Annotated in this window: 46 protein-coding genes (1 of these 46 cut by a window edge); 26 read left to right on the top strand and 20 right to left on the bottom strand. The window is 66.1% G+C overall.

Annotated features, from left to right (window positions below; translation table 11 throughout):
* The 5 genes from A9513_RS29560 to A9513_RS29540 form a co-directional block, all read right to left on the bottom strand.
* On the bottom strand, positions 1-303 hold a 303-nt coding region (locus A9513_RS29560; RefSeq protein ID WP_176707298.1), incomplete at its 3' end, for an inner membrane CreD family protein.
* A gap of 188 nt (positions 304-491) precedes the next feature.
* Entirely contained in the window at positions 492-1,907 is a 1,416-nt protein-coding gene (creC, locus tag A9513_RS29555; RefSeq protein WP_065086274.1) for a two-component system sensor histidine kinase CreC, read from the bottom strand.
* Positions 1,907-2,596 (bottom strand): two-component system response regulator CreB, encoded by a 690-nt coding sequence (creB, locus tag A9513_RS29550; protein ID WP_024766524.1) that lies wholly within the window; start codon positions 2,594-2,596, stop codon positions 1,907-1,909. The genes creC and creB overlap by 1 nt, the downstream gene beginning before the upstream one ends.
* Positions 2,597-2,661: 65 nt before the next feature.
* Positions 2,662-3,183 carry an ATP-dependent zinc protease gene (locus A9513_RS29545; RefSeq protein ID WP_065086273.1) on the bottom strand — a complete coding sequence of 174 codons (522 nt, stop codon included), beginning with the start codon at positions 3,181-3,183 and terminating at the stop codon, positions 2,662-2,664.
* A gap of 74 nt (positions 3,184-3,257) precedes the next feature.
* Positions 3,258-4,511, bottom strand: a complete 1,254-nt coding sequence (locus A9513_RS29540; RefSeq protein ID WP_065086272.1) for an HD-GYP domain-containing protein — start codon at positions 4,509-4,511, stop codon at positions 3,258-3,260.
* Between the two features lie 124 nt (positions 4,512-4,635).
* Between A9513_RS29540 and A9513_RS29535 the strand changes: the two genes are divergently transcribed.
* Complete coding sequence (locus A9513_RS29535) at positions 4,636-5,520, top strand: acyltransferase (RefSeq protein WP_065086271.1); 885 nt, start codon at positions 4,636-4,638, stop codon at positions 5,518-5,520.
* Between the two features lie 6 nt (positions 5,521-5,526).
* On the opposite strand, the gene A9513_RS29530 is transcribed toward A9513_RS29535, so the two are convergent.
* Entirely contained in the window at positions 5,527-6,081 is a 555-nt protein-coding gene (locus A9513_RS29530; protein ID WP_065086270.1) for a DUF2780 domain-containing protein, read from the bottom strand.
* 97 nt (positions 6,082-6,178) lie between these two features.
* Entirely contained in the window at positions 6,179-6,721 is a 543-nt protein-coding gene (locus A9513_RS29525) for a DUF2780 domain-containing protein (RefSeq protein ID WP_024766519.1), read from the bottom strand.
* Positions 6,722-7,015: 294 nt separating this feature from the next.
* Here A9513_RS29525 and mdtD point away from each other — a divergent pair, with 294 nt between their 5' ends.
* On the top strand, positions 7,016-8,452 hold the full coding sequence (mdtD, locus tag A9513_RS29520) for a multidrug transporter subunit MdtD (protein WP_024766518.1): 1,437 nt from the start codon (positions 7,016-7,018) through the stop codon (positions 8,450-8,452).
* Here mdtD and A9513_RS29515 read toward each other — a convergent pair whose 3' ends face one another.
* Together A9513_RS29515 and A9513_RS29510 are read right to left on the bottom strand one after the other, a co-directional pair.
* On the bottom strand, positions 8,453-8,962 hold the full coding sequence (locus A9513_RS29515; protein WP_065086269.1) for a RimK/LysX family protein: 510 nt from the start codon (positions 8,960-8,962) through the stop codon (positions 8,453-8,455).
* Positions 8,963-9,074: 112 nt separating this feature from the next.
* A complete protein-coding gene (locus A9513_RS29510) occupies positions 9,075-9,284 on the bottom strand; it encodes a cold-shock protein (RefSeq protein WP_017520182.1) in 210 nt (69 codons plus the stop codon).
* 320 nt (positions 9,285-9,604) lie between these two features.
* On the opposite strand from A9513_RS29510, the gene dbpA reads away from it, so the two are divergent.
* Positions 9,605-10,981 carry an ATP-dependent RNA helicase DbpA gene (gene dbpA, locus A9513_RS29505; RefSeq protein WP_065086268.1) on the top strand — a complete coding sequence of 459 codons (1,377 nt, stop codon included), beginning with the start codon at positions 9,605-9,607 and terminating at the stop codon, positions 10,979-10,981.
* A 203-nt stretch (positions 10,982-11,184) separates the two neighbouring features.
* Positions 11,185-13,380: a YccS family putative transporter gene (gene yccS, locus A9513_RS29500; protein WP_065086267.1), complete on the top strand. Its 2,196-nt coding sequence runs from the start codon at positions 11,185-11,187 to the stop codon at positions 13,378-13,380.
* A gap of 119 nt (positions 13,381-13,499) precedes the next feature.
* Here the strand turns inward: yccS and A9513_RS29495 are convergent, their stop codons facing one another.
* From A9513_RS29495 to rpmE, 6 genes are all read right to left on the bottom strand, one after another.
* Positions 13,500-14,234: an ABC transporter substrate-binding protein gene (locus tag A9513_RS29495; protein ID WP_065086266.1), complete on the bottom strand. Its 735-nt coding sequence runs from the start codon at positions 14,232-14,234 to the stop codon at positions 13,500-13,502.
* A gap of 64 nt (positions 14,235-14,298) precedes the next feature.
* Positions 14,299-15,072 carry a phosphatase PAP2 family protein gene (locus A9513_RS29490; RefSeq protein ID WP_037007577.1) on the bottom strand — a complete coding sequence of 258 codons (774 nt, stop codon included), beginning with the start codon at positions 15,070-15,072 and terminating at the stop codon, positions 14,299-14,301.
* A gap of 180 nt (positions 15,073-15,252) precedes the next feature.
* The gene (locus A9513_RS29485) at positions 15,253-16,521 is read right to left on the bottom strand and encodes a malic enzyme-like NAD(P)-binding protein (protein WP_024766512.1); all 1,269 of its coding nucleotides are present in this window, start codon (positions 16,519-16,521) and stop codon (positions 15,253-15,255) included.
* A 103-nt stretch (positions 16,522-16,624) separates the two neighbouring features.
* The gene (locus tag A9513_RS29480; RefSeq protein ID WP_141678546.1) at positions 16,625-18,070 is read right to left on the bottom strand and encodes a M48 family metalloprotease; all 1,446 of its coding nucleotides are present in this window, start codon (positions 18,068-18,070) and stop codon (positions 16,625-16,627) included.
* 2 nt (positions 18,071-18,072) lie between these two features.
* Entirely contained in the window at positions 18,073-18,876 is an 804-nt protein-coding gene (locus tag A9513_RS29475; protein ID WP_065086264.1) for a thermonuclease family protein, read from the bottom strand.
* 24 nt (positions 18,877-18,900) lie between these two features.
* Positions 18,901-19,116: a 50S ribosomal protein L31 gene (gene rpmE / locus A9513_RS29470; protein ID WP_024766509.1), complete on the bottom strand. Its 216-nt coding sequence runs from the start codon at positions 19,114-19,116 to the stop codon at positions 18,901-18,903.
* Positions 19,117-19,291: 175 nt separating this feature from the next.
* On the opposite strand from rpmE, the gene A9513_RS29465 reads away from it, so the two are divergent.
* From A9513_RS29465 to A9513_RS29420, 10 genes are all read left to right on the top strand, one after another.
* Positions 19,292-21,553: a primosomal protein N' gene (locus tag A9513_RS29465; protein WP_141678544.1), complete on the top strand. Its 2,262-nt coding sequence runs from the start codon at positions 19,292-19,294 to the stop codon at positions 21,551-21,553.
* A gap of 205 nt (positions 21,554-21,758) precedes the next feature.
* Entirely contained in the window at positions 21,759-23,498 is a 1,740-nt protein-coding gene (argS, locus tag A9513_RS29460; protein WP_037013402.1) for an arginine--tRNA ligase, read from the top strand.
* Positions 23,499-23,504: 6 nt separating this feature from the next.
* Positions 23,505-24,317, top strand: coding sequence for an SPOR domain-containing protein (locus tag A9513_RS29455; protein ID WP_024766506.1), 813 nt, complete (start codon positions 23,505-23,507; stop codon positions 24,315-24,317).
* Positions 24,318-24,451: 134 nt separating this feature from the next.
* Positions 24,452-24,988, top strand: a complete 537-nt coding sequence (hslV, locus tag A9513_RS29450) for an ATP-dependent protease subunit HslV (protein ID WP_024766505.1) — start codon at positions 24,452-24,454, stop codon at positions 24,986-24,988.
* Between the two features lie 28 nt (positions 24,989-25,016).
* Complete coding sequence (hslU, locus tag A9513_RS29445) at positions 25,017-26,357, top strand: ATP-dependent protease ATPase subunit HslU (RefSeq protein ID WP_065086262.1); 1,341 nt, start codon at positions 25,017-25,019, stop codon at positions 26,355-26,357.
* 93 nt (positions 26,358-26,450) lie between these two features.
* Entirely contained in the window at positions 26,451-26,822 is a 372-nt protein-coding gene (locus tag A9513_RS29440; protein WP_024766503.1) for a gamma-butyrobetaine hydroxylase-like domain-containing protein, read from the top strand.
* Between the two features lie 514 nt (positions 26,823-27,336).
* Positions 27,337-29,016, top strand: coding sequence for a class II poly(R)-hydroxyalkanoic acid synthase (phaC, locus tag A9513_RS29435; protein ID WP_065086261.1), 1,680 nt, complete (start codon positions 27,337-27,339; stop codon positions 29,014-29,016).
* Positions 29,013-30,017 (top strand): poly(3-hydroxyalkanoate) depolymerase, encoded by a 1,005-nt coding sequence (phaZ, locus tag A9513_RS29430; RefSeq protein ID WP_226045854.1) that lies wholly within the window; start codon positions 29,013-29,015, stop codon positions 30,015-30,017. Before phaC (A9513_RS29435) ends, phaZ begins: the two co-directional genes overlap by 4 nt.
* 331 nt (positions 30,018-30,348) lie before the next feature.
* A complete protein-coding gene (gene phaC, locus A9513_RS29425) occupies positions 30,349-32,031 on the top strand; it encodes a class II poly(R)-hydroxyalkanoic acid synthase (protein ID WP_065086260.1) in 1,683 nt (560 codons plus the stop codon).
* 179 nt (positions 32,032-32,210) lie between these two features.
* Positions 32,211-32,825 carry a TetR/AcrR family transcriptional regulator gene (locus tag A9513_RS29420; protein ID WP_024766499.1) on the top strand — a complete coding sequence of 205 codons (615 nt, stop codon included), beginning with the start codon at positions 32,211-32,213 and terminating at the stop codon, positions 32,823-32,825.
* A gap of 78 nt (positions 32,826-32,903) precedes the next feature.
* Here A9513_RS29420 and A9513_RS29415 read toward each other — a convergent pair whose 3' ends face one another.
* The 3 genes from A9513_RS29415 to A9513_RS29405 all read right to left on the bottom strand — a co-directional run bounded on the left by A9513_RS29415 (position 32,904) and on the right by A9513_RS29405 (position 34,708).
* Entirely contained in the window at positions 32,904-33,842 is a 939-nt protein-coding gene (locus A9513_RS29415) for a phasin family protein (RefSeq protein ID WP_038803501.1), read from the bottom strand.
* Between the two features lie 10 nt (positions 33,843-33,852).
* Complete coding sequence (locus A9513_RS29410; protein WP_024767450.1) at positions 33,853-34,263, bottom strand: phasin family protein; 411 nt, start codon at positions 34,261-34,263, stop codon at positions 33,853-33,855.
* Between the two features lie 169 nt (positions 34,264-34,432).
* Entirely contained in the window at positions 34,433-34,708 is a 276-nt protein-coding gene (locus A9513_RS29405; protein WP_024767449.1) for a polyhydroxyalkanoic acid system family protein, read from the bottom strand.
* Positions 34,709-34,858: 150 nt separating this feature from the next.
* Between A9513_RS29405 and ubiE the strand changes: the two genes are divergently transcribed.
* The 12 genes from ubiE (at position 34,859) to A9513_RS29345 (ending at position 46,017) form a co-directional block, all read left to right on the top strand.
* Positions 34,859-35,641, top strand: coding sequence for a bifunctional demethylmenaquinone methyltransferase/2-methoxy-6-polyprenyl-1,4-benzoquinol methylase UbiE (gene ubiE / locus A9513_RS29400; RefSeq protein ID WP_037008118.1), 783 nt, complete (start codon positions 34,859-34,861; stop codon positions 35,639-35,641).
* Positions 35,638-36,264: an SCP2 domain-containing protein gene (locus A9513_RS29395; RefSeq protein ID WP_226046547.1), complete on the top strand. Its 627-nt coding sequence runs from the start codon at positions 35,638-35,640 to the stop codon at positions 36,262-36,264. Before ubiE ends, A9513_RS29395 begins: the two co-directional genes overlap by 4 nt.
* The gene (gene ubiB, locus A9513_RS29390; protein WP_065086258.1) at positions 36,261-37,871 is read left to right on the top strand and encodes a ubiquinone biosynthesis regulatory protein kinase UbiB; all 1,611 of its coding nucleotides are present in this window, start codon (positions 36,261-36,263) and stop codon (positions 37,869-37,871) included. Before A9513_RS29395 ends, ubiB begins: the two co-directional genes overlap by 4 nt.
* 83 nt (positions 37,872-37,954) lie before the next feature.
* Positions 37,955-38,368, top strand: coding sequence for a phosphoribosyl-AMP cyclohydrolase (hisI, locus tag A9513_RS29385; protein ID WP_065086257.1), 414 nt, complete (start codon positions 37,955-37,957; stop codon positions 38,366-38,368).
* Complete coding sequence (locus tag A9513_RS29380; protein WP_065086256.1) at positions 38,358-38,696, top strand: phosphoribosyl-ATP diphosphatase; 339 nt, start codon at positions 38,358-38,360, stop codon at positions 38,694-38,696. Before hisI ends, A9513_RS29380 begins: the two co-directional genes overlap by 11 nt.
* A 24-nt stretch (positions 38,697-38,720) precedes the next feature.
* On the top strand, positions 38,721-38,969 hold the full coding sequence (locus A9513_RS29375) for a twin-arginine translocase TatA/TatE family subunit (RefSeq protein ID WP_024766217.1): 249 nt from the start codon (positions 38,721-38,723) through the stop codon (positions 38,967-38,969).
* A 3-nt stretch (positions 38,970-38,972) separates the two neighbouring features.
* A complete protein-coding gene (tatB, locus tag A9513_RS29370) occupies positions 38,973-39,485 on the top strand; it encodes a Sec-independent protein translocase protein TatB (protein ID WP_065086255.1) in 513 nt (170 codons plus the stop codon).
* On the top strand, positions 39,482-40,279 hold the full coding sequence (gene tatC, locus A9513_RS29365; protein WP_024766219.1) for a twin-arginine translocase subunit TatC: 798 nt from the start codon (positions 39,482-39,484) through the stop codon (positions 40,277-40,279). The genes tatB and tatC overlap by 4 nt, the downstream gene beginning before the upstream one ends.
* Positions 40,276-40,983 (top strand): 16S rRNA (uracil(1498)-N(3))-methyltransferase, encoded by a 708-nt coding sequence (locus A9513_RS29360; RefSeq protein ID WP_024766220.1) that lies wholly within the window; start codon positions 40,276-40,278, stop codon positions 40,981-40,983. Before tatC ends, A9513_RS29360 begins: the two co-directional genes overlap by 4 nt.
* A 186-nt stretch (positions 40,984-41,169) precedes the next feature.
* Positions 41,170-43,083, top strand: a complete 1,914-nt coding sequence (locus tag A9513_RS29355; RefSeq protein ID WP_065086254.1) for a methyl-accepting chemotaxis protein — start codon at positions 41,170-41,172, stop codon at positions 43,081-43,083.
* A gap of 464 nt (positions 43,084-43,547) precedes the next feature.
* The gene (locus tag A9513_RS29350) at positions 43,548-45,494 is read left to right on the top strand and encodes a methyl-accepting chemotaxis protein (protein ID WP_065086253.1); all 1,947 of its coding nucleotides are present in this window, start codon (positions 43,548-43,550) and stop codon (positions 45,492-45,494) included.
* A gap of 94 nt (positions 45,495-45,588) precedes the next feature.
* Positions 45,589-46,017, top strand: a complete 429-nt coding sequence (locus A9513_RS29345) for a UPF0158 family protein (RefSeq protein ID WP_024766223.1) — start codon at positions 45,589-45,591, stop codon at positions 46,015-46,017.
* 153 nt (positions 46,018-46,170) lie between these two features.
* Here the strand turns inward: A9513_RS29345 and A9513_RS29340 are convergent, their stop codons facing one another.
* Together A9513_RS29340 and A9513_RS29335 are read right to left on the bottom strand one after the other, a co-directional pair.
* Positions 46,171-47,628, bottom strand: a complete 1,458-nt coding sequence (locus A9513_RS29340; RefSeq protein WP_065086252.1) for an AdeC/AdeK/OprM family multidrug efflux complex outer membrane factor — start codon at positions 47,626-47,628, stop codon at positions 46,171-46,173.
* Position 47,629: 1 nt separating this feature from the next.
* On the bottom strand, positions 47,630-49,629 hold the 3' portion of the coding sequence (locus A9513_RS29335) for an efflux RND transporter permease subunit (RefSeq protein ID WP_024766224.1). It continues 1,144 nt past the right edge of the window; only the last 2,000 of its 3,144 coding nucleotides appear in the window; the start codon falls outside the window, past its right edge; its stop codon occupies positions 47,630-47,632.

Genomic DNA, 49,629 nt, shown 5'->3' with positions numbered 1-49,629 from the left:
CGGAGTRAKWCTGAAGACTTCCGGCAGGAAGTACAGCCGCCCGCGCACCTCGCGCTCCTGCAATACGCGCTGCTGGCTGGCCTTGTCCAGGCGCCAGGCGCGAATGGTGCGGGTGTAGGGCACGACCACCAGCGGGCCGGTGAGCTGCTGGCTGTAGCTGGCGCTGCGGGCGATGTCCTGCAGGACCTCGTCGCGGTAGTTCTGACGCTCGTCGACCAGACCGTCGATCATCAGCAGGGGTATCAGCAGGAGGACGATCAACAGCGCGATGGCGCCGAGCTTGATGCCGAGTTGGCGGTTCATCGAAGACTTTCTCCGTGAGTGGACGACGGAGTGAGCGTGGGGTTCGCGCGTGGTGGCGCTCGGGGCGGAATGTGGAGAGTCTGTGGGGATTGTGTGGCTATGGCTTTTCGTAGGAGCGAGCTTGCTCGCGAACCTGCCCCCCACAGCGGAGCATGTTCGCGAGCCAGGACTGGGCGTCCCCCTCAGTCCTACAAGGGCAGGAACAGAGTCGCGCGGACGCCGCCGTCGACGTTCTCCACGCTCAACTCACCGCCATGCAAGGTCGCCACTTCCGCGACGAAGTTGAGCCCCAGCCCGGTGCTCTTGCGGCCACTCGCCGGGCGCGGCAGGGAGTAGAAACGCTCGGTCAGGCGCGGCAGGGCGAACTCCGGAATGGCTTCGCCCTGGTTGAACAGTTCGACGCGCCAGCCCTCGCCATCGGGCTGCGCATCGAAACGAATGACACCACCCGGCGGTGTGAAATCCAGTGCGTTGTCCAGCAGGTTGCCCAGCGCCTGGCGCAGCAGGAAGCGCTCGCCGTGTACCGTCGCCTGCGGCGCGATGGCGTTCTCCAGCTGCACGCCCTGCACCCGCGCCATGCGCTCATCGACCAGCTCGCTGGCCAGTTCATGCAAGGCCACCGGCACGCGCTCCTCCAGTCCCTGGCGCTGCTCCACCTGGGCCAGATTCAGCAAGCGTTCGATCAGCTGCTGCAGGCGCTCGCTTTCCCCCGCGATGTTGCCGACGAAGCGCGCACGCTGCTCGGCGGGCATCTCGCCTTCGAGCAACTCTGCGGCGCCACGGATCGCCGCCAGCGGGCTCTTCAGTTCGTGGGTCAGGGTGTGCACGTAGCGCTCGACGTAATCCTTGCCCTCCAGTTGCACACGCATGCGCTCCACGGCGCCGGCCAGCTGCGCCATCTCGCCCCCGCGATAGCGCGGCAGTTCCGCGCGGCGCCCTTCGCTGACCGCCTGGGCGTAGCGGGTCAGGCGATCCAGCGAGCGGCTCAGCCACCAGGACAGCCCCGCGCCGACCAGCAGGCCGAGCACGATCAGCCCCGCACCGAGCCACGCGAGGCGCCGTTGCGAACGGTCGATATAGGGCTGCAACGTGCGGTTGGGTTTGGAGACCGAAACCACGCCGATGATCTTCTCGCCATCGCGGATCGGCGCGGCGACATACATCACCGAGGATTCCGGGTCGTCCGCCGACTCGCGGCTGGAACGCGCGCCGTACTGGCCGCGCAGGGTCAGGTAGACGTCGTTCCAGCGCGAGTAGTCCTGGCCCACGGCCTGGCCGAGGGAATCCAGCAGGACGATGCCGCGCGCGTCGGTCACGTAGATGCGGTGGTTCACCGCGGTCTTGTTCACGCCCCAGATGTCCGCCTGCGGGCTGCGCGCGCCATAGGCGCGAAGCATCTCGGGCAGGCGGCTCTGGTCGAGGGTGCCGCGCTTCACGTCGGCCTGCAGAATCTCGGCCAGCAGGTTGGCGGTATCCACCAGGGTCTCTTCGCTGGACTGGCGCACGCCGGGGCGGATCTCGTCCATCACCGTGCGCAATACGAACCAGCCGGTCAGCCCGACGAAGAAGAAGTAGACCAGGAAGATCCGCAGCGACAGGCGCATCAGCTCTTGTCCGGCGCGTAGCTGTAGCCCAGGCCGCGGTGGGTCTGGATCGGTTCGGCGGCGGGGGCGACCTGGCGCAGCTTGGCGCGCAGGCTCTTGATGTGGCTGTCCACATTGCGCTCGTAGCCGGCGTCGGCAGCGACGCCCAGGGCATCGAGCAACTGCTCGCGGCTGAACACCCGCTCGGGGCGCGCCAGCAGCGTCTGCAGCAGGCGGAATTCGTGGCGGGTCAGGCTCAGCGGCTGGCCGCGGTAGCGGATCTGGAAACGCTCCTCGTCCACCTCGAACGGGCCATTGCCGATCACCGCGGGGGCAGGCGCTTCACGCGGTGCGGTGCGCTTGAGGATGGCCTTCACCCGCGCGGCGACTTCGCGCGGGCTGAAGGGTTTGACGACGTAGTCGTCGGCACCGATTTCCAGGCCGACCACGCGGTCGATCTCGGCGTTGCGCGCGGTGAGGAAGATCACCGGCACCTCGGAGAAGCGACGCAGTTGCTTGCAGGCTTCGAAGCCGCTGATATCCGGCAGCCCGACGTCGAGGATGACCAGGTCGAAGGCCTCGCGCTGCAGGCGCTCGAGGGCGGGGCCGGCGAGGTTCAGCCAGGTCGTTTCGAAACCTTCGGCCTGCAGGGCATAGAGCAGCGTGTCGGCGATGGCGGCTTCATCTTCGACGATGAGGATGTGGGGCATGGGATTCCGATTCCCGGGAAGGTCCCGGAAGGGTCCACCAAGCCCCGCGCCGCGTCAATCGAGGATCAGGAGCAGTCCGGCTTGCCGGCGACGAAGCGCTCGCCCGCGTCCACCGCGACGTGGAACTTGCGCAGGCCCTTGGCGCCCATCAGGAAGGGGTAGTTGAAGTGGCTGCGGTCGGTGAGGTTGACCTCGATGGTGCGCTGGTCGCCGCCCAGGCACACCGGCAGTTCGATCACCGGGCGCTGGCTGAGGCCGGGGCCGGACTCTTCCTCTTCATCCTCGCCGGCGCCGTCCGAGCGGTTCTTGATCTTGGAGATGCGCGCCAGCTTGTGTTCGTACACCGAGTCGCCGCCATCCTTGGTGGCCAGTTTGAAGCGCACCCAGTCCTCGCCGTCGCGCTGGAAGATCTGGATATCCTTGGCCGACAGCGAGGAGGTGTAGGCGCCGGTGTCCATCTTGGCCTGCAGGGTCTGATCGAGCTCAGGCAGGCTGACCCACTCGTAGCGGCCGTAGAGTTTGGTCTCGGCGGCCAGGGCGAGGCCGGGCAAGGCAAAAAGGGATAGCAGGGCGAGGGCGCGTTTCACGCGGGAACTCCGGGTTGGGCGGGTGTAGCGCATAGGACTATCACGCCCGCCATAGGTTCGCCAGCACACCCGCTTCACGCGTCGAACAACGAGCCGCGCCGGCGGTCCAGCCCACTCCACAGCGCCTCCAGGTTGCGGAAGCCCCATTTGTCCGGCGACTCGCGGCTGACAATGCGCTCGCGGCCCTTGCACCGCGACAGGTCGAGCACCTCGAAGGGAATCGCCGCACGGGTGCGCGTCGAATAGAAGACCTTGACCACCGGCAGCAGCAGTTCCGCGCCCTGTTCCACCACCACTGCCAGGCGCTCGCTTTCCAGGCGCACCAGCGCGCCGATGGGGTAGATGCCCAGGCACCGGACGAAGGCGCGGAATACCTGCTGGTCAAGGTGCCCGCCGCACCATTGCGACATGCGTTGCAGTGATTCGGCCGGGTCCCAGCCGGCCTTGTAGGGGCGGTCGGAGGTGATCGCATCGTAGATGTCGCAGACCGCGCCCATGCGCGCGAACAGGCTGATCTGCTCGCCGGCGAGGCGGTGCGGGTAGCCGGTGCCGTCGAGTTTCTCGTGGTGGTGCAGGCACACATCCAGCACCAGCGCGCTGACATGGCGGCCCTCGCGGAGAATCTCGCCACCGCGCCAGGGGTGCTCGCGCACACTGGCGAACTCGCTCTCGTCGAGGCGACCCGGCTTGTTCAGCACCGCCATCGGCACCGTCATCTTGCCGATGTCGTGGAGCAGCCCGGCAAGGCCGGCTTCACGCACCAGGTTTTCATCCAGGCCGAGCTCCCGCGCCAGGGCGATCATCAAGGCACAAACGGCGACCGAATGCAGGTAGGTGTACTCGTCGGCGGTCTTCAGCCGTGCAAGGCTGATGACTGCGTCGGGATGTCGTTGCATGGAAGCGGCGATGTCACCCACCAACTGGTGCGCGCCCTCGGCATCGACCACGCGCCCCATGCGGGCATCCTGGAACATGGCGAGAACCATTTCCTTGGAGCGGATGCACAGTTGGCGGGCGACTTGCAGCTCGTCCTCCAGGCTGCGCCGGGCAATCGGCGGGGCGAGGGGCGCGGCCGCTTCCCGCGTCTGCTCGGCGGCTGCCGCGCCAGTCTGCGCAGATGTCGGTGACACCGGCAGACAACCGCGGCGGGGGTCGATCAGCACCTCGCGCACCGCACTGTGCTTCAGGCGTCGCAAATCTTCGGGATCTTCCAGCAGGAAGCGCGCGCGCCAGAACGGATGGTTCACCCACGATCCGCACAGCTCGTGCACATACATCCCTAAAGTGACGGCTTCGACGAGAATGCGCAGGTACGGCGAGTCGGACATGGCAGGCCTCGGAGTATGACCCCCAGAGCATAGTCTTCCGGCCACTGCAGCGGGAGGGGCGCTTGGGAACCCTACGTCGGCTGCGTATCATGCTCCAGCCACCGTCGCAAAAGGAAAGGACCCCATGCAGGCACTGACCGGCGTCTTCGCCAGCCTCCTGTTGCTGCTCAACACCCTGATCCTGATCGGCCCGATGCTGCTGATCGCCCTGCTCAAGCTCATCGTTCCCGGACAAGCAGCGAAGGATGCCTGCTCGCGCGGGGTGATGTGGATCGCCGAGACCTGGGCGGAGATCGACAAGGCCATCTTCGCCCTGCTGACCCCGACCGTGTGGGACATCCGTGGCTCCGCCCAGTTGCGCGGCGACACGTCCTACCTGGTGATCAGCAACCACCAGTCCTGGGTCGACATCCCGGCGCTGGTGCAGGCCTTCAACCGCAAGACGCCCTACTTCAAGTTCTTCCTCAAGAAGGAACTGATCTGGGTGCCCTTCCTCGGCCTGGCCTTCTGGGCGCTCGACTATCCCTTCATGAAGCGCTACAGCAAGGCCTTCCTGGAAAAGCACCCGGAGCTCAAGGGCAAGGACCTGGAGATCACCAAGGCCGCCTGCGAGAAGTTCAAGCGCATGCCGGTGACCGTGGTGAACTACCTCGAAGGCACGCGCTTCACCCCGGCCAAGCAGGCCCAGCAACAATCGCCCTACCAGAACCTGCTGAAGCCCAAAGCCGGCGGCGTGGCCTTCGTGCTGGCGGCCCTGGGCGAGCAGCTCGATACCCTGCTGGACGTCACCCTGGTCTACCCGAAGGGCCCGCGACCGGGCTTCTGGGATCTGCTATGCGGCCGCGTGCCGCGTGTCATCGTCGACATCCAGGCACGCGAGATCGACCCCGCGCTATGGCAGGGCGATTACGAGAACGATGCGCAATTCCGCCAGTACGTACAGAACTGGGTGTCGCAGTTGTGGGAACAGAAGGACCAGCGCATCGAGCAGTTGCGCCAGGAGTTCTGAGGCTCCCTACGCACCCCGCCCGGCGACCGGCGCCGCCGGCGTCAGCGGGGTGCCCCAGAGTCCGCCGAGCGTACCGAGCAGTTGGCTGCTGAGGCCCTGTTCGGTGAAGTAGTCGAGGATCACCCCGGCGAAGCGGCCGATCATCGACTGGTCCATGCCCAGCACGCCGAATATCTGGTCGACGTCCTGCAGGTTGTTGATTCCACCCAGCAGCGCCGCGGCGTTGCCCAACCCGCCGAAACCACTCAGCGCCCCACCCAGGTCGCCCAGCGAACTGTTGCCGGCGAGCTGGTCGAGATTCGGCAGGGATTTCTGCAATTGCGCCGTGTCGGTTTCCTTCAGGCTGTTCATCGCCAGCCCCAGCAGGGCACCCGTGCCACCAATGGCCTGCTGCTCGCTGACGCCCAGTTGCCGGGTGAGGTTGCCCAGCAGTGCATTGGCGGCCGGCGGCACGCCCTGGGTTTCAGCGGCGGGCTCGCTGGTGTCGGTGAAGGTAGCGGCGAACACAGGGGACGCGACCAGCCAGGCGGCGGCCAGGAAGACGGCGGAACGGGTGGGCATCGACGGCTCCGGAGAACGGCTGCCCGACCCCAGGTCGGGGCCGGATCGTCGATAGGACCGGTGCCCGGCGCGGCGGTTCCGCGCCGGCCGGCGGATATCAGGCGCCGGTGCCCCAGAGACTGCCCAGGGTGCCGAGCAGGTTGCTGTTGGCGCCCTGCTTGCCGAGGTAATCCAGCAGCACGCTGGAGAATTTGCCAGTCATGTCCTGGTCCATGCCCAGCGCACCGAAGGCCTTGCTCACGTCGCCCATGCTGCTGACGTTGCCCAGCAGGCCGCTGGAAGCGCCGCCGCCAAGATTGCCGAGCTGCCCGCCCAGGCCACCCAGGGCGTTGCTGCCGGTGAGTTTGTCGAGGCCGGGGACGGTCTTCGCCAGCTGCGAATAGTCGGCGGTGCTGAGCTTGTTCTTCGCCAGGCCCAGCAGGGCGCCGGTACCGCCGAGGGCCTGTTCGTCGCTGACGCCGAGCTGGCCGGTCAGGGCGTTGAGCAGGCCGCTGGTCTGCGGGGTGGAGGCGACCCGCGAGGTATCGGCGCCGGTCGCGCCGGATACCGCCTTGGCGGCATCGCCCAGGTTGAAGGCAAATGCCGAGGAAGCCGCCAGCAGGGCGGCCAGTGCGAGGGTAACGCGGGGTTTGACGGACATTGCTGACTCCAAGGGAATACCGGACGCCATATCGACCGGGCGCCGCGGCCGTTGTTCCACCCCGGCCAGCGCGATCGGGCAATGGCACGGCTCGCTCACAACTTCGCCGACCGCTGCGATTGCAGAGCTGTGGCCGGGAACTTTTTCGCTGTTCACCGATGTCCACGGGCGGCCATTCGTACAATCACTGCGGAGCGATCCGCGCGAACATGGTTGTACCCAGCTCGCGGCAATTTCCCCCGCGACCGCCAAAGATTCCCTAAGCTAGAGCCATTCCCGCCTGACGGACCGACCATGAGCGACCCCTTCATTCTCACGCCCCGCGTGGCTCGCCTGCTGCCCTGGCTGGTGGCCATCGCCTTCTTCATGCAGGCCCTGGACGGCACCATCCTCAACACCGCGCTGCCGAGCATGGCCCGCTCGCTGGACGAGGACCCGCTGCGCATGCAGGGCGTGGTGATCGCCTACCTGCTCACCGTGGCGCTGCTGATCCCCTCTTCCGGCTGGATCTCCGACCGTTTCGGCACCCGTCGGGTGTTCCTCTTCGCGATCTTCCTGTTCAGCTTCGGCTCGCTGCTCTGCGCGCTCTCGCCCAGCCTCGGCACCCTGGTCGGCGCCCGCGTGGTGCAGGGTATCGGCGGCGCGCTGATGATGCCGGTAGGGCGCCTGGTGATCCTGCGCGTGTACCCGCGCACGGAGCTGGTGCGCATCCTCAGCTTCGTCACCATTCCCGGCCTGCTCGGGCCGCTGGCCGGCCCCACGCTGGGTGGCTGGCTGGTGGAGTACGCCAGCTGGCACTGGATCTTCCTGATCAACCTGCCGGTCGGGCTGGTGGGCTTCATCGTCGCCCTGCGCCTGATGCCCGACCTGCACGGTGTTCGCGCGACGCGTTTCGACTCGATCGGTTTCCTGCTGTTCGGTGGCGCCATGGTGCTGATCACCATCGCTCTCGAAGGCCTGGGCGAACTGCACATGCCCCACGTGCGCGTGGTCCTGTTGCTGGTGGGCGGGCTGGTACTGCTGGCGGCTTACTGGCTGCGTGCGCTGCGCATCGAAGCACCGCTGTTCCCACCGTCGCTGTTCGCCACGCGCACCTTCGCCGTGGGCGTACTGGGCAACCTGTTCGCGCGCCTGGGCAGCGGCTCCCTGCCCTTCCTCACCCCGCTGCTGCTGCAGATCGGCCTGGGCTTCTCGCCATCGCGGGCGGGCATGACCATGATCCCGATGGCCCTGGCGGCCATGGTCATCAAGTCGCTGGCGCGACCGCTGCTGGACCTGTTCGGCTATCGCAAATTGCTGGTCAGCAACACGTTGCTGCTGGGCGCGATGATCGCCAGCCTCGGCCTGGTCGACCAGGACACCCCTTACGCGCTGCTGCTGGTGCAGTTGGCAGTGCTGGGCGGGATCAACTCGCTGCAGTTCACTGCGATGAACACCCTGACCCTGATCGATCTGCGCGACGACAACGCCAGCGCCGGCAACAGCCTGCTCTCGGTGGTCATGCAGCTATCCATCGGCATGGGCATCGCCTGTGCGGCAGCGCTGCTGGGCGGGTTCACGGGCGATCAGGAAAGCGTGCAGGGCGATGTGCTGTCGGCCTTCCACGCGACCTACTTCAGCGTCGGCATCCTCTCGATGCTGGCGGCCGCAATCTTCTTCCAGCTCAACGCCGAAGACGGCCGCACCACACCACGCCGGGTCGAACCCGAGCATGGTGTCGACGAGCATTGATCAGGGCTTGCAGGTCGGCGCGGCGGTTTGCGTCTTCGAGGCGTCCACCGGCCCCAGGTGTTCCAGGGTGCCACGCCCCAGCAGCACCGGGTAATCCAGGGTCTGGCGGTCGCGCAGGGTGAACTGCTCACGGTAGACCTTGCCGCCCAGGCAGACGTCCATCAGCACCACCGGAGCGCGCTCGACGCCGCTGGCGGTCTTGAACTTGAGCACGCGCTCGACACGCCGCTCGAAAGGCAGGCGCTCTTCCTTGCCGGTCGCCGGGTCAGTCAGCATCACGTCGTACTGTACCCAGCGCTCGTCGTTCTTCTTGATGCGCGTGATGTTGCGCGCGTCCATCACCGAGGTCTGCGCGCCGGTATCCAGCTTCGCCTTGAGGGGGGCCTGTTCGGGCATCAGCATGAGCGTCTCCACCCACCCCCAGGTGGGCTGGGCGGGCGCGTCGGCGGCAAGGGCGCCGCCCGAAACGAGCAGGCCGGCGAGCAGCAGGCGGAAGGCGGGCGATGGCATGGATGGCAGCTCCGGAAAATCGATGGCAGCACTATAGGCGACAAGGACATAGGCAATAAAAAACCCCGGATGTTTCCACCCGGGGTTCTTTTTCGGCTGACGCCAGGGGATCTTAGATCACCTGCACGCGCTCGGCCTGCATGCCTTTCTGGCCCTGCACGACTTCGAAGCTGACCTTCTGGCCTTCGGCCAGAGTCTTGAAGCCGTTACCTTCGATAGCGCGGAAGTGTACGAACACGTCCGGGCCGCTTTCCGGGGTAATGAAGCCGTAGCCTTTGGTCTCGTTGAACCACTTGACGGTGCCGTTCTGACGATTCGACATGGTGTTCTCCTTGGAACGTATTTTTGAAATTAGCCACGAATGGCCAGGAACTGAGTTGCAAGGAGTTACAAGGAGTCGAGCAGGACGGGGTGGAATAACCGACCGCATCAGGTCACGATCGACGGCGACCCATGCAAACACAGTCCGGAAACTCTACGATAAAAATCTGCGGAAAGCGAATCTCTTGAAAAAACCGTTCATCGCTACTTGGAGAAATTCTGACGAGTGGCCTCAAACCCTTGCCATACAGGCTTCTCAGCCCTTTTGAGGGGCTCTCCTGCTACACTGCGCGGCCATATGGATTCACCCGGGCTCCCTTCGTGACCACCTCTGCATTTTCCACCCTCGCGCTGTCGGCCGACCTGCTGGCCAACCTCGATTCTCTCGGTTACCGCGAGATGACGCCGATCCAGGCCGCCGCCCTGCCGGCGATCCTCAAGGGCCGCGATCTGATCGCCCAGGCCAAGACTGGTAGCGGCAAGACCGCCGCCTTCGGCATCGGCCTGCTCAGCCCGCTGAATCCGCGTTATTTCGGCTGCCAGGCACTGGTGCTGTGCCCGACTCGCGAGCTGGCCGACCAGGTCGCCAAGGAGATCCGCCGCCTCGCCCGCGCCGCCGACAACATCAAGGTGCTGACCCTCTGCGGCGGTACGCCCTTCGGCCCGCAGATCGGATCGCTGGAGCACGGCGCCCACGTGGTGGTCGGTACGCCGGGGCGCATTCAGGAACACCTGCGCCGCGGCACCCTCAAGCTCGACGGCCTGAACACCCTGGTACTGGACGAAGCTGACCGCATGCTCGACATGGGCTTCTACGACACCATCGCCGACATCATCGACCAGGCTCCGGCGCGCCGGCAGACCCTGCTGTTCTCCGCTACCTACCCCGACGGCATCGGCCAACTGGCGGCGAAGTTCCTGAAGAACCCCGAGCGCGTGGAAGTGGAAGCACTGCACGACGACAGCCAGATCGAACAGCACTTCTACGAGATCGATCCCAAGCAGCGCCTCGATGCCGTCGTGCGCCTGCTCCAGCATTTCCGCCCGCAATCCTGTGTCGCCTTCTGCCATACCCGCCAGCAGTGCATGGAAGTGGTGGAGCAGCTCAACGCACGCAAGATCTCCGCCCTGGCCCTGCACGGTGACCTCGAGCAGCGCGAGCGCGACCAGGTGCTGACCATGTTCGCCAACCGCAGCTGCAGCGTGCTGGTGGCCACCGACGTGGCCGCCCGCGGGCTGGACATCGCCGCGCTGGAAGCGGTGATCAACGTCGAGCTGTCGCGCGATGCGCAGGTCCATGTGCACCGCATCGGGCGCAGCGGCCGCGCCGGCGAGAAGGGCCTGGCGCTGTCGCTGGTGACGCCGGCCGAAGCCAGCCGCGCCCAGGCCATCGAAGACCTGCAGGGTGCGCCGCTGAACTGGGAGCGCATCGACTTCCTCAAGGCCAACGACGCCCCGCTGCTGCCGCCGATGACCACCCTGGCCATCGCCGGCGGGCGCAAGGACAAGCTGCGCCCCGGCGATATCCTCGGCGGGCTGACCGGCGACGCGGGACTCAAGGGCACGCAGGTCGGCAAGATCGCCATCTTCGACTTCCAGGCGTTCGTCGCCGTGGAACGTGACGTCGCCAGGCAGGCGCTGAAGCACTTCAACGAAGGCAAGATCAAGGGCCGTTCGTTCAAGGCGCGGATTCTCTAGCTCTGCCTGCTTTCTGTAGGAGCGAGCTTGCTCGCGAACCGTACGGTATCGCCGGCAAACCATTGTTCGCGAGCAAGCTCGCTCCTGCAAAGAGCATCGCGCCACGGTTGGTAAGCAGGCGCAGCAGCGTGTCGCGCTCGCGATAGCAGCGCGGCAGACGTTCCGCTAGTCTGAGCAGCAGACATTCGGAAGTCCGCACGCGCATGTTCTCCTCTCCACTGCTCCAGTCTCTGCAGCGCCTCTGGGCGCTGGACAAGTTCGCCTACAGCCTGCGGGTATTCGTTGCCCTCAGCGGAGTCATGCTCACGTGCTGGCTGCAGGGCCGACCGGAGCTGGTGATCCCGCTGTTCCTCGGGGTCATCGCCAGCGCCCTGGCGGAAACCGACGATCACTGGCTCGGCCGCCTGCAGGCGCTGCTGGTGACGCTGGCCTGTTTCAGCATCGCCTCGCTGGCGGTGGAACTGCTGTTCCCCTACCCGCCCCTTTTTGTCGCCGGGCTGGCGCTCTCGACCTTCGCGATGACGCTGCTCGGAGCCCTGGGCGAGCGCTACGCGGCCATCGCCTCGGCGACCCTGATCCTGTCGATCTACACCATGATCGGCGTCGACCAGCGCGGCGGCACGCCCGCCGACTTCTGGCGCGAGCCCCTGCTGCTGGTGGCCGGCGCCGGCTGGTACGGGCTGCTCTCGGTGCTGTGGAACGCGCTGTTCGCCAATCAACCGGTGCAACAGAGCCTGGCGAAGCTGTTCCTCGAACTGGGCGAGTACCTGAAGATCAAGTCAACCCTGCTGGAGCCGCTGCGCCACCTGGATGTCGAGGCCCAGCGCCTGGCCCTGGCGCGGCAGAACGGCCGCGTGGTGGTGGCGCTGAACCAGGCCAAGGAAACCATCCTGGCGCGCCTCTCCCACGGCAGGCCGAGCCCGAAGATCAGCCGCTACCTGAAGCTCTACTTCATCGCCCAGGACGTCCACGAGCGCGCCAGTTCCTCGCACTATCCGTACAACCAGTTGGCCGAGGCGTTCTTCCATAGCGATGTGCTGTTCCGTTGCCAGCGTCTGCTCAACCAGCAGGGCAAGGCGTGCAAGGCACTGGCGAAGGCGATCCAGCTGCGCCAGCCGTTCGACTACAACGACAGCGAACTGGCCCTGGCCGACCTCAACGCCTCGCTGGAACACCTGCGCCAGCAGGGTAACCCGGCCTGGCGCGGCCTGCTGCGCTCCCTCGGCGCCCTGGCGGCCAACCTCACCACGCTGGACCGCAAGCTCAGCGGCGCGAGCAATCCCGATGCGCTGGACGACGAACAGGACAGCACCCTGCTGGACCGCTCGCCGCGCTCGTTCAAGGATGCCCTGGAGCGCATCCGCCTGCAGATTTCGCCGACCTCGCTGCTGTTCCGCCACGCCCTGCGCCTGTCACTGGCGCTGGCTGCCGGCTACGGCGTGCTGCACCTGATCCACCCGACCCAGGGTTACTGGATCATGCTCACCACGGTGTTCGTCTGCCAGCCGAACTACGGTGCCACGCGCATCCGCCTGGTGCAGCGGATACTCGGCACGCTGGTCGGCCTGGTCGCCGGCTGGGCGCTGATCGACCTGTTCCCCAACCCACTGATCCAGTCGCTGCTGGCGGTAGTGGCCGGGGTCGCCTTCTTCGCCACGCGGAGTACCCGCTACACCCTGGCGACGGCGGCGATCACCCTGCTGGTGCTGTTCTGCTTCAACCAGGTGGGCGACGGCTACGGGCTGATCCTGCCGCGCCTGTTCGATACCCTGCTCGGCGCGCTGATCGCCGGCATCGCGGTGTTCCTGGTGCTGCCCGACTGGCACGGGCGCAGCCTGCACCGGCTGGTCGGCGGCACCCTGGCGTGCAACAGCCGCTACCTGCGGGAAATCATGCAGCAGTACGCCAACGGCAAGCGCGACGACCTCGCCTACCGTACTGCCCGGCGCAACGCGCACAACGCCGACGCGACGCTCTCCACCACCCTGTCGAACATGCTGCTCGAGCCCGGCCACTTCCGGAAGGACGCGGAGATCGGCTTCCGCTTCCTGGTGCTGTCCCACACCCTGCTCAGCTACCTTTCCGCCCTCGGCGCACACCGCAACCAGCTGCCGCCGGACGTCAACGACGACCTCATCGCCGAGGCCGCCGAGCGCCTCACCGCCAGCCTCGACGACATCGCCGCGCGCCTCAACGAGCGGCGCCCGGTAGCCATCTACAGCGACGAGGAAGACACGCTGGCCAAGCGCCTGGAAGAGCTGCCCGATGAACAGGATGACGCCCACCGCCTGGTGCAGACCCAGCTGGCGCTCATCTGCCGACAGCTCACGCCATTGCGCACTCTGGCGGCGCACCTGCTGAAGAACGACATCGGCGCGGAGCAGACCGAAGCCGCCTGACGCTTTTGTAGGAGCGAGGGGGACGCCCAGTTCTTGCTCGCGAACGCATTGCACCGGATGGTCAGGCGTGAAACGGGGCTCGTGAGCAAGCTCGCTCCTATAGAGAGCCCCAAGCCCTGTCAGAGACCGTACTCGCGCATCAGTTGGTCGTAGCTGCCATCCGCACGCATCTCGCGGATCGCCTTGTTGAAGGCCTCGATTATCTCGGCATGGTGCGGGTTATGCCGGCCGACAAGAATGTGCAGGCCGTTCTCGGCCAGCGGCACCGGCAGGAACTCCAGCTGCCCCTTGAGTTCGGCGAGGTCGCCGTTGAAATGCACGCGCGCGGTGATCTCGTCTTCCAGCGTCAGGTCCACCCGCCCGGCCTGCAGCATCAGCGCCGCGTTGACGAAGCTGAACACCGGCACCCGCTGCAGTTTCGGGTCGTTGCCGAAGGCCTCGGAGTACGCGTAGCCACGCACCATGGCGATGCGGTACGGATACAGGTCGGCCAGCTTGCCATAGGCAATCGGCGAACCCTGGCGCTTGATCAGGCGCACGCGGTTGACCAGGTAGGGCTCGGAATACACGCCGAAGGACTCCCGCTCCGGCGTATACCAGGCGTCCGCCACCAGGTCGTACTCGCCGTTCGCCACACCGTGCAGCACGCGCGGCCAGGGCACTTCGATGTATTCACTGGCATAGCCGGCGCGCTTGAGCGCCGCCTGTACCAGATGCACCGCCACGCCATTGCCGGGCAACTGGCGGTCCGCATAGGGCGGCCAGCGATCCGCTGCGATGCGCAGCACTTCGTCGGCTTGCGCCGCGCAGGAAACGCACAGGAACAGCAGGGTCAGCAACAGGCGCAGCGGCATCGGGGACGTCGTCCAGGGAGAAGCTCCGGCAAGACTAGACGCTGCCCAGCGCGGCGCGCCAACCTCAGAACAGCATCGCCGCGCGCAGGCTCATGCCACCGCCGGTTTCCGGCACCACCGCCACGTTGTAGCGCTGACTTTCCGGCCCTTCGAGGAACAGGTTGTAGGTGAAGTTGGCGAAGAAGTTGCCCACCGCCATCCCGACCAGAACGTCGGTGGGGTAATGCTTGTCTCCCTCCACACGCGACAGCGCGGTCAGCCCGTCGAGGGTGTAGAGCCCGGCCTTGGCGGTGTAGCGCCAGGTCGGATTCATGTCGATGTAGTCCAGGTTGCGGCGGGTGAAGCTGTTGTGCACGGCCGTCACGGCGGTGTGCTTGGACGGGAAGGAGTCGTCGGGGATTCCGTCCGGCCGCTCGCGCCCGGACCATTCCTTGGCCTCCTCGACGAAACCGGTCACCGCGTAGCGGTCCGCCGCCAGCAAGGTCAGGTTGCGCCCGCGCCAGCTCCATTTCTCCTCGGTACTCACGTCCTTGGGCGACGCCACCAAAGCAGTGACGACGCTCAGGCCGGTGGCGAGGTTGAGCATGCGGTCGGCGGCCTGGTTGGCGTCGCCGCCGAAGAACCAGTCGTGGTTGCTCGCCGATTTCTGCCACTTGTGGTCCCAATTGCCTGCGGCGATCACCGCCGCGCCAGCCACCGGCGCCCAGACGTCGGCGCTGGTGACTGCACGCTGCGCCGAATCCCCCACCCGGTCCCAGCTCATCTGCGGTGCCCCTGCGCAACCGATGAGCGCGGCGCTGGCCGCCAGGGTGGCGACTGCCAGCAAAGTCCGATTCATGATGTTCCCCCATGCGCCCGGCCCGCTCCAGGGCAGCGGACGCGTCAATGCATGAGCAGGGAAGGATAGTCGGGATGATCCTGAAGGCCCCTGCCTTCAGTCATTAATGGGTAACTCTTCGTTTCACTCATCGGAAAAAGAAAAACCCCGCCGAGGCGGGGTTCTCCAGGTCAGACGGAATCAGCCTTTGAAGACGTCTTCCACCGACTGCAGCGGGTAGTGCTTCGGATACGGCAGGGTCGCCACGCCGGTCTCGATGGCGGCCTTGGCCACGGCATCGGAAACGATGGTGATCAGGCGCTTGTCCATCGGCTTCGGAATGATGTACTCGCGGCCGAATTCCAGGGCGGTCACGCCGTAGGCGTCGCACACGTCCTTGGGTACCGGCAGCTTGGCCAGGTCACGCAGGGCCAGGGCAGCAGCGATCTTCATTTCTTCGTTGATGCGAGTGGCGCGCACGTCCAGGGCACCGCGGAAGATGAAGGGGAAGCCGAGCACGTTGTTGACCTGGTTCGGATAGTCCGAACGGCCGGTGGCCATGATCACGTCGTTGCGGGTGGCGTGGGCCAGTTCCGGTTTGATCTCCGGGTCCGGGTTCGAGCAGGCGAAGACGATCGGGTTCGGCGCCATGCGCTGGAGGTCTTCGGCGCTGAGCAGGTTGGCGCCGGACAGGCCAACGAACACGTCGGCGCCTTCCAGGGCGTCGGACAGGGTGCGTTTGTCGGTCTCGGTGGCGAACACCGCCTTGTACTGGTTCAGGTCGTTACGGCCCGCGTGGATCACGCCCTGGCGGTCGATCATGTAGATGTTCTCGACCTTGGCGCCCATGCTCACCAGCAGCTTCATGCAGGAGATGGCGGCAGCGCCGGCGCCGAGGCAGACGATCTTCGCGGTTTCCAGCTTCTTGCCGGCGATTTCCAGGGCGTTGAGCATGCCGGCGGCGGTCACGATGGCGGTACCGTGCTGGTCATCGTGGAACACCGGGATGTCGCACTGTTCGATCAGGGCGCGCTCGATCTCGAAGCACTCGGGTGCCTTGATGTCTTCCAGGTTGATGCCGCCGAAGGTGATGGAGATGCGCTTGACGGTATCGATGAAGGCCTGCGGGCTCTCGGCGTCGACTTCGATGTCGAATACGTCGACACCGGCGAAGCGCTTGAACAGGACGCCCTTGCCTTCCATGACCGGCTTGGAGGCCAGCGGGCCGAGGTTGCCCAGGCCGAGGATGGCGGTGCCGTCGGAAATGACCGCGACCAGGTTGCCCTTGCCGGTGTACTTGAAGGCAAGCTCGGGGTCACGCGCGATTTCGCGGACCGGCTCGGCGACACCCGGGCTGTACGCCAGCGACAGGTCGCGGGCGGTCACGGTCGGCTTGGTCAGCTCGACGCTCAGTTTTCCGGGGCGGGGTTGGGCGTGATATTCGAGGGCAGCGGTCTTGAGATCAGACATTTGGGCACTTCCGCTTTTGTTGCTTGTTGGACAGACGGGGGACCGAGCATACGCAGAAAGGCCACACCTGCCAAGGTAGCCCAGGCCCCAGCTGTCAAGACCTCTAGCGTACGACTTTCAGCCAGTCGCCCGGTTTTGGCTGACCAGTTGGATACAAGTCATTCAATAAACGTATACGATTTATCGAGTCAGATTCCGGACCGGATTCTGCCTTCGCGAACTGCTCGACAGTCTGCCCGGATTTGACCTGAACGACGGCGATCCGGCGCGGTTGCGCGAGTTTCTGCTCGTCGGCACGCATGGGTCGGAAGCTGCGGATGACCTGCATGAAGTGATCGTCCTCGCTCTCCAGCGAGGCGCGACCTTTGACCACACCGATGAACAGGTAGGCGTGGTCCTTCTGGTAGACCACGGCCGCGCGACGGGCCGGATTGCCGGGAACCACGCCAGTGGCAACGTCGAGGCCGTTCTGCTGGAAGCTTTCTTCGTTCGATAACCGCCCGCCAGCCCCCTTGCGCAGGTATTCCGCCGGAGTCAGCTGGCCATCGCGCGGTACCAGCTTCATGCCGATGTAGGCCTGCTGGTCGGCGGTGTAGCCCACCAGCGCGGTCGGCTGGTTGAGGATGCCCCAGCCGGCCGGGTAGGTCAGGGTGAAGTCCAGTTCCGAGTGGTAGAAGCTCTGCCCGCGGCGCACGCCGCTGGCGGCGGAATCGCCGAAGGGCATGCCGTCGATGGCTTTCAGGTAGCGCTCGGCAGCGACTTCGCGCTGGCCACTGCCGGCCAGGGCCTGGGCCGGGCCGAGGACCTGCTTGAGGCGCTCATCGTTGTCCGGGTGGGTGTCGAACAGCCCGTGGTAGCCGACCGGCTGGGCCGCCTGGCCCTTGCGCGCCGCCTCATCGCGGGCGAAGTCTTCCTGGTTCTTCAGCACCCGCACCACCTGGATCATGGCGGTCGGGTCGTAGCCGGCGCGGGCCAGGTACTTGGCGCCCAGGCCGTCGGCCTCCAGCTCCATGTCGCGGCCATAGCCGCGCACGAAGGCGGTGCCGAGCACGTTGGTGAGGTCGGCGGCAGCGCCGACACCGGTGCCAAGGGCCACGGCCTGGCCGAGGATGCTCCAGGCGCTCGACTGGCTCTGCTGCTTGACGCTATGCCGCGCGGTCACGTGGCCGACCTCGTGGCCGAGCACGGCGGCCAGCTCCGCCTCCGAGCCCAGATATGCCATCAGCCCGCGGTGGATATAGATGTAGCCGCCGGGCAGGGCGAAGGCGTTGATGTCGGGGGTGTCGATGACCGTGAAGTGATACTGCAGCTGCGGCCGGTCGCCGGCGCGGGCGACCCGCTCGCCAACCTGCTGGACGTAGGCCTGCAGCTTGGCATCCTCATAGCGCGGGTACTGCTTGGCGATTTCCTGGCTGTACTTCTGGCCCATCTCCAGCTCGCTCTGCTCGCTCATCATCACGAAGTCAGACTTGCCGGTGGCCGGGTTGGTGGCGCAACCGCCGAGGACGCTCAGCAGCGCCAGCAACACCAGGATTCCGAACGAGCGCACGCTCATGGCAATACCTCCATCATCGCCGGGTCGGTTACAGGCAGCATCCAGCGCGCCTGTCCGGTTTTCACTCCACCGCGCTCGGCACGGTCGATGACCCAGCCGCGCGCTTCTATTTGTCGACCCTTCAGCTCACGCAGGGTTGCATCGTCGAACTGCCTCAGGAGTCGGGGCTCAATGCGTAGCACCAACGGGCCGTCGAGATCGATCCACAGACCACCGCGATTGCGTTGTACCTGTTCCACCCGTCCACGCACCACCGCAAAGCCGCTTTCGTGAAGCTGTTCCGCCACCTGCACCGGAGATTTTCTCCACAACCCCCGCTGGGCGCTGCGCGCCTCGCGCTCGGCGGCGCGCTGGCAGGCGGTGAGATCCGTATTGGGGGCGATAGCTACAAGGTAGCCCAGGCCTTCGGCGAGCAGGCGGGATTCGAGGTTGTTGCCGCGGGCGTCATAGGCGTGGGCCAGCGTGCGGCCATACTTGTCCTTGCCCTGCTGGCCGGTAACCAGGCCGACCTCGCCATCATTGGCCGCCACCAGCTCCTGCAGGCGACGCTGGGCGGCAACGGCAAAGGGTTCTTCGGAGCGGCCGTGATGGGCCAGTTCCGGGGCGTTCACACCGATCAGGCGGACGCTGCGGCCGTCGGCCAGCTTCAGCGTGTCACCGTCCACCACCCGTGCCACGCGTACCGTTTCCGCTGACGAAGGCTTCGGGCAGGCGGCGGCGCTGGCGTCCAGGGAAAAAAGGACAGCCATAAAAAAGGCGCCCACGAGGGACGCCTTTTTCGAGATGCCGTAAAAAACCATGAAGGTTCTTTCCGGAAATCGATCTTACTTCTTGCCGCCGAACATGGCGAAGCGCTGGTTGAAGCGATCGATACGGCCGCCGGTGTCCAGGACTTTCTGCTTGCCAGTGTAGAACGGGTGGCATTCGGAGCAGACGTCCAGGTGGATGCCTTTGCACAGGGTCGAACGAGTTTTGATCACGTTGCCGCAGCTGCAGGTGGCTTCGATGTCTTCGTACGCGGGATGGATTTCCGGTTTCATGGTCTCTTCCTCTCAGTGGTGTGCCGCCACCCAGTCTCTGGCAGAAGCCGAGCCACGGTCATCAAGGACCGCGGGCGGGATCTTTTACCGGGCACCGCACGGAAATTAAGGGCGTGGATCATACCAGAGAACGCTTTCAACGCAAGATCAGGCATGACCGACCGTCGCATTGCCCATGCTACCATCCAGCGCTCCCAGCCGCCCCGGAATCCGTCGCGTGCCCACACCCGCCATCCTGCGTCTCGCCCTGCCCTCGCCGCTGCGCCGCCTGTTCGACTACCTGCCTCCGCGCGGGGTCGACGTGACGCGCCTGCAGCCGGGCGTGCGCCTGCGCGTGCCGTTCGGCCGGCGGGAGATGGTCGGTGTGCTGGTGGAGCAGGTGGAAACCTCCGACGTGCCGGCGGACAAGCTGCGCCCGGCCCTGGCGGTGCTCGACCGCGAGCCGCCGATGCCGGCGCACCTGCTGGAGTTGTGCCGCTGGACGGCGCAGTACTACCAGCACAGCCTGGGCGACACCTTCTCCTGGGCGCTGCCCAACCTGCTGCGCCAGGGCGACCCGGCCGAGGCGCGCCAGCAGCGCTTCTGGCACGCCGAACCCGGTGCCCGCGAGGAAGACCCGCGCCTGGCCCGCGCGCCGCGCCAGCGCGAGACGCTGAAGATCCTCAAGCAGCACCCCCATGGTGTCGCCCACGACCTGCTCAGCCAGTTGCAGATCAACAAGGACAGCCTCGACCTGCTGCAGGAAAAAGGCCTGGTCACCCTGGAAGTGCGCGAGCACAGCGTGCCACCGCACCATGGCCCGTGGCTGGCGCAGGCGGAACTGCCACTCAACGCCGAGCAACGTGCCGCCTTCGAAGCCGTGCGCGCCGGCTTCGGCAGCTTCCACAGCTTCCTCCTGGCAGGCGTCACCGGCAGCGGCAAGACCGAGGTCTACCTGCAACTGATCCGCGAAACCCTGGAGGCCGGCAAACAGGCACTGGTGCTGATCCCCGAGATCAACCTCGGCCCGCAGACCCTGAGCCGCTTCGAGCGCCGCTTCAACGCGCGAATCGCCCTGCTGCATTCGGCGCTGACCGACCGGGAGCGGCTGGACGCCTGGCTGGCGGCTCGCGACGGCGAGGCGGACATCATCATCGGCACCCGCTCGGCACTGTTCACCCCGCTGAAGAATCCGGGGCTGATCATCATCGACGAGGAACACGACGCTTCCTATAAACAGCAGGAAGGCCTGCGCTACCACGCCCGCGACCTCGCCGTGGTGCGCGCGCGTCTGGAGAACGTGCCGATACTGCTGGGCTCCGCCACGCCGGCGCTGGAAAGCCTGCACAACGCCCAGAGCGGCCGCTACGGCCTGCTACGCCTGACCCAGCGGGCCGGCGGCGCGCACCAGCCGAAGTTCCACCGCCTGGACGTGAAGAGCCTGCCGCTGGATTCCGGCATCTCCATGCCGTTGCAGCGCTCGATCAAGGAAACCCTGGCCGCCGGCCAGCAGGTGCTGGTCTACCTGAACCGCCGCGGCTTCGCCCCCACCCTGCTGTGCCACGACTGCGGCTGGATCAGCCAGTGCCCGCGCTGCGATGCGCGGATGACCGTGCACCAGGGCAGTGGCGAACTGCGCTGCCACCACTGCGACCACCGCGAGCGGCCGCCGCGCAACTGCCCGAAATGCGGCACCGTGGACCTGCGCCCGGTCGGCGCCGGCACCGAGCGCGCCGAAGAGCGCCTGCGCATTCTCTTCCCGGACTACCCGGTGCTGCGCATCGACCGCGACAGCACCTCGCGCAAGCACGCCATGCGCGACCTGTTCGCCACCATCAACAAGGGCGAGCCGTGCATCCTGGTTGGCACGCAGATGCTCGCCAAGGGGCACCACTTCCCGCGGGTCACCCTGGTGGCGATCCTCGATGCCGATGGCGGGCTGTTCTCCGCCGACTTCCGCGCCAGCGAGCGCATGGCCCAGCAGATCGTCCAGGTCGCCGGCCGCGCCGGGCGCGCCGAGGAGCCGGGCCGCGTGCTGATCCAGACCCATCTGGCCGACCACCCGCTGCTGGTACAACTCACCGAGCAGGGTTACTTCGCCTTCGCCGAGCAGGCCCTCACCGAGCGCCGCTCCGCCGGCCTGCCGCCCTTCTCGCACCTGGCGCTGCTACGCGCCGAGGCGCACAAGCCAGGGCAGGCCGAAGGTTTCCTCGACGAGGCCTGCGCCGAGGCCGAGCGTCTGCAGGCCACCCTGGGCCACGACGTGGAACTCCTCGGCCCGGTGCCGGCGCCCATGGAGCGTCGCGCCGGTCGCTATCGCGCCCAGTTGCTGCTGATGAGCACGGCCCGCGCACCGCTGCACCGTCTTCTCACCCCCTGGCTGCAGACGCTAGAGGGCATGCCCAGCGGGCGCCAGGTACGCTGGTCGCTGGATGTCGACCCGATCGATCTGTTCTGACGGCCCTCTTTTATTCCCAAGAACCCGTCCGCCGTGCCGGAACCGTCCTACATTGACTTCCATCAGCCGCGACGGATGGCACAGCGGCGAGACTGAACTCGGAGCGCTCTGCGGTTGGCAAGCCATGCCCAGCCACGGATAATGCGCGGTTCTGAGCCCGATAACCGGTCGCGCGCGCCGGATGCACGCGAGCACGGAGAAAACCATGAAAGACACGATTCGCCACCTGATCCAGCAAGCCCTTGTCAGCCTCACCGAAGACGGCACCCTGCCGGCCGGCCTGACGCCCGACATCCAGGTGGAGAACACCAAGGACCGAACCCACGGTGACTTCGCCAGCAACATCGCCATGATGCTGGCCAAGCCCGCCGGCATGAAGCCGCGCGACCTGGCCACCAAGCTGGTCGAGGCGCTGCCGCAGAGCCCGGAAGTGGCCAAGGTCGAGATCGCCGGCCCCGGCTTCCTGAACTTCTTCCAGGACCAGGCCTGGCTCGCCGCCAGCCTCGACAAGGCCCTGGCCGATGAACGCATCGGTGTGCGCAAGGCCGGCCCCGCGCAGCGCGTGGTGGTGGACCTGTCCTCGCCGAACCTGGCGAAGGAAATGCACGTCGGCCACCTGCGCTCGACCATCATCGGCGACGGCGTCAGCCGCGTGCTGGAGTTCCTCGGCGACACGGTAATCCGCCAGAACCACGTGGGCGACTGGGGCACCCAGTTCGGCATGCTGCTGGCCTACCTGGAAGAACAACCGGTGGACGCCCAGGCCGAACTGCACGACCTGGAGGTCTTCTACCGCGCGGCCAAGCAACGCTTCGACGAGTCCCCCGAGTTCGCCAACCGCGCCCGTGAGCTGGTGGTGAAACTGCAGGCCAACGATCCCAAGTGCATGGCCCTGTGGACCCGCTTCAACGACATTTCCCTGTCGCACTGCCAGAAGGTCTACGACCTGCTGGGCGTGAAGCTGACCATGGCCGACGTGAAGGGCGAGAGCGCCTACAACGACGACCTTGCGCAAGTGGTCGCCGACCTGACCGCCAAGGGCCTGCTGGTCGAGAGCGACGGCGCCCTGTGCGTGTTCCTCGACGAGTTCAAGAACGCCGAAGGCGAGCCGCTGCCGGTGATCGTGCAGAAGGCCGGCGGCGGCTACCTCTATGCCACCACCGACCTGGCTGCCATGCGCTACCGCCACAAGGTGCTGCACGCCGACCGCGTGCTGTACTTCGTCGACCAGCGCCAGGCCCTGCACTTCCAGCAGGTGTTCGAAGTCGCCCGCCGCGCCGGCTTCGTCCCGGCCAGCATGGACCTGGAGCACATGGGCTTCGGCACCATGAACGGCGCCGACGGCAAGCCGTTCAAGACCCGCGACGGCGGCACCGTGAAGCTGATCGACCTGCTGATCGAAGCCGAGGAGCGCGCCTACACCCTGGTGAAGGCCAAGAACCCCGACTTCAGCGAGCAGGACCTGCGCCAGATCGCCCACGCCGTTGGCATCGGCGCGGTGAAGTACGCCGACCTGTCCAAGCACCGCACCAGCGACTACAGCTTCAACTTCGACCTGATGCTGAGCTTCGAGGGCAACACCGCGCCGTACCTGCTGTATGCGTACACCCGCGTGGCGAGCATCTTCCGCAAGCTGGGCAAGGGTTATGACGAAGTCGGCGGCAAGATCGTCCTGCAGCAACCGCAGGAAATCGCCCTGGCCGCTCAGTTGGCGCAGTTCACCGACCTGCTCAACAACGTGGCGATCAAGGGTGTGCCGCACATCCTCTGCGCCTACCTGTACGAGCTGGCCGGCCTGTTCTCCAGCTTCTACGAGCACTGCCCGATCCTCACCGCCGAAGACCCGGCGCAACAGGAAAGCCGCCTGCGCCTTGCCGCGCTGACCGGCCGTACCCTCAAGCAGGGCCTGGAGTTGCTGGGCCTGGAAACCCTGGAGCGCATGTAAGCACCCATGGCGAAGAAGAAACCCGCTCCCAAGCGCGGCGCCAGCCGCTACCAGGCCCCGGCCAAGAAGAGTTCGGTCCCCGGCTGGGTATGGCTGGTGGCCGGCCTGGCCATCGGCGGCTTCATCATGTTCCTGATGAAGCTGGAGCCGGGTCGCAACGACGTCAAACGCGAGAAGGCGGAGGCGCCCAAGGCCGTAGTCGGTTCCAACAAGCCCTCCGGCACTGTGCAGTCGCAACAGCCGGCCGCGCCGACGGGGGTGAAGCCCAAGTACGACTTCTACACCCTGCTGCCAGGCTCGGAAGTCGCCGTGCCGCCAGAGGCCGTGCCGCCACCGGCCAAGCCGACTCCGACGCCGACCGTGGTCGCCACCAAGGAAGAAGCCGAGAAGATCGACACCCAGCGTGCCCTGACCGCCCTGAGCGGCCAGACTCCGCCACCGCCCGCAGTGGTCAAGCCGGCAACCCCCGCCACGCCGCCAGCGACCCAGGTCGCGACCGCGCAGAAGCAGGCGCTGCCGCAGGCTCCGGCCAGCGATACGGCGCCAGCCAAGCCGACACCGCCGCCGGCCGTGGCCGCCACGCAGTACTACCTGCAGGCCGGCTCGTTCCGTAAGCAGACCGACGCCGACCACCTGCGCGCGCAGATCATCATGATGGGCCAGAACGCCCGCGTGGAGTCCGGTACGGTACGCGACGAAACTTGGTACCGCGTCATGGTCGGCCCCTACGGCGACCGTGCCAAGGCCTCCGCCGCGCAGAAGCAACTGGCCGGCAACGGCTTCAGCAACCTGCTGTTACAGCAGCGCCAGACCCGCTGATTCCAAGGCCCGCACCGACGAGTGGCGCGTGAAATGCGCACTGCTCGTCCGGTGCAGGACTTGAACCCCGCCGACCGAGTCCCCATCTGACTCTGCATTCGGGCACATCGCCCCGCTAGTGTGGAGTAAGACCCTTGACCACCATCGTATCTGTCCGCCGTAACGGCAAAGTCGTCATGGGCGGCGACGGCCAGGTTTCCCTGGGCAACACCGTGATGAAAGGCAACGCGAAGAAAGTCCGCCGCCTGTACCACGGTGAAGTACTGGCCGGCTTCGCCGGCGCCACCGCCGATGCCTTCACCCTCTTCGAACGCTTCGAGCAGCAGCTGGAAAAACACCAGGGCCACCTGGTGCGCGCTGCCGTCGAGCTGGCCAAGGACTGGCGTACCGACCGCTCCCTGAGCCGCCTGGAAGCCATGCTGGCCGTGGCCAACAAGGACGCATCCCTGATCATCACCGGCAACGGTGACGTGGTCGAACCCGAGCATGGCCTGATTGCCATGGGCTCCGGTGGCGGCTTCGCCCAGGCGGCCGCCATGGCGCTGCTGCAGAAAGCCAACGACGAGATGAGCGCCCGCGAGATCGCCGAGACCGCCCTGAACATCGCCGGCTCGATCTGCGTGTTCACCAACCAGAATCTGACCCTTGAGGAGCTCGACAGCGCCATCTAAGCGCTGTCGTTCCGGAGTAGCCCGTCAAATGTCCATGACTCCCCGCGAGATCGTCCACGAACTCAACCGCCACATCATCGGCCAGGACGACGCCAAGCGCGCCGTCGCCATCGCCCTGCGCAACCGCTGGCGGCGCATGCAGCTGCCGACCGAACTGCGCGCCGAAGTGACGCCGAAGAACATCCTGATGATCGGCCCGACCGGCGTCGGCAAGACCGAGATCGCCCGTCGCCTGGCCAAGCTGGCCAACGCGCCGTTCATCAAGGTGGAAGCGACCAAGTTCACCGAGGTCGGCTACGTCGGCCGTGACGTCGAGTCGATCATCCGCGACCTCGCCGATGCCGCGATCAAGATGCTCCGCGAGCAGGAAGTGCAGAAGGTCAAGTACCGCGCCGAAGACGCCGCCGAAGAGCGCATCCTCGACGCCCTGCTGCCGCCGGCGCGTACCGCCGGTTTCGGTGACGAGCCGGCCCGCGAGGACTCCAACACCCGCCAGCTGTTCCGCAAGCGCCTGCGCGAAGGCCAGCTGGACGACAAGGAAATCGACATCGAGGTCGCCGACATTCCTTCGGGCGTGGAAATCATGGCCCCGCCCGGCATGGAGGAGATGACCAACCAGTTGCAGAACCTGTTCTCCAACATGGGCAAGGGCAAGCGCAAGAGCCGCAAGCTGAAGGTCGCCGAGGCGATGAAGCTGATCCGCGACGAGGAAGCGCAGCGCCTGGTCAATGAAGAAGACCTCAAGGCCCGCGCCCTGGAAGCGGTGGAGCAGAACGGCATCGTCTTCATCGACGAGATCGACAAGATCGCCAAGCGCGGCAATGTCGGCGGCGCCGACGTCTCCCGCGAGGGCGTGCAGCGTGACCTGCTGCCGCTGATCGAGGGTTGCACCGTGAACACCAAGCTGGGCATGGTGAAGACCGACCACATCCTGTTCATCGCCTCGGGCGCCTTCCACCTGTCCAAGCCTAGCGACCTGGTGCCGGAACTGCAGGGCCGCCTGCCGATCCGCGTCGAGCTCAAAGCCCTGAGCCCGAGCGACTTCGAGCGTATCCTCAGCGAGCCGCATGCGTCGCTGACCGAGCAGTACACCGCGCTGCTGAAGACCGAAGGGCTGGACATCGAGTTCGCCGCCGACGGCATCAAACGCCTCGCGGAGATCGCCTTCCAGGTCAACGAGAAGACCGAGAATATCGGTGCCCGGCGCCTGCACACCCTGCTCGAGCGCCTGCTCGAAGAGGTGTCGTTCGACGCCGCGGACCTGGCCAGCGAGCACAGCGGCAAGGCCATCGTGATCGACGCGGCCTACGTCAACGGCCACCTGGGCGAACTGGCCCAGGACGAGGACCTGTCGCGCTACATCCTGTAAGCGGATCGACGCCACAGCGACGGGACGCCTCAGGGCGCCCCGTTTATTTTCAGCCGGCGCTACAATGCCGGGATCGCCGTTCAGGAGCCGTCCATGCGCATTCCTTCCGCCATCAAGCTGCACAAGGCCTCGAAGAAGCTTTCGCTGACCTATGGCGACCAGTCCTACGATCTGCCCGCCGAGTTCCTGCGCGTGCATTCGCCATCGGCGGAAGTCCAGGGCCACGGCAACCCGGTGCTGCAGGTGGGCAAGCTGAATGTCGGCCTGAGCAACCTGGAGCCGGCCGGTCAGTACGCGCTCAAGCTGACTTTCGACGACGGCCACGACAGCGGACTGTTCACCTGGGACTACCTCTATGAGCTGTGCGTGCGCCACGACGAGATGTGGGCCGACTACCTCGCGCAGCTGGAGAAAGCCGGCAAGTCGCGAGACCCGTCGGAGTCCGTGGTCAAGCTGATGCTCTGAGCCTCCCCGCGCCACTGCTCTTCTGCAGGAAGGGGAACGCCCAGTCCTCGTTCGCGAATAGCCCCGCTGCTGAATCGGTTCGCGAGCAAGCTCGCTCCGATAGGTCGTTCGCCCCGCTCCCACTCCATTCTTCGCACCAACCTTCGTCGGGCAATCGCCCAGGGCACGCCATTTGCAACATTCCTCCGGCAGACTGCTGTTCGCGTGGCCGCCGTCAGGGAGTTGGCGAGATGCCCCCGCTCTAGGGCGCGTTTTCTAACTTTTCCCGACATACTCCGAGGAGAAGGCCCACGCTGCACCAGCTTGCGCGGCGAAGGAAACTCGGGTAACCAAGGCAGTGCAATGTACGGAGTTACAGTGCACAGAGCGTGGTCTCCTGAACTTCCAGTGATGCCGCCAAGTAGATGAATCGCGTGGAGCTGTCTCCACGTTCCGCAACCCCGAGCAGTACTTGGCCTCATGTCACGAAGGTGAGCCCCGCCAGTATGCGTCTCAGGACAATGGAGCGTCGCCGATGACCCAGAAGAACAACAGCGATCTACCCCAGCAAGCCGCGGAAAACACACTTGCCCTGAACCCGGTGATCGGGATTCGCGGCAAGGATCTGCTCACCTCTGCCCGCATGGTGCTGCTGCAAGCGATCAAGCAGCCCTTCCACAGCGCCAAGCATGTGACCCACTTCGGCCTCGAGCTGAAGAACGTGCTGCTCGGCAAGTCCGAACTGAAGCCGTCGGACGACGACCGCCGTTTCAACGACCCGGCCTGGAGCCAGAACCCGCTCTATCGCCGCTACCTGCAGACCTACCTGGCCTGGCGCAAGGAGCTGCACACCTGGATGGGCGAGAGCGACCTGTCGCCCCAGGACATCAGCCGCGGCCAGTTCGTCATCAATCTGATGACCGAGGCCATGGCACCGACCAACACGCTGTCCAACCCGGCAGCGGTCAAGCGCTTCTTCGAGACTGGCGGCAAGAGCCTGCTCGACGGTCTCACCCACCTGGCCAAGGACCTGGTGAACAATGGCGGCATGCCCAGCCAGGTGAACATGGACGCCTTCGAGGTCGGCAAGAACCTGGCCGTGACCGAAGGCGCCGTGGTGTTCCGCAACGACGTGCTGGAGCTGATCCAGTACAAGCCGATCACCGAGAGCGTGCACGAGCGCCCCCTGCTGGTAGTGCCGCCGCAGATCAACAAGTTCTACGTCTTCGACCTGTCGCCGGAGAAGAGCCTGGCGCGCTTCAGCCTGCGCAACCAGATCCAGACCTTCATCGTCAGCTGGCGCAACCCGACCAAGGCGCAGCGCGAGTGGGGCCTGACCACCTACATCGAGGCGCTCAAGGAAGCCATCGACGTGGTCCTGAAGATCACCGGCAGCAAGGACCTGAACATGCTCGGGGCCTGCTCCGGCGGCATCACCACCGTCACCCTGCTGGGCCACTACGCGGCGCTGGGCGAGAACAAGGTGCACGCCTTTACCCAGATGGTCAGCGTGCTCGACTTCGAACTGGACACCCAGGTCGCCCTGTTCGCCGACGAGAAGACCCTGGAAGCCGCCAAGCGCCGCTCGTACCAGTCCGGCGTGCTGGAAGGCAAGGACATGGCCAAGGTGTTCGCCTGGATGCGTCCCAACGACCTGATCTGGAACTACTGGGTCAACAACTACCTGCTGGGCAACGAGCCGCCGGCCTTCGACATCCTGTTCTGGAACAACGACACCACGCGCCTGCCGGCCGCGCTGCACGGCGAGCTGGTGGAGATGTTCAAGACCAACCCGCTGACCCGCCCCGGCGCGCTGGAAGTCTCCGGCACGCCGATCGACCTCAAGCAGGTCACCTGCGATTTCTACTGCGTGGCCGGCCTGTCCGACCACATCACGCCGTGGGAAGCCTGCTACCGCTCCGCCCGCCTGCTGGGCGGCAAGTGCGAATTCATCCTGTCCAACAGCGGGCACATCCAGAGCATCCTCAACCCGCCGGGCAACCCCAAGGCACGCTTCATGACCGGCCCCGACCTCTCCGTCGACTCCAAGACCTGGCAGGAAAACTCCAGCAAGCACGCCGACTCCTGGTGGCTGCACTGGCAACAATGGCTGGCCGAGCGCGCAGGCAAGCTGAAAAAGGCACCGACCGTCCTGGGCAACAAGGCCCACCCGGCTGGCGAAGCCTCCCCCGGAACCTACGTACACGAACGATGAAAACAGAACTCCTCCCGCAAGCCGGCGCCGTGGACGACGCCAACTCCCCAGAATCGTCGACGGCCGTGGAAGTGGCCGCGCCGACGAGCCGGCGCGCACGCAGCAAACGCAGCGGCGAGGAGATCCTGCCGAGCAAGGCGCCGGCGGCGCAACCCTTCGAGTTCCGCACCATCGAACTCGACGGGCAGACCATCCGCACCGCCGTGCGCCCGGGCAAGAAGCACATGACGCCGCTGCTGATCTTCAACGGCATCGGCGCCAACCTCGAACTGGTGTTCCCCTTCGTCGCCGCGCTCGACCCGGACCTGGAGGTGATCGCCTTCGACGTTCCCGGCGTCGGCGGCTCGTCCACACCCAGCACGCCGTACCGCTTCCCCGGCCTGGCCAAGCTGGCCGCGCGGATGCTCGATTACCTGGACTACGGCCAGGTGACCGCCATCGGCGTGTCCTGGGGCGGTGCCCTGGCGCAGCAGTTCGCCCATGACTATCCCGAGCGCTGCAAGAAGCTGATCCTCGCCGCCACTGCCGCTGGCGCGGTGATGGTGCCGGGCAAGCCCAAGGTGCTCTGGCGCATGGCCAGCCCGCGGCGCTACATCCAGCCGTCCTACGGTGTGCACATCGCGCCGGACATCTACGGCGGCGCCTTCCGCCGCGATCCCAAGCTGGCCATGGCATTCGCCAGCAAGGTCCGCTCGTCCGGCAAGATGGGCTACTACTGGCAGCTGTTCGCCGGCCTCGGCTGGACCAGCATCCACTGGCTGCACAAGATCCGTCAGCCGACGCTGATCCTCGCCGGCGACGACGACCCGATCATCCCGTTGATCAACATGCGCATGCTGGCCTGGCGCATCCCCAACGCCGAGCTCCACGTGATCGACGACGGCCACCTGTTCCTGGTGACCCGTGCCGAAACCGTGGCGCCGATCATCATGAAGTTCCTCCAGGAGGAACGGCAGCGCGCTGTCATCCACCCCCGGCCATTCACTCCCAAGGCCAGCTGACGGATCACGGCTTCGTCACAGTTCGAGGTCATCCTGCCTTGACCGATCGCTATGCAGGCACTTTTTTTAAAGAGCCGAACAACAAACAGGCGTGTTCACGGGTATCGACACGTAGCGCCTGAATCGGGACAGCGCTGCGGCCCCCCTCACCGGTGTCCGCAGGGCAACCCGGCTGCTGATCCGCTGCCCTGTTTTCGGGCAGTTTCCTCTCGCGTCGATACCCGTGCACATCCCTCGAACCGGCGACAAGCGTCTGGAACGGGCTCCTCGCGAGTCCGGTACAGCCCTTGCTTCGCCTTCGGCAGGTCGGACCCTTTACGGAGTGCTGTTCATGCGAGAGAAAGCTGAGCCTGGTAGCGTCCCCGTTCCCACCCAATACATGAATGCGCAGAGTGCGATAGTCGGCCTGCGCGGCAAGGACATGCTGTCCACCCTGCGCATGCTGGCGCTGCAGGGCGTGCGCCAGCCGATGCATTCGGCGAAGCACCTGGCGGCGTTAGGCAAGCAGGTGGGCAAGGTGCTGATCGGCGACTCGCCGCTGCAACCCAACCCGCAGGACGCGCGCTTCCAGGACCCGTCCTGGCGGCTGAACCCGCTGTACCGGCGTACCGTGCAGGCCTACCTGGCCTGGCAGAAGCAGCTGCTGGCGTGGGTCGACGAGAGCGATCTGAAGCCCGACGACCGCGCCCGCGCGCGGTTCCTGCTGTCGATCCTCTCCGACGCCGCCTCGCCGTCCAACACGCTGCTCAACCCCCTGGCGGTGAAAGAGCTGTTCAATACCGGCGGACAGAGCGTCCTCAAGGGCGTGCAGCATCTGCTCGACGACCTGATGCACAACGGCGGCATGCCCAGCCAGGTCAACCGCAGCGCCTTCGAGATCGGCCAGAACCTGGCCACCACGCACGGTGCCGTGGTGTTCCGCAACGAGGTACTGGAGCTGATCCAGTACAAGCCGATGGGCGAACACCTGCATGCCAAGCCGCTGCTGATCGTCCCGCCGCAGATCAACAAGTTCTACATCTTCGACCTGTCGCCGGAGAAGAGCTTCGTCCAGTACGCCCTGAAGAATAACCTGCAGGTATTCATGGTCAGCTGGCGCAACCCCGACGCGCGTCATCGCGAATGGGGGCTGTCGACCTACGTCACGGCGCTGGATGAAGCCATCGAGGCGTGCCGCTCCATCAGCGGCAGCCGCAGCGTCAACCTGATGGGCGCCTGCTCCGGCGGGCTGACCATCGCAGCCCTGCAGGGCCACCTGCAGGCGCGCCGGCAGCTGCGCAAGATCGCCAGCGCGACCTACCTGGTCAGCCTGCTGGACAGCCAGGTGGAAACTCCCGCCGCGCTGTTCGCCGACGAGCAGACCCTGGAGAGCAGCAAGCGCCGCTCCTACCAGCACGGCGTTCTCGACGGCCGTGACATGGCCAAGGTGTTCGCCTGGATGCGCCCCAACGACCTGATCTGGAACTACTGGGTCAACAACTACCTGCTGGGCAAGCAGCCGCCTGCCTTCGACATCCTCTACTGGAACAACGACAACACCCGCCTGCCCGCCGCGCTGCACGGCGACTTCCTCGACTTCTTCAAGCACAACCCGCTGGCCCGCCCCGGCGCCATGGAGGTCAACGGCAGCGCCATCGACCTGAAGAAGGTGGCCGTGGACAACTTCCACGTCGCCGGCATCACCGACCACATCACCCCGTGGGACGCGGTGTATCGCTCGGCTCAACTGCTGGGTGGCGACAGCCGTTTCGTGCTGTCCAACAGCGGGCATATCCAGAGCATCCTCAACCCGCCGGGCAACCCCAAGGCCTGCTATTTCGAGAACGGCAAGATTAGCTCCGACCCGCGCGCCTGGTATTACGACACCAAACGCCAGGAAGGCAGCTGGTGGCCGCTGTGGCTGGAGTGGATCCAGCAGCGCTCGGGCGAGCGCCGCCCGGTGAGCTTCGAGCTGGGCAACGCCGAGCATCCACCGAAAGAGGCCGCGCCGGGAACGTACGTGCACGTGCGCTGAGCGCGGCAACCCGATACGGGTTGCCCGCCCCACCTCCACAGCTGGCACCGTAAAGGCTCTTGCAGGATGGGGGGACGCAGCGCAAAGAACGCTCCGTGCAGAAGTTTGCCGCGCAGCCATTGGCAGCCACCCTCCCCACGGCTATCGTCGGCTCCACCGCGGCTGGAACAAGAACACGGATGAAAACGCGCGACCGGATTCTCGAATGCGCCCTGCAGCTGTTCAACGAGCAGGGCGAGCCCAACGTTTCAACCCTGGAGATCGCCACCGAACTGGGCATCAGCCCGGGCAATCTCTATTACCACTTCCACGGCAAGGAGCCGCTGGTGCTGGCGTTGTTCGAGCGCTTCCAGGACGAACTCGCGCCACTGCTCGACCCGCCCGAGGACGTGCGGTTGGGCGCCGAAGACTACTGGCTGTTCCTGCACCTGATCGTCGAGCGCCTGGCGCACTACCGCTTCCTCTTCCAGGACCTCTCCAACCTCTCCGGAAAGCTGCCCAAACTGGCCCGCGGCATGCGCGCTTGGCTCAACCAGCTCAAGCGCACGCTGGCCACCCTGCTGGCGCAACTCAAGGCGCAGGACGAACTGCTCAGCGATACCGAGGCCCTCGGCCAACTGGTCGAGCAGATCACCCTGACCCTGCTGTTCTCGCTGGATTACCAGCGCATCCTCGGCCACGAGGGCGATGTCCGCCACGTGGTGTTCCAGGTGATGATGCTGGTGGCGCCGCACCTGCGCCCCGACTCGCAGCTGATCGCCGAGCGCCTCGCCAAGCGCTACCTCGCCCCCTGACTTTTCCCCGCAAGCTTTTCCCTTGGGAGAATGAAAACGCCCGGCACGAGGCCGGGCGTGGGTGTTGCAACAGACCGGTCAGGCCTGGGACGACGGCGTTGCCGGAGCGGCAGCGGACGGCGTCACGGCCGGCGCGGCGGCAGGGGCCGACGGTGCCGGGGTGGCGGCCGGAGCGGTTGCCGGCTTCGGAGCAGCCGGCTTGGCGGCGGCCTTGGGTGCAGCGGGTTTCTTCACGGCGGGCTTCTTCGCCGCGGCCGGCTTGGCTGCAGGTTTCGCAGCGGCAGGCTTGGCGGCAGCAGCCGGTTTCGCCGCAGGCTTGGCTGCCGGCTTCGCAGCGGCTTTCGCAGCAGCGGGCTTGGCGGCCGGTTTGGCAGCAGGCTTGGCCGCGGCCTTGGCAGCCGGTTTCGCGGCAGGCTTGGCAGCAGGTTTCGCAGCAGCCTTGGCAGCCGGCTTCGCAGCGGTTTTCGCGGCGGGCTTGGCAGCCGGTTTGGCAGCAGGCTTCGCAGCGGTCTTGGCCGCCGGCTTGGACGCTGCGGTCTTCACAGCGGGTTTCGCGGCTGCTTTCGCTGCGGGTTTGGCGGCGGCCTTGGCGGCCGGTTTGGCGGTCTTGACGCTGACGCCGGTGAGTTTCTCGATCTGCTTGGTGAGGCTGTCGACCTTGCTGTGCAGATCCTTCACTTCACGGCTGCTCGGTACGCCCAGGCGCGAAATCGCGCTGTTCAGGCGCTTGTCGAAGGCCTCTTCCAGCTCGCCCCACTTGCCGATCGCGGCGCCCTTGACGGCATCGACGCGCGCCTTCGCGGAACGGGTGGAAGTCTTCACCGCACCCTCGACTTCGGTCTTGGCCAGTTTCTCAGCCTTCTCGCCGTCCTTGACCAGGGTCTCAAACACCTTGCTGCCGTCCTTGCTGACCTTCGAGTAGGCCCCCAAGCCAGCCAGCCAGATCTGCCGCGAGTATTTCTCGATCTCGCCGATCCAACTGGACTCTTTTTTATCGGTAGTTTTTTTGCCAGCCATCCTGCTCTCCTTATTGGGTTCTCGCGACACGCTCGAGCACTGCGCTCAGCTCATCCAGCTTAGCAGAGAGCGCCTCCACATCACGCCTGGAGGGAATTCCGATTCGATTGAGGGCGGAGGCGACACGCGCATCGAACGCTTCCTCGATCCTGTCGAAGTTGAGCTTGGCTTTGACGCTGTGCAGGCGACCCTTGACGCTGTCGTTGGCGGCGTCGATCTGGGTGTTCACCAGGTCACGGCCTTTCTTCTCCACGGACTCGCCCGACTTGACCAGTTCCTTGAAGTACTCGCTGCCTTCCTGGCCCACCTTGGCGTAGGTGCCCAGGCCCGCGAGCCAGATCTGCCGCGCGTAGTGCTTGGCATCGGAGTAGAGGGAGGATTCGAGTTCTACGACTTTCTTCTTGCTGACAGCCTTGGCCATGGTGGCACCTCACAGGGTTCTGATTCGATGATGTCGAACAGCTGCCCGCGAAAGGCGGGACTGTGGGCCAAGGTATCGGGGAAAATTAGAAAACACATACCAGGCTTTGTAGGAAAGCCGGCGCCGCCCGAAAGCGGCCTGGCCCCGCAGGGAGCGGGGCCGCAAGGTATCAGGCCAGCGCCTTGTCCAGCGCGCGCTCGATCTCGCCCTTGAGCAGGCCGCCCATGGCCGAGAGCATCAGGCCCAGCTTCACGTCGACCGCGACCTTGTCCGCGCCCACTTCGATGCGCCCGTCCACGCCACTGCGCTTGAACAGCAGGGTGTCGCCCTGCCACTCGCTGCTCACGCCGTGCTCGCGGCCGAGCTTGTCGGCGAGCTTCTCCGCCTTGGCGCGGGCGGCTTCGAGGCCGAGGGAGTGGGAACGTTCGACGTGGATACGGGACATGCTGGAACTCCGCGAGTGACTGACTATCCAGATGATACGCGCCGCGCCGTATCGCCGCACCCCGGCATCCCTCTTGCGGCGGCGAGCGGGGCGGCGTTTTCTTCGCATCCTGTTAGAATGCCCGCCACTGACTTCCAGGGTAGAAACGCCATGAGCGAACCGCGCAAGCCCCAAGCCGGCCAGGACAGCGCCGATCCCACCACGCACTTCGGCTACAAGACCGTGCGCGAGAGCGAGAAGGCCGAGAAGGTCGCCGAGGTGTTCCACTCGGTCGCCGCCAAGTACGACCTGATGAACGACCTGATGTCCGGCGGCGTCCACCGTCTGTGGAAGCGCTTCACCATCGAGCTGTCCGGCGTGCGCGCCGGCAACCGGGTGCTGGACATCGCCGGCGGCACCGGCGACCTGACCCGCCAGTTCTCCCGCCTGGTCGGCCCGACCGGCGAAGTAGTGCTGGCCGACATCAACGCCTCGATGCTCAAGGTCGGCCGCGACAAGCTGCTCGACAGCGGCGTCGCCGGCAACGTCAGCTTCGTTCAGGCCGACGCCGAGAAGCTGCCGTTCCCCGACAATTATTTCGACGCGGTAACCATCGCCTTCGGCCTGCGCAACGTCACCCACAAGGACGAAGCCATCCGCTCCATGCTGCGGGTGCTCAAGCCCGGCGGCCGCCTGCTCGTGCTGGAGTTCTCCAAGCCCACCAGCAGCCTGCTGTCCAAGGCGTACGACGCGTACTCCTTCACCCTGCTGCCGCTGATGGGCAAGCTGGTGACCAACGATGCCGAGAGCTACCGCTACCTGGCCGAATCGATCCGCATGCACCCCGACCAGGAAACGCTGAAGTCGATGATGGTGGAGGCCGGCTTCGACCGCGTCACCTACCACAACATGACCGGCGGCGTGGTCGCCCTGCACCGCGGCATCAAGCCCTGATGACCCTGCTCCTGCAGGCCGCCCTGGCCAGCGCCGAAGCCACCGTCAACCGCGTGCTGCGGCTCGATGGCGTGGCGCTGAAGCGCCTTGGCCGGCTCGCCGGCAAGGTGCTGGAAGTGGACTGCCAGGCGCCCGCGCTCAGGCTGTTCATCCTGCCCGACGCCGACGGCCTGCACCTCGCCGCGCACCACGAGGCGCAGGCCGACTGCACCCTCGTCGCGCCGGCCGGCAGCCTGCTGCAACTGGCGCTGGCCAAGGACAAGACCCGTGTCCTGCACAGCCCTGAAGTGGCCATGGGCGGCGACAGCGCGATGCTGCTGGAGCTGGCCGATATCCTCCAGAGCCTGGAGCTGGACTGGGAGTATGAAGTCTCCCGCTGGCTCGGCCCGGTGCCCGCGCACCTGCTCGGCGCGCGCCTGCGCGGCGGCATGGCCTGGGCCGGCGACAGCCTGGAAAGCCTGCGCCTGAGCCTCGCCGACTACCTCGCCGAGGAGAGCCGCAGCCTGGTCGGCCAGCACGAAGCCGAAGCACGCTTCGCCGAGCTGGACCAGTTGAAGATGTCCCTCGACCGCCTCGACGCGCGGATCACCCGCCTGACCCAGAAGATCAAACCCGACGCATGAAGCTGCTCGCCTTCCGCCGCCTGCTGCGCATCCAGCGCGTAGCCATCCGCTACCGCCTGGACGACATGGTCCTCGAACTGCCCTTCCTGCCGTGGTGGCTGCGCCTGCTGGGCGGTTTGCTGCCCTGGCGCTGGCTGCCGCGCAAACCGCTGGGGCTCAGCCGGGGCGCGCGCATCCGGCTGGCGCTGGAAGACCTCGGGCCGATCTTCATCAAGTTCGGCCAGATACTCTCTACCCGCCGCGACCTGTTGCCCGACGACATCGCCCTGGAGCTGGCCTTCCTCCAGGACAAGGTGCCGCCCTTCCCGCCGGAACAGGCAGTGGCACTCATCGAACAGCAGCTCGGCGCGAAGATCGAGCAGGTGTTCTCCCGCTTCGAGCGCGAACCGCTGGCCTCCGCCTCGGTGGCGCAGGTGCACACCGCGCAGCTGAAGAGCGGCGAGGACGTGGTGGTGAAGGTCATCCGCCCGAACCTCGAGCCGGTGATCCGCTCCGACATCGCCTGGCTGCACATCCTCGCCCGCACCGCCGAGCGCATCTCCGCCGACGCCCGCCGCCTGCACCCGGCCGAAGTGGTCAGCGACTACGAGAAGACCATCTACGACGAGTTGGACCTGCTGCGCGAAGCGGCCAACTCCTCGCAGCTGCGGCGCAACTTCGAAGGTTCGCCGCTGCTCTACGTGCCCCAGGTCTACTGGGACTGGTGCCGCCCCAAGGTGCTGGTGATGGAGCGCATCTACGGCATTCCGGTGACCGACCTGGAAACCCTGCGCGACCAGCGCACCGACTTCAAGGCGCTGGCAGAGCGCGGTGTGGAGATCTTCTTCACCCAGGTGTTCCGCGACAGCTTCTTCCACGCCGACATGCACCCCGGCAACATCTTCGTCAGCACCCGCACGCCCTGGAGCCCGCAGTACATTGCGGTGGACTGCGGTATCGTCGGCAGCCTCACCGACGAGGATCAGGACTACCTGGCGCGCAACCTGATCGCCTTCTTCAAGCGCGACTACCGCAAGGTCGCCCAGTTGCACATCGACTCGGGCTGGGTGCCGGCGGAAACCAAAGTCAACGATTTCGAGGCGGCGATCCGCACCGTGTGCGAGCCGATCTTCGAGAAGCCGCTCAAGGACATCTCCTTCGGCCAGGTGCTGCTGCGCCTGTTCCAGACCGCGCGGCGCTTCAACATGGAAGTGCAGCCGCAGCTGGTACTGCTGCAGAAGACCCTGCTGAACATCGAAGGCCTGGGCCGCCAGCTCTACCCGGAGCTGGACCTGTGGACCACCGCGCAGCCCTACCTGGAACGCTGGATGCGCGAGCGCATGAGCCCCGGCACCCTGCTGCGCAACGCCCAGCAACATATCGAGCAGTTGCCGCACCTGGCGCAGATGACCCGCGAGACGCTGGAGCGGCTGTCCCACGATCCCGACCCGGACAAGCGCCTGGTCGTCGAAACCCGCGGCCCCGGCGCGGCCGCCTGGCCGGTGCGGCTGATCGGCGCGGTGCTGGTCGCCGGCGCCGCCGAAACCGGCCTCGCCACCCACAGCCTCGCCGCCTGGCCAGCCTGGGCGATGCTGGCCGGCGGTCTGTATCTGATTCTGCGCCGATAGCCAGTCGCCCCACTGACTGGCACACTTAAGCGTTGTATACAGTGGCTCCGGGCACAGAGCGTGCCCGCTGTACGGAACCCGAGATGAAAGACTGGCTGGACGAAATCAAGTGGAATGCCGATGGACTGGTGCCGGCGATCGCCCAGGACCATCGCACCGGCCGCGTGCTGATGATGGCCTGGATGAACCGTGAGGCCCTGGCCCTCACCGCCGCCGAGAACCGCGCCATCTACTGGTCGCGCTCGCGCGGCAAGCTCTGGCGCAAGGGCGAGGACTCCGGGCACGTGCAGAAACTGCACGAGCTGCGCCTGGACTGCGACGCCGACGTGGTGATCCTGATGGTCGAGCAACTGGGCGGCATCGCCTGCCACACCGGCCGCGAGAGCTGCTTCTACCGGGTGTTCGAGAACGGCGCCTGGCAGACCGTCGACCCGGTCCTCAAGGACCCGGATGCCATCTACTCCCACGTAGGTACAGGAAACCCCCATGAGCACTGATACCCTCGCCCGTCTGGCGGAAGTCCTCGAAGCGCGCAAGAATGCCGCACCGGACAGCTCCTACGTGGCCAGCCTGTATCACAAGGGCCTGAACAAGATCCTGGAGAAGGTGGGCGAAGAGTCGGTGGAAACCATTCTCGCCGCCAAGGACGCCGCCACCAGCGGTGACTGCACGGACCTGATCTACGAAACGGCCGACCTCTGGTTCCACTCCCTGGTGATGCTCGCCGCCCTTGGCCAGCACCCGCAGGCAGTACTGGACGAGCTGGACCGCCGCTTCGGTCTTTCCGGGCATGACGAAAAAGCCGCGCGCCAACCGTCGGCCTGATACGAACAACTCGAGGAGAACAAGATGGGCATCTTTGACTGGAAACACTGGGTCGTCATCCTGATCGTCGTGGTCCTGGTCTTCGGCACCAAGCGCCTGAAGAACCTCGGCTCGGACGTCGGCGAAGCCATCAAGGGCTTCAAGAAGGCGATGAACACCGAGGAAGACGAGAAGAAGGACCCGAACGCCGCTGCCGGCACTCCGCCGCTGAACCAGCCGCACACCATCGACGCCCAGGCGCACAAGGTCGAAGAGCCGGCGCGCAAGGACTGATTCATGTTCGGTATCAGCTTCAGCGAACTGCTGCTGGTAGGGCTCGTCGCCCTGCTGGTGCTCGGCCCCGACCGCCTGCCGGGCGCCGCGCGCACGGCCGGCCTGTGGATCGGACGGCTCAAGCGCAGCTTCAACGCCATCAAGACGGAAGTGGAGCGCGAGCTGGGCGCGGATGAAATCCGCCGCCAGCTGCACAACGAGCACATCCTGCAGATGGAACAGGAAGCCAAGAAGCTGATGGCGCCGCTGACCGACCTGCAGGACCAGGCCCGGGAAGCCTTCAATCCGCAACAGCCGGCCCAGCCCGAAGGCCAGGACGCGCCCGCTGAACCGCCCGCGGCGCCGACCATCGCGCCCAATAGCCGGCTGAACAGCCTGCCGGGCGCGGGTATTGCCCCGCCTGCCGCTAAGCAGCCGGCGCCTGCTGCGCCGCAGGCAACGCAAGCCGACCAGCCGAGCCAACCGACTGCCGCAAGCCAGCCGCCCGCTTCTTCCGAGACGCCGCGTACCCTATGAGCGCCGAAAAACCCGACCAGCCCGAACAAGACCAGGAAATGCCCCTGGTCTCGCACCTGACCGAACTGCGTACGCGCCTGTTGCGCTGCGTGGTGGCGATCTTCGTGATCTTCATCGGCCTGCTGTACTTCTCGCAGAAGATCTATGCGCTGGCCTCCGAGCCGCTGCGGCGCTTCCTGCCCGAAGGCGCGACCATGATCGCCATCGACCCGGCGTCGGCCTTCCTCGCACCGCTGAAGCTGACCATGATCGTCGCCGTACTGATCGCCATGCCGGTGATCCTAGGCCAGGTCTGGGGCTTCATCGCGCCCGGCCTGTACAAGCACGAGAAGCGCGTCGCCTTGCCGCTGCTGGCCTCCAGCATCGTGCTGTTCTACGCCGGCATGGCCTTCGCCTACTTCCTGGTGTTCCCGTTGATGTTCCACTTCTTCCTCGGCCAGGCCCCGGAAGGCGTGACGCCGATGACCGACATCAACAGCTACCTGGATTTCCTCACCCTGCTCTTCGCCTTCGGCGTGGCCTTCGAGATTCCTGTCGCCACCGTGCTGCTGGTGTGGATCGGCGTAGTCGACGTGGCCTACCTGAAGAAGATCCGCCCCTACGTGATCATCGGCTGTTTCGTCGTCGGCATGATCCTCACTCCGCCGGACCCGCTATCGCAAACCCTGCTGGCGGTGCCGATGTGGATGCTGTTCGAGGCCGGCGTGCTGTTCAGCCACCTGATCCGCAAGCGCGGACCGGAAACCGAGGAAGACGAATCCAAGGGCGACCAGCCGCCGGCCACCCGCCAGTGAATCTGCTGCTGCTCGACGATGCCGACTTCGTCGCGGCGGATCGCGTGATCCTGCGCGACCGCCGCCTGACCCACCTGCAGGAAGTCCACCGCGCCGAAAGCGGCGACCGCCTGCGCGTCGGCCGCCTCGGTGGCCTGATGGGCGAAGGTCGCCTGCTGCGCCTGGAAGCCAACGAAGCGGAGTTGCAGGTCAGCTTCGATCAGGCTCCGCCGTCCAAACTGCCGCTCACCCTGCTGCTCGCTCTGCCCCGCCCGAAGATGCTCCGCCGTGTGCTGCAGACCGTCGCCGCCATGGGCGTGCCGCGCCTGGTGCTGCTCAACAGCTACCGGGTGGAAAAGAGCTTCTGGCAGACGCCCTTCCTCGAACCCGAAGCAGTGCGGGAGCAACTGATCCTCGGCCTCGAACAGGCACGCGACACCGTGCTGCCCGAAGTGATCATCGAGAAGCGCTTCAAGCCCTTCGTCGAGGATCGCCTGCCCGCCCTCGCTGCCGGCAGCCTCGGCCTGATCGGCCACCCGGGCCCGTGGCCGGAATGCCCGCGGGCGCTGAGCGAACCGGTGACCCTGGCCATCGGCCCGGAAGGCGGCTGGATTCCCTATGAGGTGGAGAAGCTGCGCGAGGCCGGTCTGAACCCCGTGCAACTGGGCGAGCGCATCCTGCGCGTCGAGACTGCCGTGACCGCACTTCTGGCACGCCTGTTCTAACTTGAAATGGCTACAGGCCAGTAACCACGCGGCCTCCAGCGTGAACCACCAGTCAGAAAAGTAACTCGAAACACTTCAGTTCCAGGCAATCGAGCCGATATCTGGGCTACCGGTCGTCCCCCACTCTGCGCATTTCCCGCTCAGCCATGCGTACCGGCCTCGTACAACCCCTGGAGCGCCGCCTTCATGTTTCGCTGGTTCAACAACCTCAGTGTCAAACTCAAACTGGCATCGGGCTTCGGCCTGGTGCTGCTGCTCACCCTGCTGATCGCCCTCACTGGCTGGATCAACTTGAGCAATGTGATCAACCGCGGCGACAAACTCGGCGAGATTTCCGAGCTGGTGGCCATCGCCAAGGACCTGCGCATCGCCCGTCTGAAATTCCAGTCCACTCGTGCCCCGGAAGACGCCAAGGCGGTACTCGATACGCTGGACAAGCTGGACCAGCGCCATCGTTCGCTGAGCGATAAGTTCACCGAGGCCGAGGACCGTCGCGTCATCGACCAGCAGCATGAACTGAGCATGGAGTACCGCAAGCTCTACGCCCAACTGCTGAAGTCGTTCGAGGAGCGCGACGCCGCCAAGCAGGTGCTGGTCAGATCCGCTGGTGCCGTCAGCGAAGGCCTGCAGAAGGCCGAGCAGAAGCTGGTCACTGGCGGCAGCGCCGAGAGCCTGCAGCACCTGCAAGACCTCGCCGGCATTGGCCGCGCCGTCATGCAGGCGCGCCTGCAGGTCATGGCCTACACCAGTACCGACGCGCAGAACCTGGAGCAGCCGGCCTTCTCCGGGCTGCAGAAGCTGATCGACGGCGTGAAGAGCGACATGAGCACTTCGCCGGCCGAGCTGAACGACGAGTTCCGCGCCACCCTCGATGCGCTGGAGACTTGCCGCAACGCGCTGACCAACTACCGCAACGAAGTCAACGACAGCCAGGCTGCCCGTGACCGCATGCGCGACAGTGGCCAGCAGATCGAGAAGCTGAGCAACGAGCTGACCACCACCCAGACCGCCAAACGCGACGCCGGCGTTGCCACCGCCAAGACTCTGCTGGGCCTGGCCACGCTGGTCGCCCTGGTGCTGGGCAGCATCGCCGCCTGGATCATCACCGGGCAGATCGTCAATCCGCTGCGCGACGTGCTGGGCCACGCCGAGCGCATCGCCGACGGCGACCTCTCCCGCGATATCCCCACCAACCGCCACGACGAGCTGGGGCAGTTGCAGAAGAGCATGCAGCGCATGAACCTGTCCCTGCGCGAGCTGATCGGCCGCATCCACGATGGCGTGACGCAGATCGCCAGCGCCGCCGAGGAGCTGTCCGCGGTGACCGAGCAGACCAGCGCCGGGGTGAACAACCAGAAGACCGAGACCGACCAGGTCGCCACCGCCATGAACGAAATGGCCGCCACCGTGCAGGAGGTCGCGCGCAACGCCGAGGAGGCTTCCGAAGCGGCCGCCACCGCCGACCGTGAAGCCCGCGAAGGCGAAGGCGCTGTCAAGGAAGCGGTGGGCCAGATGGACCGCCTGGCCAACGAAGTCGACCGCACCAACGATTCGGTTCTCAAGGTCAAGCGCGAAAGCGAGAAGATCGGCAGCGTGCTGGATGTGATCAAGGCCGTGGCCGAGCAGACCAACCTGCTGGCGCTCAACGCCGCCATCGAAGCCGCCCGTGCCGGCGACGCCGGGCGTGGTTTCGCCGTGGTGGCCGACGAGGTGCGCGGCCTGGCGCAGCGTACCCAATCCTCCACCGAGGAGATCGAAGAGTTGATCGCCGGCCTGCAGAGCGGCACCCAACAGGCCGTGCAGATGATGGAGACCAGCCGCGACCTGACCGTCAGCACCGTCGACCTGACCCGCCGCGCCGGCGAGCGCCTGGGCGCCATCACCCGTACCGTGTCGACCATCCAGTCGATGAACCAGCAGATCGCCGCCGCTTCCGAGCAGCAGAGCGCCGTCGCCGAGGAGATCAACCGCAGCGTAATGAACGTGCGCGACATCTCCGAGCAGACCGCCGCCGCCAGCGAGGAAACCGCCGCCTCCAGCGTCGAGCTGGCGCGCCTGGGCAACGAGCTGCAAGTGCTGGTCAGCCGCTTCCGCGTCTGATCCTTCCGTGATGAAAAGGCCCGCGCAATGCGGGCCTTTTTGTTTCTCCAGACCGGACATCGGCACTGGTACTTCCCCCTCACCCCAGCCCTCTCCCAGAGGGAGAGGGAGCCATCCGTGCCGGCTGATGCAACGGTTTCACCCTTCACCGTACGGTCCCCTTTCCCTTTGGGAGAGGGTTAGGGTGAGGGCATTCCCATGCACGGATTCCACCTGTAGGAGCGAGCTTGCTCGCGAACAAACCCTGCTGCGGGATCGGTTCGCGAGCAAGCTCGCCCCTACAAGAGCTCTCGCGCCACGCGAGAAACCCCGCGGCGAATTCGCGCCTTCAGTTTCTGCAGCTCCCGCCGATAGCCTCTGACGCACGAAGATGCGTCCCGACGATTCCACCTCGCCTCCGATCTTTTGTTGTTGCCTGCCACGGGCCGTCGATCCCGTGGCGACGCCTGCCTGGAGTGTTCGACATGTACGATTGGCTAGTGGTACAGCTGGGACGCCTGAACGTCAGCCTGAAGCTGGTGGTGGGCTTCGGCATTCTCCTCTTCCTCACCCTGCTGGTGCTGCTCAGCGGCCTGCACAGCCTGGACAACCAGGCCGGGCGCGGCGAGCAGATGGCGACCATTACCGAACTCAACGACCTCAGCCAGCAGGCCAACCTCGCCCGCCTGCAGTTCGAACTGGGCGGCGATCGCAGCCAGGCCGAGCGCGTCGAGCAGCACAGCACGAAGATGCTGGAGCTGATCGAGCGGCGCCTGAAAGGCAGCGATATCGATGCCAGACAATTGAGCGCCGCACGCCAGGCGGTGAGCGAATACCGCGAGGCTTTCAGCGCCCTGACCCGCGCCGTGGACCAGCGCACCCAGGCCCGCAGCACCCTGGTGGGCAGCGCGCAGAGCGCCCTGCAGGCCTTCGAGGCACTGGACAAGCAGCTCTTCGACCTGCTCGCCGAGCAACCCGGCGATAGCCAGTTGCTGCACAGCGCCCAGGCCGTCGGCCAACTGCACCAGCAACTGCTGGTGGTGCGCTACCAGGTGCGCGGCTACGTCTTCGAGCAGTCTGCCAATGCCGAACAGGCCGCCTTCGCCGCCTTCGACAAGCTGCGCGACACCGGCTCCGCGCTGCAGAACCAGTTACCAGCCATCGCCGCCGACGGTCTGAATACGGCCCTGAAAGACCTGCAGAACTACCGCAGCGGCATCGAACAGTTCCGCGACGGCGTCAACGCCACGCTGCAGGCACGCAAGGGCCTGAACGGCGCCAGCGAAGCGCTACTTGCAGCCGCCAGCCACCTTTACGACGACACCCTTGCGCGCAACGACGCCGAGACCGCCGCCGCCAGGACCCGGCAGATTCTCATCGCCCTCCTGGCGCTCGCCTTCGGCATGCTGTCGGGCTGGGCCATCAACCGCCAGATCGTCCGCCCGCTGCATGAGGCGCTGGAGCTGGCCGGGCGCATTGCCCAGGGCGACCTGTCCCAGGGCCTTTCCCGTGACCTCAACCTGCAGCGCAGCGACGAGCTGGGCCAATTGCAGCGCGTGATGATGCGCATGCGCGAAAGCCTGTCGCAGCTGCTCGGCCACATCGGCGGCAGCGTCAGCCAACTGGCCACCGCCGCTGACGAACTCTCCGCCGTCACCGAGCAGACCCGCGCCGGGGTGAACAGCCAGCGCGTGGAAACCGAGCAGGTCGCCAGCGCCATCCATGAAATGGCCGCTACCGTGCAGGAAGTCGCGCGCAACGCCGAGCAGGCCTCCGCCGCCGCACAACAGGCCGACCAGCAGGCGCGCCAAGGCGACCAGGTGGTACGGGATGCGGTGAACCAGATCGACCGCCTGGCCATCGAAGTGGATCGCTCCGCCGAGGCCATGGAGCTGCTGCGCAAGGAAAGTGAAAAGATCGGCAGCGTGCTGGATGTGATCAAGTCGGTSGCCGAGCAGACCAACCTGCTGGCGCTCAACGCCGCCATCGARGCCGCCCGTGCCGGCGAGGCCGGGCGCGGATTCGCCGTGGTCGCTGACGAGGTACGCGGCCTGGCCCAGCGTACCCAGTCCTCCACCGCCGAGATCGAGGGCCTGATCGCCGGCCTGCAACGCGGCGCCCAGGAAGCGGTGACGCGCATGGACGACAGCCGCCGCCTGACCGGCAGTTCGGTGGAGCTGACCCGCCGCGCCGGCGAGGCGCTGGGGGTGATCGCCCGCACCGTGGCCGACATCCAGGGCATGAACCTGCAGATCGCCTCCGCCGCCGAGGAGCAGAGCAGCGTCGCCGAGGAGATCAACCGCAGCGTGGTGCAGGTGCGCGAGATCGCCGACCAGTCGGCTGCCGCCAGCGAACAGACTGCCAGTTCCAGCACCGAATTGGCGCGCCTGGGCAACGAGCTGCAGCTGCAGGTAGGGCGCTTCCGCCTGTGAGGCCTCGGCTGGCCGGTGCGTCCGCACCGGCCAGCGGGACAATTGTCATGCGCATGGCGTAGGATCGGTCACTCGCCATATAGGGAGAGTGACCATGCGCCCGCTGACCATCGACCTCGACGAACTCGCCTTCGCGCTCGACACCCAGGGTATCGATCACTACCTCGACCTGTTCAGCGGCCAGGTGCTGCTGATTCCCGAAGAAGACCCCGATCCCGAACTGGCCGAATTGCTGCACCGCGAGCCGGAACGCCTGCTGCCCATCGAACCGCTGAGCAGCGGCCAGTCGCTGGAGCTGATGCGCGAGTTCCTCCGCGAAGTGCCACAGCCGCACGCCTATTCCGCCCTGGCCAACGCCATCGAGGGGCGCAAGCCGTTCAAGGCTTTCCGCCATGTGCTGATGGGTTATCCCGAGCTGCTGCAGGCCTGGTATGTCTACCAGGGTGAGCGACTGCGCGAGTGCGCGCTGGATTGGCTGGCAGACAACCAGATCCAGCCGGCCGCTCAAGGCGCGATGCTGTAGCCCGCGGGTTCGCGAGCAAGCTCGCTCCCATGGCAAGCAACCTTTGGCCGGTAGGAGCGGGCTTCGTCCGTGATCGGCCACGCCCACGCAGCGGACCATGCCCCGCCGCCCAAACAGAAACGCCGCCCCAAGGGGCGGCGTTTCTGTTCTCGATCAGAACAACCGGCCTTCGGGGGCCTCGCTGGAGATCGGCTTGGCCTGAGCTGCCGTGGCCTGCCAGCCGCCGCCGAGGGCCTTGTACAGGTTGACCTCGCTGGTCAGCTGGTTGAGGCGGTCGGAGATCAGCTGTTGCTGGGCACTGAACAGCGAGCGTTGCGCATCGAGCAGGGTGAGGTAGTTGTCCACACCGGTGCGGTAGCGCTTGTCGGCCAGGCGGTAGTACTCGCTGCTGGCGTCCACCAGCGCGCGCTGCGCCTGCAGTTGCTCGTTGAAGGTGCCACGGGCGGCAAGACCATCCGCCACCTCGGAGAACGCAGTCTGAATGGCTTTCTCGTACTGCGCGACGTTGATGTCCTTCTGCACCTTGGCCAGGTCCAGGCTCGCGCGCAGGCTGCCGGCGTTGAAGATCGGCAGGCTGATCGACGGCTTGAACAGCCAGGTGCCGGAACCGCCGTCGAACAGGCCACCGAGGTCCGGGCTGATGGTGCCGGCGTTGGCGGTCAGGCTGACGTTCGGGAAGAACGCCGCGCGCGCCGCGCCGATGTTGGCGTTGGCCGCCTTGAGCTGGTGCTCCGCCTGGAGGATGTCCGGGCGGCGCTGCAGCAGGTCGGAGGGCAGGCCCGCCGGCACGGTGGCCAGCAGTTCGTCACCCAGGCCACGGCCTTGCGGCAGGTCCGCCGGCAGGCCGGAACCGAGCAGCAGCACCAGGGCATTCTGGTCCTGCGCCACCAGGCGGGTGTATTGCGCCAGAGTCGCCCGTGCGCTTTCCACCGAGGTCTGCGCCTGGCGCAGGTCCAGCGCCGATGCGACACCGACGTCGTAGCTGCGCTTGGTCAGGTCGTAGCTCTTCTGGTAAGTGCCGAGGGTGTCGCGGGTCAGCTGCAACTGGGCCTGGTCGGCGCGCAGCGTCAGGTAGGCGTTGGCGACGTTGGCCACCAGGCTGGTCTGGGTGCTGCGACGCGCCTCTTCGGTGGCGAAGTACTGCTCCAGCGCCTGATCACGCAGGGCGCGCAGGCGGCCGAACAGGTCGATTTCCCACGACGTGATGCCCAGGGTCGCACCGTACTGGCTGCTGATCATCGAACTGCCGGTCTGCGACAGGTCCGCCGGCAAGCGCTGGCGCGAGCCGTCGAAGCTGGCATCCACCGCCGGGAACAGGTCGGCCCGCTGGATGCGGTACTGCGCCCGGTAAGCTTCGATGTTCAGCGCGGCGACGCGCAGGTCGCGGTTGTTTTCCAGCGACACTTCGACCAGTCGCTGCAGTTGCGGGTCCTTGAAGAACTCGCGCCAGCCGATGTCGGCGCCGGCGTTGGCCGGTTGCGCCGCATCGTAGGCATCGCCCTGCGGGTAAGCCGCGGCCACGGGCGCCTCGGGGCGCTCGTAATCGGGGATCAGCGAGCAGCCGGACAACACACCGGCTGCTATCGCGAGGGACAGTAAGGACTTTCTCATATCAATGCCCCTTCTCGGTGGCTTCCTGTTCCTTGGACAGCTTGTCCTTGAACAGGGTACTGACCACCACATAGAACAGCGGTACCCAGAAGATCGCGAGGATGGTCGCGGTGATCATGCCGCCGATCACGCCGGTACCGATCGCGTGCTGGCTGCCGGAGCCTGCACCGGTGGAGATCGCCAGCGGCAACACGCCGAGGACGAACGCCAGGGAGGTCATGACGATCGGGCGCAGACGCATCCGGCACGCCTCGATGGCGGCCGCGACGATGGGCTTGCCCTCGCGCTCGTGCAGCTCCTTGGCGAATTCCACGATGAGGATCGCGTTCTTTGCCGACAGGCCGATGGTCGTCAACAGGCCCACCTGGAAGAACACGTCGTTGGACAGGCCGCGCATGGACGTCGCCAGCAGCGCACCGATGACGCCAAGCGGCACCACCAGCATCACCGAGAACGGGATCGACCAGCTTTCATACAGTGCCGCCAGGCAGAGGAACACCACGATCAGCGACAGGGCATAGAGCGCCGGAGCCTGCGAGCCGGACAGGCGTTCCTCGTAGGACAGACCGGTCCAGGAGTAGCCGACGCCCTTGGGCAACTGCTTGACCATCTCCTCGACCGCGGCCATCGCCTCACCAGTGGAGCGGCCCGGGGCCGGCTCACCGAGGACTTCCATGGCCGGGACGCCGTTGTAGCGCGCCAGTTTCGGCGAGCCATAGCTCCATTCGCCGGTGGCGAAGGCGCTGAACGGCACCATCTCCCCGGAGCTGTTGCGCACGTACCACTTGTCCAGGTCTTCCGGGCTCATCCGCGAATTCGGGCGGCCTTGCAGGTAGACCTTCTTCACCCGACCGCGGTCGATGAAGTCGTTGACGTAGTTCGAGCCCCAGGCAATCGACACGGTGGTGTTGATGTCCGCCAACGAGACGCCCAGCGCACTGGCCTTCTCGTCGTCGATCAGCAGCTTGTACTGCGGCTCGTCGTTCAGGCCGTTGGGGCGCACGCGCTGCAGAGCAGGGTTCTGCGAGGCCATGCCGAGGAACTGGTTGCGCGCCTGCATCAGCACTTCATGGCCGACGCCAGCTTGGTCCTGGAGGAAGATGTCGAAGCCCACGGCGTTACCCAGTTCGAGTACCGCCGGCGGGGCGAAGGCGAACACCATCGCATCCTTGAAGCTGAAGAAGTGCATCTGCGCACGCTGGGCCAGCGCGAACACGCTGTTCTCCGCGCCCGGACGCTCTTCCCAGGGCTTGAGCATGATGAACGCCATGCCCGAGCTCTGGCCACGGCCGGCGAAGTTGAAGCCGGTCACGGTGAACACCGAGGCCACCGAGCTGCTTTCCTTCTCCAGCAGGTACTCGCGCATCGAGTCCACCACCACCTGGGTGCGCTCGGCGGACGAACCGGCCGGGGTCTGCACCTGGGCGAACAGCACGCCCTGGTCCTCGTCGGGGAGGAACGCCGTGGGAATGCGGGTGAACAGGTAGACCATGCCACCGAGGATCAGCACGTACATCAGCAGGTACGGCATGCGGTGATTGAGGATCGAGGTGACGCCGCGCTCGTAGCCATGGGTGGTGGCGAGGAACTTGCGGTTGAACCAGCCGAAGAAGCCGCGCTTGTGCTCGCCATGGTCGCCCTTCTCGATGGGCTTGAGCATGGTGGCGCAGAGCGCCGGGGTGAGGATCAGCGCCACGATCACCGACAGGGCCATGGCCGAGACGATGGTGATGGAGAACTGCCGGTAGATCACCCCGGTGGAGCCGCCGAAGAAGGCCATCGGCAGGAATACCGCCGACAGCACCATGGCGATACCGACCAGCGCGCCCTGGATCTGGCCCATGGACTTGCGCGCCGCCTCGCGGGGCGACAGACCTTCCTCGGCCATCACCCGCTCGACGTTTTCCACCACCACGATGGCGTCGTCCACCAACAGGCCGATCGCCAGCACCATGCCGAACATGGTCAGGGTGTTGATCGAGAAGCCGAAGGCGGCAAGTA

The organism is Pseudomonas sp. AU12215, assembly GCF_001675465.2.
Classification (GTDB): Bacteria; Pseudomonadota; Gammaproteobacteria; order Pseudomonadales; family Pseudomonadaceae; genus Pseudomonas; species Pseudomonas nitroreducens.
This window is presented reverse-complemented; position numbering and strand designations above follow the sequence as displayed.

Bases quoted from the DNA above. Each gene is read 5' to 3' on its own strand.
- A9513_RS29465 (WP_141678544.1), top strand. From the start codon at position 19,292: ATGCTACCATCCAGCGCTCCCAGCCGCCCCGGAATCCGTCGCGTGCCC.
- ubiE (WP_037008118.1), top strand. From the start codon at position 34,859: ATGAGCGAACCGCGCAAGCCCCAAGCCGGCCAGGACAGCGCCGATCCC.
- rpmE (WP_024766509.1), bottom strand. From the start codon at position 19,116: ATGAAACCGGAAATCCATCCCGCGTACGAAGACATCGAAGCCACCTGC.
- A9513_RS29525 (WP_024766519.1), bottom strand. From the start codon at position 6,721: ATGTCCGTCAAACCCCGCGTTACCCTCGCACTGGCCGCCCTGCTGGCG.
- A9513_RS29340 (WP_065086252.1), bottom strand. From the start codon at position 47,628: ATGAGAAAGTCCTTACTGTCCCTCGCGATAGCAGCCGGTGTGTTGTCC.
- A9513_RS29455 (WP_024766506.1), top strand. From the start codon at position 23,505: ATGGCGAAGAAGAAACCCGCTCCCAAGCGCGGCGCCAGCCGCTACCAG.
- A9513_RS29535 (WP_065086271.1), top strand. From the start codon at position 4,636: ATGCAGGCACTGACCGGCGTCTTCGCCAGCCTCCTGTTGCTGCTCAAC.
- A9513_RS29490 (WP_037007577.1), bottom strand. From the start codon at position 15,072: ATGAATCGGACTTTGCTGGCAGTCGCCACCCTGGCGGCCAGCGCCGCG.
- hslU (WP_065086262.1), top strand. From the start codon at position 25,017: ATGTCCATGACTCCCCGCGAGATCGTCCACGAACTCAACCGCCACATC.
- A9513_RS29375 (WP_024766217.1), top strand. From the start codon at position 38,721: ATGGGCATCTTTGACTGGAAACACTGGGTCGTCATCCTGATCGTCGTG.
- A9513_RS29440 (WP_024766503.1), top strand. From the start codon at position 26,451: ATGCGCATTCCTTCCGCCATCAAGCTGCACAAGGCCTCGAAGAAGCTT.
- A9513_RS29530 (WP_065086270.1), bottom strand. From the start codon at position 6,081: ATGCCCACCCGTTCCGCCGTCTTCCTGGCCGCCGCCTGGCTGGTCGCG.
- A9513_RS29345 (WP_024766223.1), top strand. From the start codon at position 45,589: ATGCGCCCGCTGACCATCGACCTCGACGAACTCGCCTTCGCGCTCGAC.
- A9513_RS29485 (WP_024766512.1), bottom strand. From the start codon at position 16,521: ATGTCTGATCTCAAGACCGCTGCCCTCGAATATCACGCCCAACCCCGC.
- A9513_RS29405 (WP_024767449.1), bottom strand. From the start codon at position 34,708: ATGTCCCGTATCCACGTCGAACGTTCCCACTCCCTCGGCCTCGAAGCC.
- phaZ (WP_226045854.1), top strand. From the start codon at position 29,013: ATGAAAACAGAACTCCTCCCGCAAGCCGGCGCCGTGGACGACGCCAAC.
- A9513_RS29355 (WP_065086254.1), top strand. From the start codon at position 41,170: ATGTTTCGCTGGTTCAACAACCTCAGTGTCAAACTCAAACTGGCATCG.
- A9513_RS29420 (WP_024766499.1), top strand. From the start codon at position 32,211: ATGAAAACGCGCGACCGGATTCTCGAATGCGCCCTGCAGCTGTTCAAC.
- A9513_RS29515 (WP_065086269.1), bottom strand. From the start codon at position 8,962: ATGCCATCGCCCGCCTTCCGCCTGCTGCTCGCCGGCCTGCTCGTTTCG.
- A9513_RS29475 (WP_065086264.1), bottom strand. From the start codon at position 18,876: ATGGTTTTTTACGGCATCTCGAAAAAGGCGTCCCTCGTGGGCGCCTTT.
- yccS (WP_065086267.1), top strand. From the start codon at position 11,185: ATGTTCTCCTCTCCACTGCTCCAGTCTCTGCAGCGCCTCTGGGCGCTG.
- phaC (WP_065086260.1), top strand. From the start codon at position 30,349: ATGCGAGAGAAAGCTGAGCCTGGTAGCGTCCCCGTTCCCACCCAATAC.
- A9513_RS29380 (WP_065086256.1), top strand. From the start codon at position 38,358: ATGAGCACTGATACCCTCGCCCGTCTGGCGGAAGTCCTCGAAGCGCGC.
- A9513_RS29410 (WP_024767450.1), bottom strand. From the start codon at position 34,263: ATGGCCAAGGCTGTCAGCAAGAAGAAAGTCGTAGAACTCGAATCCTCC.
- A9513_RS29495 (WP_065086266.1), bottom strand. From the start codon at position 14,234: ATGCCGCTGCGCCTGTTGCTGACCCTGCTGTTCCTGTGCGTTTCCTGC.
- tatC (WP_024766219.1), top strand. From the start codon at position 39,482: ATGAGCGCCGAAAAACCCGACCAGCCCGAACAAGACCAGGAAATGCCC.
- mdtD (WP_024766518.1), top strand. From the start codon at position 7,016: ATGAGCGACCCCTTCATTCTCACGCCCCGCGTGGCTCGCCTGCTGCCC.
- creB (WP_024766524.1), bottom strand. From the start codon at position 2,596: ATGCCCCACATCCTCATCGTCGAAGATGAAGCCGCCATCGCCGACACG.
- A9513_RS29540 (WP_065086272.1), bottom strand. From the start codon at position 4,511: ATGTCCGACTCGCCGTACCTGCGCATTCTCGTCGAAGCCGTCACTTTA.
- hisI (WP_065086257.1), top strand. From the start codon at position 37,955: ATGAAAGACTGGCTGGACGAAATCAAGTGGAATGCCGATGGACTGGTG.
- ubiB (WP_065086258.1), top strand. From the start codon at position 36,261: ATGAAGCTGCTCGCCTTCCGCCGCCTGCTGCGCATCCAGCGCGTAGCC.
- creC (WP_065086274.1), bottom strand. From the start codon at position 1,907: ATGCGCCTGTCGCTGCGGATCTTCCTGGTCTACTTCTTCTTCGTCGGG.
- A9513_RS29415 (WP_038803501.1), bottom strand. From the start codon at position 33,842: ATGGCTGGCAAAAAAACTACCGATAAAAAAGAGTCCAGTTGGATCGGC.
- A9513_RS29510 (WP_017520182.1), bottom strand. From the start codon at position 9,284: ATGTCGAATCGTCAGAACGGCACCGTCAAGTGGTTCAACGAGACCAAA.
- phaC (WP_065086261.1), top strand. From the start codon at position 27,337: ATGACCCAGAAGAACAACAGCGATCTACCCCAGCAAGCCGCGGAAAAC.
- argS (WP_037013402.1), top strand. From the start codon at position 21,759: ATGAAAGACACGATTCGCCACCTGATCCAGCAAGCCCTTGTCAGCCTC.
- tatB (WP_065086255.1), top strand. From the start codon at position 38,973: ATGTTCGGTATCAGCTTCAGCGAACTGCTGCTGGTAGGGCTCGTCGCC.